The 53939-nt window shown below is 61.0% G+C and carries 54 protein-coding genes and 1 pseudogene; 32 read left to right on the forward strand and 23 right to left on the reverse strand.

The window, feature by feature from the left end:
- Positions 1-40: 40 nt before the first annotated feature.
- Complete coding sequence (locus PMI25_RS23190) at positions 41-1462, reverse strand: aminotransferase-like domain-containing protein (RefSeq protein ID WP_007962378.1); 1422 nt, start codon at positions 1460-1462, stop codon at positions 41-43.
- Between the two features lie 179 nt (positions 1463-1641).
- On the opposite strand from PMI25_RS23190, the gene PMI25_RS23195 reads away from it, so the two are divergent.
- Complete coding sequence (locus tag PMI25_RS23195; protein WP_007962379.1) at positions 1642-1887, forward strand: DUF1127 domain-containing protein; 246 nt, start codon at positions 1642-1644, stop codon at positions 1885-1887.
- Positions 1888-2028: 141 nt separating this feature from the next.
- Here the strand turns inward: PMI25_RS23195 and PMI25_RS23200 are convergent, their stop codons facing one another.
- The gene (locus PMI25_RS23200; RefSeq protein ID WP_007962380.1) at positions 2029-3339 is read right to left on the reverse strand and encodes an NAD(P)/FAD-dependent oxidoreductase; all 1311 of its coding nucleotides are present in this window, start codon (positions 3337-3339) and stop codon (positions 2029-2031) included.
- A 147-nt stretch (positions 3340-3486) separates the two neighbouring features.
- Here PMI25_RS23200 and PMI25_RS23205 point away from each other — a divergent pair, with 147 nt between their 5' ends.
- Positions 3487-3840, forward strand: coding sequence for a YkgJ family cysteine cluster protein (locus tag PMI25_RS23205; RefSeq protein ID WP_007962381.1), 354 nt, complete (start codon positions 3487-3489; stop codon positions 3838-3840).
- A gap of 110 nt (positions 3841-3950) precedes the next feature.
- Here PMI25_RS23205 and PMI25_RS23210 read toward each other — a convergent pair whose 3' ends face one another.
- Positions 3951-4439, reverse strand: a complete 489-nt coding sequence (locus tag PMI25_RS23210; protein ID WP_003177284.1) for an Lrp/AsnC ligand binding domain-containing protein — start codon at positions 4437-4439, stop codon at positions 3951-3953.
- A 156-nt stretch (positions 4440-4595) separates the two neighbouring features.
- Here PMI25_RS23210 and dadA point away from each other — a divergent pair, with 156 nt between their 5' ends.
- From dadA to PMI25_RS23240, 6 genes are all read left to right on the forward strand, one after another.
- Positions 4596-5900: a D-amino acid dehydrogenase gene (dadA, locus tag PMI25_RS23215; protein WP_007962383.1), complete on the forward strand. Its 1305-nt coding sequence runs from the start codon at positions 4596-4598 to the stop codon at positions 5898-5900.
- A complete protein-coding gene (locus PMI25_RS23220) occupies positions 5872-6225 on the forward strand; it encodes a RidA family protein (protein WP_007962384.1) in 354 nt (117 codons plus the stop codon). The genes dadA and PMI25_RS23220 overlap by 29 nt, the downstream gene beginning before the upstream one ends.
- Before the next feature lie 94 nt (positions 6226-6319).
- A complete protein-coding gene (gene alr / locus PMI25_RS23225) occupies positions 6320-7393 on the forward strand; it encodes an alanine racemase (RefSeq protein WP_007962385.1) in 1074 nt (357 codons plus the stop codon).
- Between the two features lie 88 nt (positions 7394-7481).
- A complete protein-coding gene (locus tag PMI25_RS23230; protein WP_007920393.1) occupies positions 7482-8030 on the forward strand; it encodes a cupin domain-containing protein in 549 nt (182 codons plus the stop codon).
- 182 nt (positions 8031-8212) lie between these two features.
- Complete coding sequence (locus PMI25_RS23235) at positions 8213-8629, forward strand: c-type cytochrome (protein WP_045122172.1); 417 nt, start codon at positions 8213-8215, stop codon at positions 8627-8629.
- Positions 8630-8764: 135 nt separating this feature from the next.
- On the forward strand, positions 8765-10687 hold the full coding sequence (locus PMI25_RS23240) for an acetyl-CoA hydrolase/transferase C-terminal domain-containing protein (protein WP_007962387.1): 1923 nt from the start codon (positions 8765-8767) through the stop codon (positions 10685-10687).
- A 132-nt stretch (positions 10688-10819) separates the two neighbouring features.
- Here the strand turns inward: PMI25_RS23240 and PMI25_RS23245 are convergent, their stop codons facing one another.
- The gene (locus PMI25_RS23245; protein ID WP_007962388.1) at positions 10820-11392 is read right to left on the reverse strand and encodes a xanthine phosphoribosyltransferase; all 573 of its coding nucleotides are present in this window, start codon (positions 11390-11392) and stop codon (positions 10820-10822) included.
- A 55-nt stretch (positions 11393-11447) separates the two neighbouring features.
- Positions 11448-13457 (reverse strand): DNA helicase Rep, encoded by a 2010-nt coding sequence (gene rep, locus PMI25_RS23250; protein ID WP_007962390.1) that lies wholly within the window; start codon positions 13455-13457, stop codon positions 11448-11450.
- A 262-nt stretch (positions 13458-13719) separates the two neighbouring features.
- Here rep and PMI25_RS23255 point away from each other — a divergent pair, with 262 nt between their 5' ends.
- Positions 13720-15393 carry a putative bifunctional diguanylate cyclase/phosphodiesterase gene (locus PMI25_RS23255; protein ID WP_007962391.1) on the forward strand — a complete coding sequence of 558 codons (1674 nt, stop codon included), beginning with the start codon at positions 13720-13722 and terminating at the stop codon, positions 15391-15393.
- Between the two features lie 109 nt (positions 15394-15502).
- On the opposite strand, the gene PMI25_RS23260 is transcribed toward PMI25_RS23255, so the two are convergent.
- Positions 15503-16897, reverse strand: coding sequence for a NorM family multidrug efflux MATE transporter (locus PMI25_RS23260; protein ID WP_045122177.1), 1395 nt, complete (start codon positions 16895-16897; stop codon positions 15503-15505).
- A 158-nt stretch (positions 16898-17055) separates the two neighbouring features.
- Between PMI25_RS23260 and PMI25_RS23265 the strand changes: the two genes are divergently transcribed.
- The 3 genes from PMI25_RS23265 to PMI25_RS23275 all read left to right on the forward strand — a co-directional run bounded on the left by PMI25_RS23265 (position 17056) and on the right by PMI25_RS23275 (position 21575).
- Entirely contained in the window at positions 17056-17976 is a 921-nt protein-coding gene (locus PMI25_RS23265; protein ID WP_007962393.1) for a LysR substrate-binding domain-containing protein, read from the forward strand.
- 188 nt (positions 17977-18164) lie between these two features.
- A complete protein-coding gene (locus PMI25_RS23270; RefSeq protein ID WP_007962394.1) occupies positions 18165-20141 on the forward strand; it encodes a methyl-accepting chemotaxis protein in 1977 nt (658 codons plus the stop codon).
- A 219-nt stretch (positions 20142-20360) separates the two neighbouring features.
- A complete protein-coding gene (locus PMI25_RS23275) occupies positions 20361-21575 on the forward strand; it encodes an aldose 1-epimerase family protein (RefSeq protein WP_007962395.1) in 1215 nt (404 codons plus the stop codon).
- Here the strand turns inward: PMI25_RS23275 and PMI25_RS23280 are convergent.
- The 3 genes from PMI25_RS23280 to PMI25_RS23285 all read right to left on the reverse strand — a co-directional run bounded on the left by PMI25_RS23280 (position 21572) and on the right by PMI25_RS23285 (position 23977).
- Positions 21572-23065 (reverse strand): YifB family Mg chelatase-like AAA ATPase, encoded by a 1494-nt coding sequence (locus tag PMI25_RS23280; RefSeq protein ID WP_024164489.1) that lies wholly within the window; start codon positions 23063-23065, stop codon positions 21572-21574. The genes PMI25_RS23275 and PMI25_RS23280 overlap by 4 nt on opposite strands.
- 170 nt (positions 23066-23235) lie before the next feature.
- Positions 23236-23406, reverse strand: coding sequence for a hypothetical protein (locus PMI25_RS29515; RefSeq protein ID WP_007964559.1), 171 nt, complete (start codon positions 23404-23406; stop codon positions 23236-23238).
- A gap of 34 nt (positions 23407-23440) precedes the next feature.
- Complete coding sequence (locus PMI25_RS23285; RefSeq protein WP_007964557.1) at positions 23441-23977, reverse strand: hypothetical protein; 537 nt, start codon at positions 23975-23977, stop codon at positions 23441-23443.
- A gap of 835 nt (positions 23978-24812) precedes the next feature.
- Between PMI25_RS23285 and PMI25_RS23290 the strand changes: the two genes are divergently transcribed.
- On the forward strand, positions 24813-25082 hold the full coding sequence (locus tag PMI25_RS23290) for a HigA family addiction module antitoxin (protein ID WP_007964553.1): 270 nt from the start codon (positions 24813-24815) through the stop codon (positions 25080-25082).
- Here the strand turns inward: PMI25_RS23290 and PMI25_RS23295 are convergent.
- Positions 25077-25598 carry a BRO-N domain-containing protein gene (locus PMI25_RS23295; protein WP_007964551.1) on the reverse strand — a complete coding sequence of 174 codons (522 nt, stop codon included), beginning with the start codon at positions 25596-25598 and terminating at the stop codon, positions 25077-25079. The two genes, PMI25_RS23290 and PMI25_RS23295, sit on opposite strands and share 6 nt — an antisense overlap.
- A 363-nt stretch (positions 25599-25961) precedes the next feature.
- Positions 25962-26222: an accessory factor UbiK family protein gene (locus PMI25_RS23300; protein ID WP_007920416.1), complete on the reverse strand. Its 261-nt coding sequence runs from the start codon at positions 26220-26222 to the stop codon at positions 25962-25964.
- A 413-nt stretch (positions 26223-26635) separates the two neighbouring features.
- Here PMI25_RS23300 and glnK point away from each other — a divergent pair, with 413 nt between their 5' ends.
- From glnK to sutA, 4 genes are all read left to right on the forward strand, one after another.
- Positions 26636-26974 (forward strand): P-II family nitrogen regulator, encoded by a 339-nt coding sequence (glnK, locus tag PMI25_RS23305; protein WP_002555808.1) that lies wholly within the window; start codon positions 26636-26638, stop codon positions 26972-26974.
- A gap of 37 nt (positions 26975-27011) precedes the next feature.
- A complete protein-coding gene (locus PMI25_RS23310; protein WP_007964548.1) occupies positions 27012-28349 on the forward strand; it encodes an ammonium transporter in 1338 nt (445 codons plus the stop codon).
- A gap of 215 nt (positions 28350-28564) precedes the next feature.
- Positions 28565-28990, forward strand: a complete 426-nt coding sequence (locus tag PMI25_RS23315; RefSeq protein ID WP_003229414.1) for a secondary thiamine-phosphate synthase enzyme YjbQ — start codon at positions 28565-28567, stop codon at positions 28988-28990.
- A gap of 102 nt (positions 28991-29092) precedes the next feature.
- Positions 29093-29419, forward strand: a complete 327-nt coding sequence (sutA, locus tag PMI25_RS23320) for a transcriptional regulator SutA (protein WP_007964546.1) — start codon at positions 29093-29095, stop codon at positions 29417-29419.
- Between the two features lie 234 nt (positions 29420-29653).
- Here sutA and PMI25_RS23325 read toward each other — a convergent pair whose 3' ends face one another.
- From PMI25_RS23325 to lptM, 6 genes are read right to left on the reverse strand one after another with little or no spacing between them, the layout of a single operon-like run.
- Positions 29654-30361: an HAD family hydrolase gene (locus PMI25_RS23325; RefSeq protein ID WP_007964545.1), complete on the reverse strand. Its 708-nt coding sequence runs from the start codon at positions 30359-30361 to the stop codon at positions 29654-29656.
- Positions 30358-31257: a tyrosine recombinase XerC gene (gene xerC / locus PMI25_RS23330; protein ID WP_003229409.1), complete on the reverse strand. Its 900-nt coding sequence runs from the start codon at positions 31255-31257 to the stop codon at positions 30358-30360. Before xerC ends, PMI25_RS23325 begins: the two co-directional genes overlap by 4 nt.
- Positions 31258-31259: 2 nt before the next feature.
- Positions 31260-31985, reverse strand: a complete 726-nt coding sequence (locus PMI25_RS23335; RefSeq protein WP_007964542.1) for a DUF484 family protein — start codon at positions 31983-31985, stop codon at positions 31260-31262.
- A 13-nt stretch (positions 31986-31998) separates the two neighbouring features.
- The gene (dapF, locus tag PMI25_RS23340; protein ID WP_007964539.1) at positions 31999-32829 is read right to left on the reverse strand and encodes a diaminopimelate epimerase; all 831 of its coding nucleotides are present in this window, start codon (positions 32827-32829) and stop codon (positions 31999-32001) included.
- 3 nt (positions 32830-32832) lie between these two features.
- Positions 32833-34080 carry a diaminopimelate decarboxylase gene (gene lysA / locus PMI25_RS23345; RefSeq protein ID WP_007964537.1) on the reverse strand — a complete coding sequence of 416 codons (1248 nt, stop codon included), beginning with the start codon at positions 34078-34080 and terminating at the stop codon, positions 32833-32835.
- Between the two features lie 9 nt (positions 34081-34089).
- Positions 34090-34263, reverse strand: a complete 174-nt coding sequence (lptM, locus tag PMI25_RS28300) for an LPS translocon maturation chaperone LptM (protein ID WP_007911098.1) — start codon at positions 34261-34263, stop codon at positions 34090-34092.
- 340 nt (positions 34264-34603) lie between these two features.
- Between lptM and cyaY the strand changes: the two genes are divergently transcribed.
- The 3 genes from cyaY to rnk all read left to right on the forward strand — a co-directional run bounded on the left by cyaY (position 34604) and on the right by rnk (position 35838).
- The gene (cyaY, locus tag PMI25_RS23355; protein ID WP_007964535.1) at positions 34604-34930 is read left to right on the forward strand and encodes an iron donor protein CyaY; all 327 of its coding nucleotides are present in this window, start codon (positions 34604-34606) and stop codon (positions 34928-34930) included.
- Between the two features lie 2 nt (positions 34931-34932).
- Entirely contained in the window at positions 34933-35148 is a 216-nt protein-coding gene (locus PMI25_RS23360) for a DUF1289 domain-containing protein (RefSeq protein WP_045122173.1), read from the forward strand.
- Positions 35149-35418: 270 nt separating this feature from the next.
- Entirely contained in the window at positions 35419-35838 is a 420-nt protein-coding gene (gene rnk, locus PMI25_RS23365; RefSeq protein ID WP_003229397.1) for a nucleoside diphosphate kinase regulator, read from the forward strand.
- Positions 35839-35845: 7 nt separating this feature from the next.
- On the opposite strand, the gene PMI25_RS23370 is transcribed toward rnk, so the two are convergent.
- The 3 genes from PMI25_RS23370 to PMI25_RS23380 form a co-directional block, all read right to left on the reverse strand.
- Positions 35846-38689, reverse strand: a complete 2844-nt coding sequence (locus PMI25_RS23370) for a class I adenylate cyclase (RefSeq protein WP_007964533.1) — start codon at positions 38687-38689, stop codon at positions 35846-35848.
- 181 nt (positions 38690-38870) lie between these two features.
- Positions 38871-39116, reverse strand: a complete 246-nt coding sequence (locus PMI25_RS23375) for a TIGR02647 family protein (protein ID WP_007964531.1) — start codon at positions 39114-39116, stop codon at positions 38871-38873.
- Positions 39117-39339: 223 nt separating this feature from the next.
- Positions 39340-39624 (reverse strand): hypothetical protein, encoded by a 285-nt coding sequence (locus PMI25_RS23380; protein ID WP_007964529.1) that lies wholly within the window; start codon positions 39622-39624, stop codon positions 39340-39342.
- Positions 39625-39747: 123 nt separating this feature from the next.
- Here PMI25_RS23380 and PMI25_RS23385 point away from each other — a divergent pair, with 123 nt between their 5' ends.
- Positions 39748-40407 (forward strand): glutathione S-transferase family protein, encoded by a 660-nt coding sequence (locus tag PMI25_RS23385; protein ID WP_007964527.1) that lies wholly within the window; start codon positions 39748-39750, stop codon positions 40405-40407.
- A 127-nt stretch (positions 40408-40534) separates the two neighbouring features.
- Here PMI25_RS23385 and argH read toward each other — a convergent pair whose 3' ends face one another.
- Entirely contained in the window at positions 40535-41929 is a 1395-nt protein-coding gene (gene argH, locus PMI25_RS23390; RefSeq protein WP_007964526.1) for an argininosuccinate lyase, read from the reverse strand.
- Positions 41930-42252: 323 nt separating this feature from the next.
- Between argH and PMI25_RS30020 the strand changes: the two are divergent.
- From PMI25_RS30020 to PMI25_RS23425, 8 genes and pseudogenes are all read left to right on the forward strand, one after another.
- Positions 42253-42405 (forward strand): annotated as a pseudogene (locus PMI25_RS30020) (sensor histidine kinase); the annotation flags it as partial.
- Entirely contained in the window at positions 42402-43148 is a 747-nt protein-coding gene (locus PMI25_RS23395; RefSeq protein WP_003229385.1) for a LytR/AlgR family response regulator transcription factor, read from the forward strand. The pseudogene PMI25_RS30020 and the gene PMI25_RS23395, both read left to right, overlap by 4 nt.
- Before the next feature lie 137 nt (positions 43149-43285).
- Positions 43286-44227, forward strand: coding sequence for a hydroxymethylbilane synthase (gene hemC / locus PMI25_RS23400; protein WP_007964524.1), 942 nt, complete (start codon positions 43286-43288; stop codon positions 44225-44227).
- The gene (locus PMI25_RS23405) at positions 44224-44991 is read left to right on the forward strand and encodes a uroporphyrinogen-III synthase (RefSeq protein ID WP_007964523.1); all 768 of its coding nucleotides are present in this window, start codon (positions 44224-44226) and stop codon (positions 44989-44991) included. The genes hemC and PMI25_RS23405 overlap by 4 nt, the downstream gene beginning before the upstream one ends.
- Positions 44992-45007: 16 nt before the next feature.
- Positions 45008-46150, forward strand: a complete 1143-nt coding sequence (locus PMI25_RS23410; protein WP_007964522.1) for a uroporphyrinogen-III C-methyltransferase — start codon at positions 45008-45010, stop codon at positions 46148-46150.
- Positions 46147-47385: a heme biosynthesis protein HemY gene (locus tag PMI25_RS23415; protein ID WP_007964521.1), complete on the forward strand. Its 1239-nt coding sequence runs from the start codon at positions 46147-46149 to the stop codon at positions 47383-47385. Before PMI25_RS23410 ends, PMI25_RS23415 begins: the two co-directional genes overlap by 4 nt.
- Positions 47386-47603: 218 nt before the next feature.
- Positions 47604-48155 (forward strand): disulfide bond formation protein B, encoded by a 552-nt coding sequence (locus PMI25_RS23420; protein WP_007964520.1) that lies wholly within the window; start codon positions 47604-47606, stop codon positions 48153-48155.
- A 186-nt stretch (positions 48156-48341) separates the two neighbouring features.
- Positions 48342-48800: an Rsd/AlgQ family anti-sigma factor gene (locus PMI25_RS23425; protein ID WP_007964519.1), complete on the forward strand. Its 459-nt coding sequence runs from the start codon at positions 48342-48344 to the stop codon at positions 48798-48800.
- A 75-nt stretch (positions 48801-48875) separates the two neighbouring features.
- Here PMI25_RS23425 and PMI25_RS23430 read toward each other — a convergent pair whose 3' ends face one another.
- Positions 48876-49541, reverse strand: a complete 666-nt coding sequence (locus tag PMI25_RS23430) for an FKBP-type peptidyl-prolyl cis-trans isomerase (RefSeq protein WP_007964518.1) — start codon at positions 49539-49541, stop codon at positions 48876-48878.
- A gap of 192 nt (positions 49542-49733) precedes the next feature.
- On the opposite strand from PMI25_RS23430, the gene PMI25_RS23435 reads away from it, so the two are divergent.
- A complete protein-coding gene (locus PMI25_RS23435; protein WP_007964516.1) occupies positions 49734-50903 on the forward strand; it encodes an AlgP family protein in 1170 nt (389 codons plus the stop codon).
- Here the strand turns inward: PMI25_RS23435 and PMI25_RS23440 are convergent.
- Entirely contained in the window at positions 50900-51364 is a 465-nt protein-coding gene (locus tag PMI25_RS23440) for a TIGR02444 family protein (RefSeq protein WP_007964514.1), read from the reverse strand. The two genes, PMI25_RS23435 and PMI25_RS23440, sit on opposite strands and share 4 nt — an antisense overlap.
- 50 nt (positions 51365-51414) lie before the next feature.
- Here PMI25_RS23440 and PMI25_RS23445 point away from each other — a divergent pair, with 50 nt between their 5' ends.
- Together PMI25_RS23445 and PMI25_RS23450 are read left to right on the forward strand one after the other, a co-directional pair.
- On the forward strand, positions 51415-53325 hold the full coding sequence (locus PMI25_RS23445) for an ATP-binding cassette domain-containing protein (protein ID WP_007964512.1): 1911 nt from the start codon (positions 51415-51417) through the stop codon (positions 53323-53325).
- Positions 53325-53906, forward strand: a complete 582-nt coding sequence (locus tag PMI25_RS23450; RefSeq protein WP_007964510.1) for a mechanosensitive ion channel family protein — start codon at positions 53325-53327, stop codon at positions 53904-53906. Before PMI25_RS23445 ends, PMI25_RS23450 begins: the two co-directional genes overlap by 1 nt.
- The last annotated feature ends 33 nt before the right edge of the window (positions 53907-53939 follow it).

Below are 53939 nucleotides of genomic sequence, written 5' to 3' on the forward strand. Positions count from 1 at the left end.
TGCAAAGGTCGGTATATGGACGCTGATCACTGGAAAAAGGTCAGTCGGTTTCGGCCAGCAATCTGATTGCTGCTGCGCCGACCTTGCGCACCGCTTCTTCGATCTGCGGTGTCGGTTTGGCAGCGTAGTTCATTCGCAGACAATTGCGGTACTTGCCCGAGGCGGAAAAGATGCTTCCCACGGCAATCTGTACGCCTTGGTCATGCAACGCACGATTGAGTTTCAGCGTATCGAAACCCTCCGGCAACTCGACCCAGAGCATGAAGCTGCCTTGCGGACGACTGGCGCGGGTGCCGGCCGGGAAGTAGCGGGTGACCCAGTCGATCATGACGTCGCGATTGCGCTGATATTGCGTGCGCATCCGCCGCAAGTGCGGTTCGAAGTAGCCACCCTTGAGAAATTCGGCAATGGCAATTTGTGGCTGTGGCGCGGTGGAGCCGGTGCTGATGTATTTCATGTGCAGCACCCGTTCCAGATAGCGGCCCGGCGCGACCCAACCGATGCGCAGCCCTGGCGCCAGGGTTTTGGAAAACGAACTGCACAGCAATACGCGACCGTCTTCGTCAAAGGATTTGATCGTGCGCGGGCGCGGATAGGTGTAGGCCAGTTCGCCATACACATCGTCCTCGATGATCGCCACGTCGAAGCGTTGCGCAAGGTTGAGCAGCGCGCGTTTGCGCGACTCCGGCATGATGTAGCCGAGCGGGTTGTTGCAGTTGGGCGTGATCTGGATGACCTTGATCGGCCACTGCTCCAGCGCCAGTTCCAGCGCTTCGAGGCTGATGCCGGTCAGCGGATCGGTGGGGATCTCCAAAGCTTTCATGCCCAGCCCTTTGAGCGTCTGCATGGCGCCGTGAAAGCTTGGCGAATCCACCGCGACGATGTCGCCCGGCTCGCAGATCGCGTGGATGCTGGTGGACAGCGCTTCATGACAACCGGTGGTGATCACCAGCTCGCTGGCACTCAACTGGCAGCCGGAATCGAGCATCAGTCGGGCGATCTGTTCGCGCAGTTCGAGGGTGCCGTGGATGTTGTCGTAATACAGACCGGGCATGTCCTGCCGACGGCTGATCCGCGCCAGTCCGCGCAGCAGCGGTTTCATGGTCGGCGAGGTGACATCGGGCATGCCGCGACCCAGTTGCACCACGTCCTTGCGCGGCACCGCGCGAATCAGCTCCAGCACCTGATCCCACTGCGAAATCTCCACCGGCCGCTGCGCCGGACGCCCGACCGCAGGCAGCTCCGGCAGCTCGCGGCCCACCGGCACGAAATAGCCGGACTTGGGTTTCGGTGTCGCCAGACCGCTGTCTTCAAGCATGCGATAAGCCTGCTGCACCGTGCTCAGGCTGACCCCGTGTTCTACGCTCAAGGCGCGCACCGAAGGCAGGCGATCGCCAGGACGGTAGAAGCCTTGTTCGATGCGGGTACCGAGCAGCTCGGCGAGGTTCACATACAGGGTCATGGCACTGCCTCGATGCAGGTGATTCGTTAAACCAGTACAGATGCAGCAAAAATCGGTAATTCAGTCTCAGGAATGGCAAATCTGTATGGAATTAATACAGATGTGTTGAATCTGTAATGCTTTTGCCGACCCGCGCATCATGGAATCTCTGGCTACCCAAGTAAACAGGAGCGACAAAAATGAACGGCTTGAGCGATGTGCGGCTGATGTTACACAGTCAGGAACTGGAGACAGGGCAGGAGGACAGTGCATGGAATAGCGCCATGCGTAACGCGCCGTCCGGTCTGAGTCGCTGGGGCCTGTTCTGGCATCGTCTGCACACGCGCAAGGCGCTTTTGAATCTGACGCCGGAGCAGCTCAAGGACGTCGGGTTGACCCGGGAGCAGGCGCAGGAGGAGGGGTTGAAGCCGTTCTGGCGGATCTGAAGTCTGTATTTTTCTTGCGGGCCTCATCGCTGGCAAGCCAGCTCCCACAGTATTTTGGTGTTCACAATATTTGTATTCGCCGCAAAAACCTGTGGGAGCTGGCTTGCCAGCGATGGCGGTTTCAAGGACGCAGAGAAAACCTCAGACCAACTCTTTAATCCGATGCCACAACATCCCCAACGCCAGCAACGGCGAGCGCAAATGCTTGCCGCCGGGGAAGGTGATGTGCGGCACCTTGGCAAACAGATCAAAGCCACCGCTGTGCTGCCCGCTGATCGCCTCGGCGAGCAGCTTGCCCGCCAGGTGCGTGGCATTCACTCCGTGCCCGGAATAGGCCTGGGCGTAATACACGTTCGGTTGATCATTGAGCCTGCCGATCTGTGGCAGACGGTTGGCGCCGATGCCGATCATGCCGCCCCATTGATAGTCGATTTTCACGCTCGCCAGTTGCGGAAACACTTCGAGCATCTTCGGCTGCATGTAGGCGCCGATGTCCTTCGGGTCGCGCCCGGAATAATGGCAGGCACCGCCGAACAGCAGGCGTCGATCTGCCGAGAGCCGGTAGTAATCCAGCGCCACGCGCTGGTCGCAGACGGCCATGTTTTGCGGTAGCAGGCTGTGCGCCAGTTCTGTGGAAAGCGGTTCGGTCGCGATGATGTAACTGCCGGCCGGGAGCACTTTGCCGCTGAGTTGTGGATTGAGGTCGTTGAGGTAAGCGTTGCAGCCCAGCACCAGAGTCTTCGCCCGTACCGAGCCTTGAGCTGTGTGGACGCGAACTTCCGGGCCGTAGTCGATGCGCGTGACGCCCGACTGTTCAAACAGTTTGACGCCCATTTGTTGCGCAGCAGCGGCTTCGCCCAGCGCCAGATTCAGCGGATGCAGATGCCCAGAACCCATGTCGATCAAGCCGCCGACGTAGCGTTTGGAGCCAACCACAGTGTGCATTTCATCGGCTTGCAGCAGACGGGTTTCGTAGCGATAGCCAAGGCTGCGCAGCTCTTCGGCGTCTTCGGCAAAGCCTTCGAGATCGGCCGGTTTGTTGGCGAGGTCGCAGTAGCCCCAGATCAGATCGCACGGGATCTGGAACCGTTCGACGCGCTGGCGGACGATTTCCACCGCTTCCAGGCCCATCAGTTTCATCTGCCTCACGCCATCAGTGCCGATGACGTTGCTGAACTGGTCGAGGCCGTGGCCGACCCCGCGAATCAACTGCCCGCCGTTACGGCCGCTGGCGCCCCAACCGATCCGGTGCGCTTCCAGCAGCACCACGCTGAGGCCGCGCTCGGCCAGTTCCAGCGCGGTGTTCAGCCCGGAAAACCCGCCGCCGACCACACACACGTCTGCGCTCAGCTCGCCCTGCAGCACCGGATAGTCGGGCTGCGGCAGACTGCTGGCGGCGTAGTAAGAGGCAACGTGGGGTTGGCTCGCGAAGGTTCGGGCGCGGGCATTCATGGGCATCATCCAACGGCTGGGTGTCGAGAAAATTTGACGGAGCATAAGCCGCACGGCCGGAGACCGGCAACACTGGTCGGCCGTTGCTGTCTGGATCACGGCTTTTGCGGCACAATTGCCGCCTATTTCATGTGGGTTACCGTTTCGATGAGTTGCAACCGCCAGACCATTCGCGACCTGCGTCAGCAGATTCCTACGTTCGACTGTGTGCCCGGTTGCCACGATTGCTGCGGGCCGGTGACCACCTCGCCGGAAGAAATGTCACGTCTGCCGCGCAAGACCCGCGCCGAGCAGGATGCGGCGATGGAAGAACTGAACTGTGTACACCTGGGGCCGAATGGCTGCACGGTGTATGGCGAGCGACCGCTGATTTGCCGGTTGTTCGGTACCACCAAAACCCTGCCGTGCCCTAACGGGCGGGGGCCGGTGGAGTTGATTCATCCGCGGGTTGAAAAGCAGATCTTCGAGTACATGGCGGCGAATCGGCAGGTGTTGGTTTAACGGGTTCACTCGGAACCGAGCTGACGCCTTCGCGAGCAGGCTCGCTCCCACATTTGAAATGCATTCCCCTGTGGGAGCGAGTCTGCTCGCGAATGGAGCGATGCCAATCTTCAGTCCGGAATCGGCAGGCTCAGGCTCTCCTTCACCTCTTCCATCACGATATAGCTCTTCGACTCACGCACATGCGGCAGCTTCAACAGGATGTCGCCCAGCAGTTTGCGGTACGAAGCCATCTCGGAGATCCGCGCCTTCACCAGATAGTCGAAATCCCCTGACACCAAGTGGCATTCCAGCACGTGCGGCAGTTTCAGCACTGCGCGGCGGAACTCTTCGAAGGTGTCGCCGGATTTGTAGTCGAGGCTGATCTCGACGAACACCAGCAGGCTACCCTTCAGATGCTGCGGGTTGAGCCGGGCGTTGTAGCCCATGATGATCCCTTCGCGCTCCAGCCGCCGCACCCGTTCCGTACATGGCGTGGTGGACAGGCCGACCTTCTCCCCGAGTTCGGTAAACGATATGCGCCCGTCCGCCTGCAGGATCCGCAAGATGTTGCGGTCGATCTTGTCCAGCTCACGTTTGGTCTGAGTGTTGGTACGCATAGGGGATGCGCCTCCGTGAAAAGGGTTTTTGCCGAGAATTGTCGCCAAATATAGGCGCTTATATAGTGAAATGCACTGGCCATTCTTTTTTACACTGCGCGCATCATTGCTCTAACAACAGACGTACGCGGCCCCGCCGCGATGAGGGATACAAAAATGCGCGTAATGGTCTTGGGTAGCGGCGTCATCGGTACCGCCAGTGCTTACTATCTGGCTCGTGCCGGGTTTGAAGTGGTGGTGGTCGACCGGCAGCCAGCCGTAGCCATGGAGACCAGTTTCGCCAACGCCGGCCAGGTGTCGCCGGGTTATGCCTCGCCGTGGGCCGCGCCGGGTGTGCCGCTCAAGGCCATCAAGTGGTTGCTGCAGCGCCACGCGCCGCTGGCGATCAAGGCCACTGCCGACATCGATCAGTACCTGTGGATGGCGCAGATGTTGCGCAATTGCACCGCCAGCCGTTACGCGGTGAACAAGGAGCGCATGGTGCGTCTGTCCGAGTACAGCCGCGACTGCCTCGACGAACTTCGCGCCGAAACCGGCATCGCCTACGAAGGCCGCAGCCTCGGTACCACGCAACTGTTCCGCACTCAGGCACAGCTTGATGGTGCCGCCAAAGACATCGCCGTGCTGAAAGAGTCCGGCGTGCCGTTTGAAGTCCTCGACCGCGCCGGCATTGCCCGCGTCGAGCCGGCCCTGGCCAATGTCACCGACATCCTCGCCGGTGCTCTGCGTCTGCCCAACGACCAGACGGGCGACTGCCAGATGTTCACTACGCGTCTGGCGGAAATGGCCGTGAAACTCGGTGTGGAGTTCCGCTTCGGCCAGGACATCCAGCGCCTCGACTATGCCGGTGATCGCATCAACGGTGTATGGATCGACGGCAAGCTGGAAACCGCCGACCGCTACGTGCTGGCCCTCGGCAGCTACTCGCCGCAACTGCTCAAGCCGCTGGGCATCAAAGCCCCGGTGTACCCGCTCAAGGGCTACTCGCTGACCGTGCCGATCACCAACCCGGCCATGGCTCCGACCTCGACCATTCTCGACGAGACTTACAAGGTCGCAATTACCCGTTTCGATAACCGCATCCGCGTCGGCGGCATGGCGGAAATCGCCGGTTTTGACCTGTCGCTGAACCCGCGTCGGCGCGAAACCCTGGAGATGATCGTCAACGACCTTTATCCTCAGGGCGGCAATCTGGCCGAGGCGAGCTTCTGGACCGGTCTGCGTCCGACTACCCCGGACGGCACGCCGATCGTTGGCGCCACGCCGTTCAAGAACCTGTTCCTCAACACCGGTCACGGCACCCTGGGTTGGACCATGGCGTGCGGTTCCGGTCGTTTACTGGCCGATCTGATGGCGAAGAAAAAGCCGCAGATCAGCGCCGAAGGTCTCGATATTTCCCGTTACGGCAATAAGCCTCAGGAGTCCGCAAAACATGGCAATCCAGCGCCAGCTCACCAATGAGCGCATGAGTCAGATCGTCACCCACAACGGCACCGTGTATCTGGCCGGGCAGGTCGGCGACGACTTCAACGCCGGGGTTGAGCAGCAGACCCGCGAGGTGCTCGGCAATATCGAGCGCCTGCTCGATCTGGCCGGGACTGACAAGCAGCATCTGCTGTCGGCGACGATCTACCTGAACGACATCGAGGCGCACTTTGCCGGCATGAACTCGGTGTGGGACCAGTGGCTGCCCAAGGGCGCCGCACCGGCCCGCGCCACCGTTGAAGCGAAGATGGCCAAGCCGAGCATCCTGGTCGAGATTTCCATCGTCGCCGCGTTGCCGTAACCGTTTCAAAGATCCCTCTCCCGGCGCTGTTGGCGGTTCACGTCGTCAGTCGGCGCCGGTTTTTCTTCCCATGACCGCCTAGAAGTCTGCCGCCATGCGTCCTGCCCGTGCCCTGATCGACCTAGAAGCCCTGCGCCACAACTACCGAATTGCCCGCGAAGTCACCGGCGCCAAGGCGCTGGCGGTGATCAAGGCCGATGCCTACGGTCACGGCGCGGTGCGTTGCGCCCAGGCGCTGGAAGCTGAAGCCGACGGGTTTGCCGTTGCCTGCATCGAAGAAGCGCTGGAGCTGCGCGCGGCCGGCATCAAGGCCCCGGTGCTGTTGCTCGAAGGGATCTTCGAAGCCGATGAACTGGCGCTGATCGTCGAGCATGATTTCTGGACCGTGGTGCATTCACTGTGGCAGCTCGAAGCCATCGAGCAGGCGGCACTGAGCAAACCGATCACCGTATGGCTCAAGCTCGATTCGGGCATGCACCGTGTGGGCCTGCATCCGAAGGACTACGCGGCGGCCTACCAGCGCCTGCTGGCCAGCGGCAAAGTGGCGAAGATCGTGCTGATGAGCCACTTCGCCCGTGCCGATGAGTTGCACGAGCAGAGCAGCGCCAATCAGGTCGCGGTGTTCGAAGCGGCGCGTCAGGGCCTCGCCGCCGAAGTCAGCCTGCGCAACTCGCCGGCCGTGCTCGGTTGGCCGCAGATTCACAGCGATTGGGTGCGCCCGGGCATCATGCTCTTCGGCGCCACGCCGTTCGAAGAAGCCAACGCCTTGGCCGAGCGCCTGCAACCGGTGATGACCCTCGAATCGAAAGTCATCTGTGTGCGCGAATTGCCCGCCGGGGAGCCGATCGGCTACGGCGCCAAATTCATCACCGACAAGCCGATGCGCATCGGCGTGGTCGCCATGGGTTATGCCGACGGTTACCCGCGTCAGGCACCCACCGGCACGCCGGTTCTGGTGGCCGGCAAGCGCAGCCGGATTCTTGGCCGCGTGTCGATGGACATGCTCTGCATCGACCTCACCGATGTGCCGGAAGCGGACCTCGGTTCGACCGTCGAGCTGTGGGGCAAAAACATCCTCGCCAGCGAAGTGGCGCAGTGGGCGGACACCATTCCGTATCAGATCTTCTGCAACCTGCGTCGCGTGCCAAGGCTCTATTCCGAGGGTTGAGGCCAGCACGGGGGCCAAGTGTTGTAAATACTGAACGCTGTCGCCATGATAACGCTCAATATTCTTACAACATCAGGAGGCTCCCGCCTTGGACGTCGGTGAACGACTGCAATCGATCCGCAAGCTCAAAGGGCTTTCCCAGCGTGAACTCGCCAAACGTGCGGGCGTCACCAACAGCACCATTTCGATGATCGAAAAGAACAGCGTCAGCCCTTCGATCAGTTCGCTGAGAAAGGTTCTGGGCGGGATTCCCATGTCCATGGTCGAGTTCTTTTCCGAAGAAATCCTGCAGGAAGTCCCGACCCAGATCGTCTACAAGGCCAACGAGCTGATCGACATCTCCGACGGCGCCGTGACCATGAAACTGGTCGGCCGCGCGCACCCGAGCCGGGCCATCGCGTTCCTCAATGAAATCTACCCGCCGGGCGCCGATACTGGCGAAGAAATGCTCACCCATGAAGGCGAGGAAACCGGGATTCTGGTGGAAGGTCGTCTGGAACTGGTGGTGGGGCTGGAAACTTTTATTCTCGAAGCCGGCGACAGCTACTATTTTGAAAGTACCAAGCCGCATCGTTTCCGTAATCCGTTCGACGCGCCTGCGCGACTAATCAGCGCAGCCACGCCGGCGAATTTTTAAACACAGAGGCGCCAAGCCATGACGGCGAAGGCATCCACAGAGTTTTTCCACAGCGCGGTATAACCCCTTCGACTATGGGGTTGTTTCAGTGTGGCGGGCTACCCGCTATACTTGCGCCCGCCTGCGAACCGTGGCCGCAGGCGTGAATAGCCACCATTGAGGGTGAACGCGTGAACCTAATTATGAAAATGCTGGCCGCACCAGCAACCGTACTGGCCCTCTGGGCTGTCAGCGCTCAAGCTGCGACGAATGACGACATTGCCAAACGCCTCGAGCCGGTCGGCCAGGTGTGCGTTCAGGGGCAGGAATGCAAAGGGATGGAAGTCGCTGCCTCCGCTGGCGGCAGTGGTGGGGCGAAGACGCCGGATGAAGTGATTGCAAAACATTGCAATGCTTGCCACGGCACGGGTCTGCTGGGCGCACCAAAAATCGGTGACGCCGCGGCCTGGAAAGAACGCGCCGATCACCAGGGGGGCCTCGACGGCATCCTGGCCAAAGCCATCACCGGCATCAACGCCATGCCGCCAAAAGGCACCTGTGCCGATTGCTCGGACGACGAGTTGAAAGGTGCGATCCAGAAGATGTCCGGCCTGAAATAAGCCGCGCTTCTGACGAAAAAAACCGTCTCCGGACGGTTTTTTTGTGCCTGCGATTCACGGCTTTCGCTGTCCTTTGCAGCAAAGTCGAGGCAAGCTCGGTCTACCTCTATTCACGGAACGGGCGGGAGGCTTCAGATGGTGCAGTTGTGTTCGATCGAACAGGCGGTGGACGACGTGCTCGCACGCTTGCCGGCGCATATCCACATGGGCTTGCCGCTGGGGCTGGGCAAGCCCAATCACTTCGTCAACGCGCTGTACCGGCGGATCAAGGACTTGCCCGAACGACAACTGACTATGTACACCGCGCTGTGCCTGGGGCGGCCGACGCTGGGCGACGGTCTGCAGAAGCGCTTCATCGAACCCTTCGTCGAACGCGTATTCGGTGATTACCCCGAATTTGATTTCCTCGCCGACCTGCAGCATGACAGCCTGCCCGCCAACATCCGCATCCAGCAGTTCTTCATGCAGCCCGGCAGCCTGCTCAACAGCGCGCCGGCCCAGCAGGATTACGTCAGCAGCAACTACAGCCACGCCGCCCGCGACATCAACGCGGCCGGCCTGAATCTGGTGGCGCAATTGCTTGCCAGCAGCAGCGAACATCCTGATCGCCTGAGCCTGAGTTGCAACCCGGACATCACTCTCGACCTGTTGCCGATGATCGCCAGGCGCCGCGAAGCCGGGGAGACCATTCTGCTGGTTGGTCAGGTGCACACCGATCTGCCGTACATGCCCGGCGATGCCGAAGTCGATATCGACACCTTCGACCTGCTGATCGACGCGAAAGACAGCAGCACGCTGTTTTCCACGCCGAACATGCCGGTGGGCTTTCAGGATCACTTCATCGGCTTGCACGCCAGTACGCTGGTGCGCGACGGCGGTACGTTGCAGATCGGCATCGGCTCGATGGGCGATGCGCTGACCGCCGCACTGCTTGCACGGCAGGCAGACAACGCCGGTTACCAAGCGTTGCTCGATGACATCAATCTCAGTCAGTGGGCGCAACTGATCGAGCGCGAGGGCGGCACTGCGCCGTTCGCCAAAGGCCTGTATGGCTGCAGTGAAATGTTCGTCAACGGTCTGCTGGTGCTGGCCGATGCCGGGATCATCCGGCGCAAGGTCTACCCCGACGTGCACACTCAGGAGCAGGCCAACGCGGGCACTCTCGATGAGTCGGCGCAAACCGATGGCATCTCGGTGCACGGCGGCTTCTTCCTCGGTCCGCGCAGTTTCTACGAGCGCCTGCGTGAGTTGCCGCAGAGCAAGCGCCTCGAATTCAACATGACCCGCATCAGCTACATCAACGAGCTGTACGGGCAGGAAGAGCTCAAGCGCTTGCAGCGCCTTGATGCGCGCTTCATCAACACCGTGTTCACCATGACGCTGATGGGCGCGGGTGTGGCCGATCAACTGGAAGACGGGCGCGTGCTCAGCGGTGTCGGCGGGCAGTACAACTTCGTCGCCCAAGGCCACGCGCTGCACGATGCGCGCTCGATTCTGATTCTGCGCAGCTGGCGCGAGTCCGGCGGCGAGGTCAGTTCGAACATCGTCTGGGAATACGGCCACTGCACGATTCCAAGGCACCTGCGCGACATCGTGGTCACCGAATACGGCATTGCCGATCTGCGCGGCAAAACCGACGCGGCGGTGATCGAGTCGTTGCTGAACATCAGCGATTCACGCTTTCAGCCGGGGCTGATCGAACAGGCGCAGAAGGTCGGCAAGCTGCCGAAGGACTTCCGCCTCGATCCGCGATTTGCCGACAACACCCCGCAACGCTTGCAGGCGATTGCCGCGAAGCATCCGAACCTGTTCCCGGAGTATCCGCTGGGTTGTGATTTCACCGCGATCGAGCGCGATCTGCTGCGGGCGCTGAACTGGCTGAAGAGCAAGTTCAAGCTGAGCGAGATACTGGAGCTGGGCAAGGCAGCGCTGGATGCGCCAGAGGCTTCGACGTTCCCCGAACACCTTGAACGTATGCAACTGACCAACCCGGAAGGCCTGAAAGAAGACCTGTTCCAGCGCCTGCTGCTCACTGGCCTCAAAGCCACCGCACTGTAACTGCCTGACCCAAAACAACTGTAGGAGTGAGCCTGCTCGCGATAGCGGTGTTTCAGCCGACGAATATATCGACTGAGACTCCGCTATCGCGAGCAGGCTCACTCCTACAGGGGTGATGCGGTGTGGCGGGCTTTATTCGATGAAGGTAACCACGCCATCCTTCAGCGATTTGACGCGTGCCAGCGATTCGACGCGGTAGCCCTGCGAATCCAGCTCGGCGCGGCCGCCCTGGAACGACTTCTCGATCACGATCCCGAGGCCCGCCACGGTGGCGCCAGCCTGTTTGATGATCGAGATCAGCGCTTGCGAAGCCTTACCGTTGGCCAGGAAGTCGTCGATGATCAGCACGCGGTCGCTGCTGGTCAGGTGACGCGGCGAGATGGCCACGGTGCTTTCGGTCTTCTTGGTGAACGAGTAAACGGTCGCCGACAGCAGGTTTTCGGTCAGGGTCAGGGACTGCTGCTTGCGGGCGAAGATCACCGGCACGCCGAGGTTCAGACCGGTCATGATCGCCGGAGCGATGCCCGAGGCTTCGATGGTGACGATCTTGGTAATGCCCGAATCCTTGAACAGCGTGGCGAATTCGTCGCCGATCAGCTTCATCAGGGCCGGGTCGATCTGGTGGTTCAGGAAGGCGTCGACTTTCAGGACCTGGTCGGAAAGCACGATGCCTTGTTCGCGGATTTTCTGCTGCAATGCTTCCATGAAGCTGTCCTCGTTCAGCGCTTGTGCGCCCTAAGCTTTAAAAAAGTGGTCAATTCTAGCGCTTTAACATCGCGCGTATATCAGCCAATGCGCTATTGCCGCGCACGGCTTTGACTTCGGTCGGTGTGTCGTCGTTGCCTTCCCACGCCAGGTCGTCCGGCGGCAGCTCATCAAGGAAGCGGCTGGGCGCGCAATCGATGATCTCGCCGTACTGTTTACGCTTGGCGGCGAAGGTGAACGCCAGGGTCTGACGGGCGCGGGTGATGCCCACGTAGGCCAGACGGCGTTCCTCTTCGATGGTGTCGGCTTCGATGCTGGAGCGGTGCGGGAGGATTTCCTCTTCCATGCCCATGATGAACACGTAAGGGAATTCCAGACCCTTGGACGCATGCAGGGTCATCATCTGCACGCCTTCGGCGCCGTCCTCTTCTTCCTGCTGACGCTCGAGCATGTCGCGCAGGACCAGTTTGCCGATGGCGTCCTCGACGGTCATCTCGCCGTCTTCGTCTTTTTCCAGGGTGTTCTTCAAGGCCTCAATCAGGAACCAGACGTTGCTCATCCGGTAGTCCGCAGCCTTGTCGCTGGAACTGTTGGTGCGCAGCCAGTTCTCGTAGTCGATGTCCATGACCATGCTGCGCAGCGCCGAAATCGGGTCCTCGCCGGCACACTGCTCGCGCACCTTGTCCATGAAGCGCTTGAAGCGCGACAGACGATCGGTGAAGCGGCTGTCGAGATGCTCGCCCAGACCGATTTCATCGGTGGCGGCGTACATCGAAATCTTGCGTTCGGTGGCGTAGTTGCCGAGTTTTTCCAGGGTGGTCGAGCCGATTTCCCGGCGCGGCACGTTGATCACCCGCAGAAAGGCGTTGTCGTCGTCCGGGTTCACGATCAGGCGGAAGTAGGCCATCAGGTCCTTCACTTCCTGGCGCCCGAAGAAGCTGTTGCCGCCGCTCAGGCGGTACGGCACCTGGTGGTGCTGCAACTTCAGTTCGATCAGCTTGGCCTGGTAGTTGCCACGATAGAGGATGGCGAAATCGCTGTAGGGGCGGTCGGTGCGCAAGTGCAGGCTGAGGATTTCCATGGCCACGCGCTCGGCTTCGGCGTCCTCGTTACGGCAGCGGATCACGCGGATCTCGTCACCGTGACCCATCTCGCTCCACAGCTGCTTTTCGAATTCGTGCGGATTGTTCGAGATCAGCACGTTGGCGCAGCGCAGGATGCGGCTGGTGGAGCGGTAGTTCTGCTCGAGCATTACCACTTTCAGCGACGGGTAGTCTTCCTTGAGCAGCATCAGGTTTTCCGGCCGCGCACCACGCCAGGCGTAGATCGACTGGTCGTCGTCGCCCACCACGGTGAACTGGTTGCGCTTGCCGATCAGCATCTTCACCAGCAGGTACTGGCTGGCGTTGGTGTCCTGATATTCGTCGACCAGCAGGTAACGCACCTTGTTCTGCCACTTTTCGAGAATGTCGGCGTGCTCTTCGAAGAGCTTTACCGGCAGCAGGATCAGGTCGTCGAAGTCCACCGCGTTGAACGCTTTCAGCGTGCGCTGGTAGTGGGTGTAGACGATGGCAGCGGTCTGTTCTTTCGGATTGCGCGCGTTTTCCAGCGCCTGGGCCGGCAGGATCAGGTCGTTTTTCCAGGCGCCGATCATGTTCTTGATCTCGTCGACGCCGTCGTCGCCTGCGTATTCCTTCTGCATGATGTCGGTCATCAGGGCTTTGACGTCGGTCTCGTCGAAGATCGAGAAACCGGGTTTGTAGCCCAGCCGCACATGCTCCTTGCGGATGATGTTCAGGCCCAGGTTGTGGAAGGTGCAGACCGTCAGGCCGCGACCTTCGCCGGCACGCAGCAAGGTGCCGACCCGCTCTTTCATCTCGCGCGCAGCCTTGTTGGTAAAGGTCATGGCGACGATGTACTGGGCGCGGATGCCGCAGTTCTGGATCAGGTGCGCGATCTTGCGGGTGATCACGCTGGTCTTGCCGGAGCCGGCGCCGGCGAGCACCAATAGAGGGCCGCCGACGTAGTTCACGGCTTCTTGCTGCCGGGGATTGAGTCGGGACATACGAAAATTCGGGAGTCGTTGACGAAATGGGCCGGCATTTTAACAGGCTCAGCGATTTGTGCTGCTCTCTCCGACTTGTGACGCACCACGCGATTCAAATTTGCCGGTTTTGTTACTTTCGCGGAGGATGCGCGGTGATTTTGCGGCTAATGTACTCATTCGTGACACAAAATAACGTTTTGATAACCGTTGTCATTTGGTCATTGTTGCGCGCAACGGCATAATGCCCCGCCCACATCATTGCAGAGTCTAGGGAGCTAGCTTGTCTACGCCTGTCGAACCCTTGCGTTTGCTGCTACTGGCCGAAGAGCCAGCGTGGACAGCGTTATTGCGCGAGTGTCTGGCTCCGTTGGGGAGCGCGGCGGTGCTGATCAGCGCGCCGAGCTGGGAGTCGGTCAGTAGCCTGTTCGAAGACAATCGCCACGCGGTGTTGTTGACCATTCCTGCGTTGCAGCCGGCCCCGGGTCGTTGCAGCCTGCCGACGGTGTTGCTGCTGGAACACGAACCGGCTACGGCGCCGGTTGGCGTCAGCGACTGGCTGGTGTTCGACGCGCTCGACGCAGATATGCTGCGCCGCTGCCTGCGCCACGTGCGTGAACGCGGCGTTCTCGAAAATACTCTGCAACGCCTGGCCGAACAGGATCCGCTGACCGGCATCGCCAATCGTCAGGGCTTTCAGACCCTGCTGGCGGCGCGTCTGGCGGAAAACGACGGGCGCGGTCTGGCCCTCGGGCATCTCGATCTCGACAACTTCCGTCACGCCAACGATGCCCTCGGCCATCAGGCTGGCGATCGCCTGATCCTGCAGGTCGTTGCGCGGCTGAAAAGCCAGCTCGAGGCCGGTGATCAACTGGCGCGGCTGGGCAGCGACGAATTTGCCCTGCTGATTGATACCCGTCGTGCGCCGCAACGCGCCGAGTGGATGGCCGAACGCATCACCGAAGCCCTGTCCGAGCCGTATTGGGTCGACGGCGAAAGCCTGTTGATCGGCTCCAGCCTCGGCATCGCCCATGCCCGCGCCCAGGGCGGCGCCGATCCGCTGATGTGGCACGCGCACATCGCCATGCAGCAGGCCAAGAGCACGCAGGGCTGCACCTTCCATATCTTCAACGAACGCATCAACCGCAACGCACGGAGCATGGCCGACCTCGAAAGCGAACTGCGCCGGGCCCTGCGTCGCGATGAACTGGAGTTGCACTACCAGCCACGGCTGAATCTGGCGGACGGGCAGATCGTCGGTCTCGAAGCGCTGGTGCGCTGGCGCCATGGCGAACGCGGTCTGTTGCCGCCGAGCGAATTCGTGCCATTGGCCGAGCAGAGCGGGTTGATCGTGCCGCTGGGTTACTGGGTGATTTCCCGCGCCCTGCGCGACATGCAGGCGCTGCGCGAGCGCGGGCTGCCGGCGCTGCACATGGCGATCAATTTGTCGTTCCGCCAGTTTCAGGACAGCCAGTTGCTACCGACCCTCAGTCGATTGATTGCCGAGCGTGGGGTCGAGGCGCAGTGGCTGGAATTTGAACTCACCGAAACCGCCGTCATGCGCCGCAGCGATCTGGTCAAACAGACCATGGACGCCCTCGGCCGCCTCGGCGTGCGTTTCTCGCTGGATGACTTCGGCACCGGTTTCTCCTCGTTCGTGCACCTCAACAGCCTGCCGATCACCTTGTTGAAGATCGACAAAAGCTTTGTCGGCGGCATGGAACAGCGCGAAGAGAATCGCAAACTGGTGCACGCGATGATCAACCTCGCGCACAACCTGCATCTGGAAGTGGTCGCGGAAGGGGTCGAAACACCGGAGCAACTTGAACTGCTGCGCGGGTTTGGCTGTGATCAGGTGCAGGGTTATCTGATCAGCCGGCCGTTGCCGTTGGCGGAACTGGTGGATTACCTGACGTTTGGTGCCAGCCAGCAGCCAGCCCTCGAAATCGTGAGCTAAACACATAACCCCTGTGGGAGCGAGCTTGCTCGCGAAGGCGGCGACACGTTCAATATACATGTGTCAGGTACACCGCTTTCGCGAGCAAGCTCGCTCCCACAGGGAAACTTCATTCAGGTTGAGGGATGTTGAAGCCTCGAGATTGCGGCTCCAGCCGAATCATCCGCTTCATCTTCCATTCAAACGCCAGCGTCAAACTCACCGCCGCACACGCCAGCCCCAGCGCCAGCCCCCACCAGACGCCAGTCGGCCCCCAATGCAGGTGAAACGCCATCCACCACGCCGCCGGCGCGCCGATCAGCCAATAGCAGCCGAGACCGACCAGAAACGTGGTTTTCGCGTCCTTGAGCCCACGAATGCAACCCATGGCAATGGTCTGCGTGCCATCGAACAGCTCGAACCACGCGGCCACCGCCAACAGGCTTACGGCCAGACGAATCACCTCGGCAAACGCCGGGTCGTTATGGTCGAGGAACAGCCCGACCAGTTGATTCGGCAACAGCCAGAACACCATGGCGAAACCCAGCATCACCACCGCACCAAAGACGATGCCGACCCGCCCGGACATCCGCGCATCGCTCAGTTGCCCGGCGCCGTAATGCTGGCCGACGCGCATGGTGATCGCATACGACATGCCCGCCGGCACCATGAACGCCACCGAAACGATCTGCAGAGCGATCTGGTGTGCGCCGAGTTGCGTGCTGCCCATGGTGCCCATGCACAGCGCCGCGAAGGCAAACAGTCCGACTTCCACCGCGTAGGTGCCGCCAATCGGCAGGCCGAGGCGCCACAGTTCTTTCAGGTACTGACGATTTGGCCGCGACAGACCGGCGCGTATTGGATAAGCGTCATACGCCGGGTGCCGACGAATGTGCCAGGCCAGAGCCAGCGCCATGCAATTGGCCACGATCGCGGTGACCAGACCGATGCCGGTCAGCCCCAGTTTCGGCAGACCGAACATGCCGGTGATCAATGCGTAGTTGAGCAGGAAGTTGGCCACGGTGCCGCCCAGGCTGATGACCATTACCGGTGTCGCTCGGCCGATCGCACTGGTGAAACCACGCAAGGCCATGAAACTCAGATAGCCGGGCAGGGCGAAGGGCAGGGCAATCAGAAACTGCCCGGCGGCGTTGACGTTGGTTTCGGTCTGGCCGAACAGCAGCAACACCGGTTTCAGATTCCACAGCAGCAGCCCGGCGCCCAGCGCCATCAGCCACGCCAGCCACAAGCCGGCCTGGGTCAGGCGTGCCGCGCCGATGATGTCGCCGGCGCCCTGACGGATCGCCACCAGGGTGCCAACCGCCGCGATCACGCCGATGCAGAAAATCGACACGAACGAATAGCTCGCCGCGCCAAGACCGCCACCGGCAAGCGCTTCGGGACTCAGGCGCGCCATCATCAGGGTGTCGGTCAGCACCATCAGCATGTGCGCCAACTGTGAAGCGATCAACGGCCCTGCCAGCCGCAGGATGGCCCAGAGTTCGGTACGCACGGGATGCTGCATGGTCATCACCACTCATAAAAAGAGGGAACAGGGAACCGTCGATTCTCGGCGCTTAAACGCTTTCGCACAAAGGGATAAAAAGGATGGGTGGCATGATTAAAACTCATCCTGAGCAGATTCTGCTAAGTTGGCCACAACCCGCTATAGGAGCTTTCTGAATGTCCCGTCGTCTTCCTCCCTTGTATGCCCTGCGCGCATTCGAAGCGGCGGCGCGGCACAGTTCGTTCACCCGCGCCGCCGAAGAGCTGTCGATTACCCAGAGTGCGGTGAGTCGGCACATTCGCACGCTTGAAGAGCATTTCGCCTGCAAGCTGTTTTACCGCAGCGGACGCAACCTGCAACTGACCGAGTCAGCGCGGATGCTGTTGCCGGGGATTCGCGACGGTTTTGCGGCCCTTGAGCGCGCTTGCAACACCTTGCGCGCCGAGGACGACATCCTGCGCATGAAAGCGCCGTCGACCCTGACCATGCGCTGGTTGCTGGCGCGGCTCAGTCGCTTTCGTCATCTGCAACCGGGCAACGAAGTGCAACTGACCAGTGCCTGGATGGATGTGGACTCGGTGGATTTCAACAACGAGCCCTTCGACTGCGCCGTGCTGCTGAGTGACGGGCATTTTCCGCCGGACTGGGAGGCCAGCCTGTTGTTTCCGGAAGAGCTGATTCCAGTGGGTGCGCCGAATCTGCTGAATGACCAGCCATGGGATGTCGCACGCCTGGCCTCCACCGAACTGCTGCACCCGACCCCGGATCGGCGCGACTGGCGCAGTTGGCTGGAGCACATGGGGTTGTCCGATCAGGTGTCGCTCAAGGGGGGGCAGGTATTCGATACCCTCGAACTGGGGATGATTGCCGCCGCCCGAGGCTACGGTGTGTCAATGGGCGATCTGCTGATGGTCGCCGAGGATGTCGCGCAGGGACGCTTGAGTCTGCCGTGGCCGACTGCCGTCGCCAGTGGGCTGAATTATTACCTGGTGTGGCCGAAAACCCGTCCGGGAGGTGAACGTTTGCGCCGTCTCAGCGACTTCCTGCAAGGCGAAGTGCGTGCCATGGCGTTGCCGGTGGTCAAGCGCTTGAGCTGAAACGTTCGAGCCCGCACAATGCCGGCCTCGGGCCATAACCCCGCTATTTACTCAAGTATTCGCGTTCACCGCCGAAAATGAGCATGTGGAACCGCCGTGCCGGTTGCCACGATTCACCCCCATTATTAGAACATTCCGAGCAATTGCTGCGATCAGGGAGGATCCGGTGGCTCGGCCAGGAGCTGTCCATGTCTCAACCTCGTGCCCGGATCGCCTCGCAGCTGGGTCTTGCGCTCGCCGTGATTCTTGCGATTGTCATCAGTGGCAGTACGGTGTTCGCCCTGCGTTCGCTGGATACCGCCAACCTTGCCACCCGTGAAGAACACCTCGCCAGTGAGGCGCGACTGCTGGCCGACCAGTTGAGTACCTTTCACGGCACGTTGCGCGAAAGCACCCAGCGTCTGAGCGGGTTGTTCGAAAAGCGCTTCAGTGCCGGCCTGAGCATTCACCCGGATGAACCGGTGAGTGTCGCAGGCACCCAGACCCCGGGCCTGCATCTGGGCAGCGAAGTGCTGAACAACAACTTCAAGGAAGTCGACGAGTTCAAGCAGATGACCGCTGGGGTCGCCACCCTGTTCGTGCGCAGCGGCGAAGACTTCGTGCGCGTCAGCACATCCCTGACCAAGCAGGACGGCACTCGTGCGATCGGCACCTTGCTCGACCACGCCCACCCGGCCTATGCGAAGTTGATGGCCGGGCAGGGTTATGTCGGTCGCGCCTTGCTGTTCGACCGCTCCTACATGACTCAGTACACGCCAGTGCGCGACGGCAGCGGCAAGGTGATTGCGGTGCTGTTCGTCGGCTTCGACTACACCGATGCGCAGAACGCCCAGTTCGCCAACCTCAAGCGCTTCCGTATCGGCCAGAACGGTTCGCTGGCGTTGCTCGATGAGCAAAACAAATGGCTGGTCGCCCCGGCCGGTGTGCAAGCGCTGGATCAGGCCGTTCCGGTGATCAAGGGTCTGGCGGCGAAGCCGGGCAAGGGTGAGTTCTGGAGCGACACCGCTGAAGACTTCTACAGCATCGCCGTACCGTTCGACGGCGGGCCGTGGTCGGTGGTGGCGAGCATGCCGAAAGCCGAGATTCGCGCGGTGACCTGGAGTGTCGGCACCCAACTTGCCATCGGCAGCCTGCTGGCGATGTTGATCGCGGTGGGGGCGGCGATGTGGCTGCTGCGCAGCAAGCTGCAACCGCTGGGCGACCTGGTGCGTCAGGCCGAAGCGCTGGGCGCCGGTGATCTGAGCGTGCGCCTGAACGTAGCGAGCAACGACGAAATCGGTCAGCTGTCGCGCGCGTTCAACCAGATGAGCCAGGCGCTGTCGACCATGGTCGAGCACATCCGTCGTTCTTCGGAAGAGGTCAACAGCCGCGCTCAGGCGCTGTCCGGTTTGTCCGGTGGTGCCTACGAAGGCATGGAGCAGCAGTCCGGCGAAATCACCAGCATGGCCGGCGCAGTTGAAGAGTTCAGCGCCACCTCGCTGAACATCGCCGACAACATGGGCGCGACCCAGCGTCTGGCCCAGGAAAACGCTCAGCAAACGCAGATCGGTCGCAGCTCGATGGAAGAAGCCTCGTCCTCGCTGGAGCAGATCGCTGGCGCGTTGAACACCACGGCTACCGTGATCAACACCCTCGGTCAGCGCTCCCAGGAAATCGGCGGCATTGTCAGCGTGATCACCTCGATTGCCGAACAGACCAACCTGCTGGCGCTCAACGCGGCCATCGAAGCAGCGCGTGCCGGTGAACAGGGCCGTGGTTTTGCCGTGGTCGCTGATGAGGTGCGTAACCTCGCATCGCGCACCCGTCAGGCCACTGATGAAATTTCCGGGATGATTCACAGCATCCAGCAGGAAACCGGCAACGCCATCAGCACCATGGAACAGGGCAATGTACTGATGCAGGAAGGCCTGTCGCGTAACGCCAATGTTGCCTCGGCGCTGGCGCGGATCGATGAGCAGAGCCGTTCGGCAGGGCAGCAGTTCGCGGCGATTACCACCGCGACGCAGGAGCAGAGCAGCACGGCTACCTTGCTGAGCAGCAATCTGCAGAGTATTGCGCTGGCCAACAGTGAGCAGCGTGAGGTGGTGTCGAACCTCGCGGTCACCGCCAAGGAGCTGGAGAAGCTGGCGGCGGACTTGCGTTCCGAGGTTGATCGCTTCCGTTGATACAGCCTTGATATAGCTTTCGCGAGCAAGCTCGCTCCCACAGTTTCCGGCGTGAATCACAGATTCTGTGAACACCCGAGATCCCTGTGGGAGCGAGCTTGCTCGCGAATGGATCCCCGCCAATTCTTGGTAAATCACACGATCGCAAGCTCCATTGTACTTGCTGAAACGTTTCCGCAGCGCTATAAAAATGGCACAACTCCAATAAAGGCTGCTGCCATGACCCCGCTAAAACTCGCCGTTGCACTCGGCGCACTCTCTGCTGCTTCCCACGCCATGGCGTGGGATTACGTACTCCTCGATACCAACAAGCCCGCGCAAAACTGGAGCATTACCAGTGAGCAGCTCGGGGTGAAAACCGCCAAGCCTTTCTCCGTGAGTCTGCGAACCTTGCACGGCGGACGTCAGGAAGGTGTCAGCATCGTCGATATCGATAACGGCACGATGAAACTCTCGGTGGTGCCGACCCGTGGCATGAATGTCTTGCAGGCGTCGGTCGGTAACGTGCGTATGGGTTGGGATTCGCCGGTCAAGGAAGTGGTCAACCCGGCCTTCATTGAACTCAATGGACGCGGTGGCCTGGGCTGGCTGGAGGGCTTCAACGAGCTGGTCACCCGTTGCGGTTACGAATGGGTCGGCCATCCCGGCATGGACAATGGCGAGTTGCTGACTCTGCACGGGCGCGCCGCCAACATCCCGGCCAGCAGCGTTACCCTGCACATTGATGAGAAGCCGCCGTACGCCATCAGCCTGCGCGGCGAACTGAAGGAGCAGGCCTTCAAGAAAGTCGACTTCTCGGTCGTCACTGAGCTGGTCACCGAGCCGGGCAGCGTGCGTTTTGCCCTCAACGATACGCTGACCAACAACGGCGATTATCCGAAGGAATACCAGGCGCTGTATCACAGCAACTTCAGCACGCCGTTCCTCGAGCAGGGTGCACGGTTCGCGGCGCCGGTGAAACAGGTCTCGCCATTCAACGACAAGGCCAAGGCGGAGTTGGCGGATTGGCAGACCTATCGCGGGCCGACCAAGGATTACGACGAAACGGTATACAACGTTGTGCCTTATGCAGACGCCAAAGGCGAAACGCTGACGGTTTTGCACAACAAGGCTGGCAGCCTCGGTGTTTCCGTTGACTTCAATACACAGCAACTGCCAGTGTTTTCCCTGTGGAAAAACACCGACACCCAAGGGCAGGGCTATGTCACGGGCCTTGAGCCAGGCACCAGCTTTTCCTACAACCGCCGCTATCAGCGTCCGCTGAATCTGGTGCCGACCATTGCGCCAAAGGCCAGTCAACAGTTTCAGATCAGCTACAGCCTGCTGGCAGACAAGGGTGCTGTGGATAATGCGTTGAAGCGCGTGAGCGAAATCCAGGCCGGGCGTGACACCGAAGTGCGGCAGACGCCGCTGGTGGATCTGACCGAGCATTAAGGCGTCGCCGGGCGGTATTGCAGCGCCTCGGCCAGATGCTCACGGCTGATTGCATCGACTTGCTCAAGGTCTGCCAGGGTTCTGGCGACCTTGAGCAAACGATGGGCTGAGCGCAGTGACAAGGTCAGCCGTTCACAGGCTGATTCCAGCCATTTCTCATCGGCTTTGGATAACTGGCAGTGCCGCTTCAAGCCTGGCAGATCGAGGAACGCATTGGCACAACGCTGACGCTTTTGCTGGCGTTCCCGCGCCTCGGCCACTACGGCTGCCGCACTGGCGCTGTCCTCGCCTGGCTTCACTGCCGGATTCAGCGCCGTCGCTTCCCGCGCCACCGTCAGGTGCAGATCGATCCGATCCAGCAACGGCCCCGATAGCTTGTTGCGGTAGCGCTGCACCATGTCCGGTGTGCACGAACACTTGCCGCTGGGCTCGCCAAGATATCCACAGGGGCAGGGATTCATCGCGGCCACCAGTTGAAAGCGCGCCGGAAAACGCACGCGATCCTTGGCTCGGGCGATCACGATGTGCCCGGATTCCAGCGGCTCGCGCAGCACCTCCAACACCTTGCGATCAAATTCCGGAAGCTCGTCGAGAAACAGCACACCGTGGTGGGCGAGGGTGATCTCGCCGGGTTGCGGTTTCGAGCTGCCACCGACCAGCGCCGGCCCCGATGCCGAGTGATGGGGCTGGCGAAACGGTCGCTGTGGCCAGTGAGTGAGCGGGGCGCCACTGGCGACGGACTGAATTGCCGCGACCTCCAGCGCTTCGCTCTCGGCCAGCGGCGGCAACAGCCCGGGCAATCGGCTGGCCAGCAACGTCTTGCCCGTCCCCGGCGGACCGCTGAACAGCAGGTTGTGCGCCCCGGCGGCCGCAATCAGCAACGCTCGCTTTGCCGCGAGCTGGCCCTGCACCTCATTGAGGTCGGGATAGGGTCGCGCGGCATGGATCAGCCCGTCCGACACATAAGGCTCAACCGGCGTATGCCCGTTGAAATGCGCCACCGCCTCGAGCAGATGATCCACCGCAAACACTTTCAACCCCGACGCCAGGCAAGCCTCCTCGGCATTCGCCCGCGGCACCACCAGCGCCCTTCCGGCCTTGCGCGCCGCCAGCGCCGCCGGCAACACCCCGCGCACCGGCCGCACAGCGCCGGACAACGCCAATTCACCCAGACACTCCACATCATCCAGCGTCAGACACGGCACCTGCACACTCGCCGACAGAATCCCCAAGGCAATCGCCAGATCAAAGCGCCCGCCATCCTTGGGCAGATCCGCCGGCGCCAGATTCAAGGTGATCCGCCGCGCCGGAAACTGCAGCCCGGAATTGATGATCGCGCTGCGCACCCGGTCCTTGCTCTCCTTCACCGCCGCCTCGGGCAGGCCGACCATGGTCAGCGACGGCAGACCGTTGGCCAGATGAACTTCGACAGTGACAGCGGGAGCATCCACGCCAATCTGGGCGCGACTGTGGACGATGGAGAGGGACATGGTCATTCCTTGAGCTGAATCGGGGGCCGCTTCCTGCGGGTTTTTGAAGGGTAGTCTGGGGAATGGGCGTTGGTCGGACAGTTTTGAGAGCGAACTTTCTCTGGATGTTGCTGGAGGACTAATCATCAGGCATAAAAAAACCGCCTGTCAGGCGGTCATTGTTGCGGTGCTCAGGTTCCACCACCGGCGAGCCAGCCATCGGGCTCCATTTCCTTGCCATAGGTCGCGGCCACTTTCAGAAAATGCCGCTGACTGGCTGAAACTCTGTCCGGCAATCCGAGTGCCTCGGTACCCGGTTTGGATGCCCGAGCCGGTTGGGTTTTCTGCTTCTTCTGCTTCATAAACACCTCACGTGCCGGGATGCTTGATTCGATCTTATTGGTCGTCCAATGGAAAGACAAGGCGACCGGTTGTATCAAAATAAAATCCCAGCGTTTGATAGTAAGGGATGGCGCCTGAGTCTGGCTCTTGTACTTCGATTTGCGTACACCCCAGCTTCCGGGCGTAGAATTCTGTTGTCAGCAATGCCATCGGAGCGATCCAGCCCCGCAAGGTATTTGTCTTGCAGGTGTGTCCCTGCAAAAGGACGATTTTCATGCAGATCGTGCTTCTTCGCGGCGTTGCGTAGCACAGTCCGCACAGTTCTTCTTCGTACCAGAACGCCAAGTCCAGCCCTTTTGCATCTTTGGTCTTCCAGTCCAAAACAGCGTCCCAGGGATACCCAACGGGGCCGGTCCACTGGTGGAACGCGTTGATTGCTACTGGAGTTATCGGATCGATCCTGAGTGATAGAGCATCAACTCCAGCTGCCAGGGCTTCTGGGTCCATGGACATTGTTTGATGTGCAAGTTTGCGCGATTCAGATTTGAGTGTCTGATTTCGAAGCTCGGTACCTTTGCCTTTTCTTCGCATCGTCTTGTTCTGTCGGGATCAATATGCAGACGATATCGAAGGCATTGATGCTTACGTAATCAGACGTAGGGGACGGTCCTCGTAGGACTGGGCTTGCGTTAGTGAAGGAAGTTGGAGATGGCCAGTTCAGGGTGTGAGAGGGCGGAGAGGCAATGCTTTATACCGGCATGGATGAGGGTTTTGCGCTGCTCTCGATCGTACATGAGCTTTGACTCCTGAGCGGTACTGAAGGATCCTCACGCTCGAGGACTGCAACTGCGCATTCGTCGGGACTGAGCACCAGTAAAAGCTCCCCCGCATTTTTGGCAGCAGAGAAAACTGGTTTCTCTGAAGTAATGACGACGGGCTAGCCTGTCGGATTCTGAACCCAAGGCCGTAAAGTCGGGAGCTAAAGAATCGCTGCGACTACTCCTCTGAACACAAAAAAGGCGTCCTATGGACGCCTTTTTTATTTTTCAATCACGACCTTCTACCAGCCAGCGCGCCGCTTGGCTCAAGCGCTGGCCCACATGTAACAGCAACTTCAATAAATCGCCGTTGGTTGGCTGACATATCCCCAGCCAAACGGAGTGCTTCGAGGTGAAAATCAACAATCTGAAATAGCTTTTCCTTCCTCTTCTTATCCTTCACAGATACCTCCATCTTGATGGGCGTATTTCGTTTGCCAATGTAATGACATGCATGCGTAAGGGCTGCGTAACTGGGCGCAGACGCTGATGTTTGTAGGGCCATGCCCTAATAGTTGTAGGACGCCGGCGGAAGGGGGATGAAGGTCTTGTATCCGGGAGTCGGATGCTCCAGTTTGGCCACTCAATGCAGCCTCTGGAGGCGAAAAATGGACCGCAATGGTATGCGCCCGATTCATCCGGGCGAGGTTTTGAATAAGGAATTCATGGAGCCGTTGGGCATGACTGTCATGGACCTGGCCATGCCCACGAACTGGCCTGAAACCGAGATCGAAAAGCTTGTGAAATGCCAGCTCAGGATCTGCGCCGATCTGGCAATCAGCCTTGCCACTCATCTCAACACTACGCCTGAGTTCTGGATGAATCTGCAATCGACTTACGATTTGCGCAGGACCCAGCTCCGGCATGCGGGTTTATAGCGATTGCAGCATTCGCGAAGCCCTTTTCCACCATGGCCCCGTCATTGGGCGCTTGGTCTGTTCCCGTTCCACCATCATCAGCGGCACATCTTGTAACCGTATCCACGGCTGATTATTCCAATGCAACAAACTCAACGTCATGTCCGGCCAACTGAGCAGGCTCAGGTGTGGGCGTTCGCTTGTGGTGGGGTGTTGGGCGTCGCGTAGGGTGGGGATGACCTGGTGGGTGAGCCATTCGCGCAGCGCTCGGTATTCGGGGCAGTAGTGGTAGACGAGGAGGGCGTAGATGCCGGATTCGCTGATCAGCAGGGTGTTTTCGATCTGGTTGTGGATCAGGGTTTTGCGGGTCTGGTATTGGTCGGGGTCGAGTTTTCGCAGCATGCGTTCGTTGAGGTAGATGTGCAGCAGGCGGCTCAGGTCTCGGGCGCAGAACCAGGGCTGGTTCTGGATGAGCAGGGCGTGGAGGGGGAGTTTGTGGCGGGTGAAGATGCTAGGTGTCAGATAGTTTTCGTCCATGGTTCAGTTCTCGAATTCAAGTGAAGAAAACTGCTTCTGTTCGTCGCCAAACGAAAGGGTGGCAGCTATGCGCGGGTTGGCGAACCGGTGAATTCGAAACCGGCAGACCCTGAGGTCTCCCACGCAAAGCCGCCATAGCTCGTTGAGAGAAAAGACCTCTCTGTGAGTTTAGTTGCATTGCGTCAAATTCGATCCAGGTCGCCAAACCCGGTGCTGAACATTCAGCATCGGATGAGCTTAGAAACCTGGGCTTTTCGGCGCAATCGGACGGCGGTGGTGCAGGTTGTAGGACGTTGCCGGGATGTTTGAAGGGCTGGAGACCAAAAGATCGCAGCCTTCGGCAGCTCCTACAGGGGAAGCGGATTATTCAGCGGGCGGCGTCAGCTTGGCTTCCATCTCGGCGACTTTGGCCTCAAGGCTTTCGAGGCGAGCACGGGTACGCGCCAATACAACCATCTGACTATCGAACTCTTCACGGCTGACCAGATCGAGTTTGCTGAAGGCACTCTGCAGCAGCATCTTGAACTGGCTTTCGATTTCGGCTTTCGGCAGCGGGGTGTCGCCGCTGAACAGGCGGGAGGCGGTGCCGCTCAGGGCGTCGAGGAAGTCTTTGGGCGCGAGCATGGAATGTGTCCTGTAAACAGTGGCGGGCAGTGTATCACGCAGTGTCTATAGTCATTGACGCAGGCACGGATGCACGCTTTTCGCGCAGGCGGACGGACGGCAGCGCACCGTTGTTGTGCGTAACCGTCGGGCGTTTTTCGGGCAAACGCCTGTGGCGGCTGCCAAGGGATTGAAATCAGAGGAATTTGGCGAGATGGCAAGCTTTCTGCTTAGTCGGTAGTGACCCATGCACTGATGCAGTCGCTGTGACGAATGCAGTGCGGCAGACGGAGCGGGGAGTTTCGTCGGCAGCGGTTAGCTGGCGTCAGTCGGGCAGGTAAGGCCGACGATGCGTTACAAAGCCAGGCACTGCGCTTAGACTTGAGTCGGGTTTGTTTTCCTGGGGCAAGTCCACCAATTCGGGAGAGAGTTTCATGAAGCTAGTCACTGCCATCATCAAGCCGTTCAAGTTGGACGACGTGCGCGAGTCGCTGTCCGAAATCGGCGTGCAGGGCATTACCGTAACTGAAGTCAAAGGCTTCGGCCGGCAGAAGGGTCACACCGAGCTGTATCGCGGCGCGGAGTATGTGGTCGATTTTCTGCCCAAGGTGAAAATCGACGTTGCCATCGACGACAAGGATCTGGATCGGGTTATCGAGGCGATAACCAAGGCTGCCAACACCGGCAAGATCGGTGACGGCAAGATCTTCGTGGTCAATCTGGAACAGGCGATCCGCATCCGTACCGGCGAAACCGATACCGACGCGATCTAAACGCCGCCACAAACCCAACGCCCCAGGAGAAAACAATATGACTCTGCGTAAATTCGCAGGGCTAGGCGCCCTGTTGTCCATCGTAATGCCCGGCCTGGCCATGGCGGCAGATCCGGTGGCGCCTCCAGTCCTCAATTCCGGCGATACCGCCTGGATGCTGACGTCCACAGCCCTCGTGCTGTTCATGACCATTCCAGGCCTGGCGCTGTTCTACGGCGGCATGGTGCGCTCGAAAAACATTCTTTCGGTGATGATGCAGTGCTTCGCCATTACCGGTCTGATCAGCGTTCTGTGGGTCATTTATGGCTACAGCATTGCGTTCGATACCACCGGGATGGAGCAGGGCGTCGTCAACTTCAACTCGTTCTTCGGCGGCATGGGCAAGGCATTCCTCGCCGGGGTCACGCCTTCGAGCCTTACCGGCCCTGCGGCGCTGTTTCCTGAGGCGGTGTTCATCACCTTCCAGATGACCTTCGCGATCATCACCCCGGCACTGATCGTCGGTGCGTTCGCCGAGCGAATGAAATTTTCCGCGATGCTGATCTTCATGGGCGTCTGGTTCACCCTCGTCTATGCGCCGATCGCACACATGGTCTGGTCCGGTAATGGCGGCCTGCTGTGGGACTGGGGCGTACTCGACTTCGCGGGCGGCACCGTGGTGCATATCAACGCCGGTATCGCCGGTCTGGTAGCGTGCCTGGTACTGGGCAAGCGCAAAGGCTTCCCGACCACCCCGATGGCGCCGCACAACCTCGGTTACACCCTGATGGGCGCGGCGATGCTGTGGGTCGGCTGGTTCGGCTTCAACGCCGGTTCCGCCGCAGCCGCCAACGGCACTGCCGGCATGGCGATGCTGGTCACTCAGATTGCAACCGCTGCAGCGGCTCTGGGCTGGATGTTCGCGGAGTGGATCACTCACGGCAAACCAAGCGCTCTGGGCATCGCCTCGGGTGTGGTTGCCGGTCTGGTGGCGATTACTCCGGCTGCGGGCACCGTTGGCCCGATGGGCGCACTGGTGATCGGTCTGGCGGCAGGCGTGGTGTGCTTCTTCTGTGCCACCACCCTGAAACGCAAACTTGGCTATGACGACTCCCTGGATGCCTTCGGCGTACACGGTATCGGCGGTATCCTCGGTGCGATCCTCACCGGTGTATTCGCTGCACCGTCGCTGGGTGGCTTCGGCACCGTCACCGACATCGCCGCTCAAGTGTGGATTCAGTGCAAAGGTGTCGGCTTCACGGTGATCTACACCGCGATCGTCACCTTCATCATCCTCAAGGTCCTGGACGCCGTGATGGGGCTGCGCGTGACTGAGGAAGAAGAGTCGGTGGGTCTCGATCTGGCACAACACAACGAACGCGGCTACAACCTGTAAGTACGCGCATTAAAAAACTTGCCCGGTTCGCCGGGCATTTTTTTGTCTGGAATTTGTCATTGAAAGGAAGGCTGAAAGGATTTTTCGTACGGCTTTGGTCGTGTTTACGGCGGGCATTTTTCTGCGGCCAATCGCTTACATCATTGCAGGAATATTAGGGTCTTTGTTTTTTCCCAGAGCGCGCTAGAATGCGCCCCGAACGTGCGGAGAACTGTATGTGGCAACAGACTCTGATAACCCTGCGGGCACGGCCCCGGGGCTTTCATCTGGTAACGGACGAGTTACTCGCCGGCCTGCCTGAACTCAAGGCGTGCCGGGTCGGTCTGTTGCATTTGTGGCTGCAGCATACCTCGGCATCGTTGACCATCAACGAGAACGCCGATCCGGCGGTCCGTCGCGACTTCGAACGATTTTTCAATCGTCTGATCCCACAAGGAACAGACGGCTATGAGCATAACGACGAAGGCCTGGACGACCTCCCGGCGCACTTCAAGGCCAGCGTACTTGGCTGCCAGATCAGTCTGCCGGTTTCGGCAGGTCGCCTGGCACTGGGAACCTGGCAAGGCGTTTATCTGGGCGAGCACCGTGATCATGGCGGTGCCCGTAAAGTCCTCGCCACCTTGCACGGTGAAGGGGCGTAAACCGTTGGTCACCAGCGGTTACCGATTTTTTCCCGGCGACTTTCGACAGTCGCCAAAGCTGGTCTATAACTAATCTGCTTTTCGCAAGTCATGAGGTAGAACATGAGCGACGATGATCTGGAAAACGACGACCTCGAAGTAGGCGACGAAGACGAGGCCGAGGAAGGCCTGGAAGCAGCAGCGGAAGACGTTGCTGACGACGATGGCGGTGACGATACGCCGGCCCCGGCTGCCAAAGGCAAAGCCAAGGCTGCGGTGTCGGTAGACGAGTTGCCGAGCATCGAAGCCAAGAACAAGGAGCGTGACGCCCTGGCCAAGGCCATGGAAGAATTCCTTGCGCGCGGCGGCAAGGTGCAGGAAGTGGAGGCCAACGTGGTCGCCGATCCGCCCAAGAAGCCGGACAACAAGTACGGCAGCCGCCCTATCTGAGGCGTGCTACCTGCTTGCTGAAAAAGCCCGCCGTCGCTGCGGGCTTTTTCATGCCTGAAACAAAAGCGCTCGTTCACTGCGACATTGTGGCGAGGGAGCTTGCTCCCGCTGGGTCGCGAAGCGACCCCAAAATCTGCAGGCGCAGTTTTTCAGGAATATTGTGTTGGCTGGTTTTACGACTGCTGCGCAGCCGAGCGGGAGCAAGCTCCCTCGCCACAAGAAGCCGGTTTTGCGTCAGGTGGAGGTGGCATTCCAGCGGGCGAGCACTGCTGGCAAATCGGTCAGGCTGCGGATCTCCGCATCCGGCAGTCGCTCGGCTTCCCAGTCCTTGCCCGCCGGGTTGAACCAGATCGCGCGCATGCCCGCCTGCTGCGCCCCGGCAATGTCATCGCCTGGATGATCACCAATGTGCACGGCCGCTTCAGCACTCACGCCACCACGCTGCAACGCCTCCTGAAACAGACGCGCGTCCGGTTTGGCGATACCGATGTCTTCAGCGCACAAGGCAAACTTGAAGTAATCCGCCAGCCCCAACCGGCGCACGTCGGCGTTGCCGTTGGTGACCACGCCGAGGGCGTAATGATTGGCGAGGATTTCCAGGGTCGGTTCGACCTCCGGGAACACTTCGATCTGATGCCGTGCATGCAAAAACACCTCAAAACTCTTGTCCGCCAGCTCGGAAGCTTCGCCATGGGCATAGCCAGCGTCTTCCAGTGCGTGGAACAACACCCGTCGGCGCAAAGCGCTGATGCGATGCTTGAGGCCCGGTTCGCTCGCCAGCACCCGCTCGCGAATCGCCCACAAGTGTTCCACCGGCACCGCACCCAGGTTCGGTGCATGTTCGCTCAGCCATTGGCGCAATACCGCTTCGGCGCTGACGATCACCGGGGCGGTGTCCCACAGGGTGTCGTCGAGGTCGAAGGTGATCAACTGGATGTTCATGAATCGTCGCCTTTGCTGCGTTTGGCCCGTGGGTGGGCGCTGTCGTAGACCGCCGCCAGGTGCTGGAAGTCCAGGTGGGTGTAGATCTGCGTGGTCTTGATGTCCGAGTGGCCGAGCAATTCCTGCACCGCGCGCAGGTCCTGCGAGGACTCCAGCAAGTGGCTGGCGAAAGAGTGCCGCAGCATGTGCGGGTGCAGGTTCTGCCCCAGCTCGCGCTCGCCGGCCAGTTTCACCCGCACCTGAATCGCCCGTGGGCCGAGGCGCCGACCTTGCTGGCTGACGAACACGGCATCGTCGGCCGGGTTGGTCATGGCCCGCAGCGGCAGCCACTGTTCCAGCGCTTCGCGCGCCTTTTTGCCGACCGGCAGCAGACGGGTCTTGCTGCCCTTGCCGAGCACCTGAACCATGCCGTCGGCCAGATCCAGCTGATCGAGGTTTAGCCCGGTCAGCTCGGACAGGCGCAGGCCTGAGGAATAGAACAGTTCGAGAATCGCTTGATCGCGCCGCGCCAGAAAATCGTCCTCGACCGCACCTTCCAGCAGTTGCAACGCACGGTCGGTGTCGAGGGTTTTCGGCAAGCGCCGTTCGCCTTTCGGCGGCGCCAGACCGGTCGCCGGGTCGTGGTCGCACAGGCCTTCGCGATTCAGATAGTGATAGAGCCCGCGCACCGCCGAAAGCAATCGGGCAAGGCTGCGAGAGGATTGGCCCTGCGCATGCAGGCGAGCGATCAGGCTGCGCAGGCGCTGAATATCCAGCGCCGCCCAACTGCCGATGTTCTGCTTGAGGCACCAGCCGAGCACTTTATCGAGGTCGCGGCGATAAGCCGACAGGGTGTGCGGCGACACCTGTCGCTCACTGCGCAGGTGTTCGCAGTAAGCGTCCAGTTGTCGTTCCATGTTCAGCGTACCGAGCGCAGGGAGCTGTTGACCCGTGGCAGCACGCGGCCCATGACCTCGGCGATGTAGCTGAGGAACAGCGTACCGACCGAACTCTTGTAGTGCTGCGGATCACGGCTGGCGATCGCCAGAATGCCGTGGATGCCTTGATGGCTGACCGCGACTACCGCGGTGGAGCCGATCTGCTTGCGCTGTTCTTCGCCGAACAGGAAGTCCAGCTCATGTTCTCGCAGAGTGCCGCTGACGCTCTTGCCTTCGGTGAGCAGACCGCCGATCGCGGTTTGCGCGTCGGCATGAGTCACCCAGCGGCCAACCGGTACCGGGTTGTCGCCGAGCAGGATGAGGCTGACAAAGGGCACCTGAAAGTCCTGGCGCAGGCTGTCTTCGACGCTGATCACCACGTCTTCCAGACTGGCCGCGTCCATCAGCGACAGGATCAGGCGGCGGGTCTTGTCGAACAGCCGGTCGTTGTCGCGGGCGACGTCCATCAACTGCGAGAGGCGATGACGCATCTCGATGTTGCGGTCGCGCAGGATGCTCATCTGCCGCTCGACCAGCGAAACGGTGTCACCGCGCTGGTGGGGAATGCGCATGGCAGGCAGCAGTTCTTCGTGCTCGACGAAGAAGTCCGGATGAGCCTCCAGGTATGCGGCAACCGCTGCCGCCTCCAGGCTCTCGGACGCTGATTCGTCGGACTGTCGGGCGGGTACCTGAGGCTTATCGGTCATGGCTTCTGCTCACTCAAAGACGCACTTGTCCTTCGTATACACGCACTGCCGGGCCGGTCATCAGCACCGGTTGGCCAGGGCCTGCCCATTCAATGGACAGACGCCCGCCGGGCAGGTCGATCAACAGCGGCGAATCCATCCACCCCTGGCTGATGGCCGCGACAGCCGCGGCGCAAGCGCCGGTGCCGCAGGCCTGGGTTTCCCCGGCGCCGCGTTCCCAGACACGCAACTGCGCGCGGTTGCGGTCGATGACCTGGATGAAACCGACGTTGACCCGCGCCGGGAAGCGCGGATGGTGTTCGATTTTCGGCCCCAGTTCATGCACCGGTGCGTTGTTGATGTCCTGCACGCGCAATACGGCGTGCGGGTTGCCCATCGACACGGCGGCCAGTTCGACCGTGGTGCCGTCGACTTCCAGCTGATAGCTGCTGGCCTGCGCCGGCGCGTCGAACGGAATGTCCGCCGGCACCAGACGCGGCGCGCCCATGTTCACCCCGATCTGGCCGTCGTTACGCACGTCCAGCTCGATGATGCCGCCCTTGGTCTCGACGCGAATCTGCCGCTTGGCGGTCAGGCGCTTGTCCAGAACGAAGCGGGCGAAGCAGCGTGCACCGTTGCCGCACTGTTCCACTTCCGAGCCATCGGAGTTGAAGATCCGGTAACGGAAATCCACGTCCGGGTTGCTCGGCGCTTCGACAATCAGCAACTGGTCGAAACCGATACCGGTGTGCCGGTCGCCCCATTGCTTGGCGTGCTTGGGCTGAATATGCGCGTGCTGGCTGACCAGGTCGAGAACCATGAAGTCATTGCCCAGGCCGTGCATTTTGGTAAAACGCAGCAGCATGGGTTACTCCGGCAGCAGGCTTTCGCCGGCAAACAGCTCGGCCACGGTTTCGCGGCGGCGCACTTCAAAAACCTGATCACCGTCTACCAACACTTCAGCGGCACGGCCACGGGTGTTGTAGTTGGAGCTCATCACGAAGCCGTAGGCACCGGCCGAATGCACGGCCAGCAGGTCACCTTCTTCCAGCGCCAGCTCACGATCCTTGGCGAGGAAGTCGCCGGTTTCGCAGATCGGGCCAACCACGTCGTACTGGCGTGCGGCGCTGTCACGCGGCTTGACCGCGGTGACGTCCATCCAGGCCTGGTACAGCGCCGGGCGGATCAGGTCGTTCATCGCCGCGTCGACGATGGCGAAATCCTTGTGTTCGGTGTGCTTGAGGTACTCGACCTGGGTCAGCAGTACGCCGGCGTTGGCGACGATGAAGCGGCCCGGTTCGAACACCAGCGCCAGGTCACGCCCGTTCAGACGCTCACGCACAGCCTTGATGTAGTCGCCGGCCAGTGGCGGCTCTTCATCGCGATAACGCACGCCCAGGCCACCACCGAGATCGATGTGGCGCAGGTGGATACCGCAATCGCCGAGGCGGTCGACCAGATCCAGCAGACGGTCGAGGGCATCGAGGAACGGCGGCAGGGTGGTCAGTTGCGAGCCGATGTGGCAGTCGACACCGATCACTTCCAGGTTCGGCAGGTGCGCGGCACGCACGTACACGTCTTCGGCGTCGGCAATGGCGATGCCGAACTTGTTCTCTTTGAGACCGGTGGAAATGTACGGATGGGTGCCGGCATCGACGTCCGGATTGACGCGCAGCGAGACCGGGGCGCGAACACCCAGCTCGGCAGCCACCACTTGCAGGCGCTCCAGCTCGTCGGTGGATTCGACGTTGAAGCAGTGCACGCCGACTTCCAGCGCGCGACGCATGTCGTCACGGGTCTTGCCGACGCCGGAGAACACGATCTTGTCGGCGCTGCCGCCAGCGGCCAGTACACGTTCCAGTTCGCCACGGGAAACGATATCGAAACCGGCGCCGAGACGGGCCAGAACATTCAGCACGCCGAGGTTGGAGTTGGCCTTGACGGCGTAGCAGACCAGGTGCGGCATGCCGGCCAGGGCATCGGCGTAGGCCAGATACTGGGCTTCGATGTGTGCGCGCGAATAAACATAGGTGGGCGTGCCGAAGCGGTCGGCGATGGCGGACAGCGCCACACCTTCCGCGAACAGCTCCCCGCCACGGTAGTTAAAAGCGTCCATGGCGATCCCTTATTGGTAAACGTCGTGCTTGTGTGCTTTGGACGGCTGCTTCTGCGAAGACTGGGCTTGCTCGGCCGGGTCCTGATCGTCATCCGGCAGGTACAGCGGGCCTTTTTGACCACAGGCCGAAACGAGGCAGGCAACCGCGACGAGCGCAGCAAGGGAAGAGATCAGGCGCTTCATGGCGAAATCCTTGAAAATGCGTTAATTGCGCCGGAGTATACCGGCCACCCGGCAGCTTGCCTATGCGAGGGGGTTCCCGTCCGGCGGGGCTGTCTGGATACTGGGTGGATACAGGTAATTCCTGTGGGAGCGAGCTTGCTCGCGAAGAGGCCGGCACATTCGATATGTTTGCTGCCAGACACTCCGCCTTCGTCGGATCGCCGCCCGGAGCAAGCTCGCTCCCACAGGGTTCGGTGTTGATGTGCCGGCGGGCCCTTGGTCGTTATCCTTTGCAATCGGCCGGCAGCGTCCGTATCTTGCGGCGCTTGAGCCTGATCAGACATTTTTTGAGGTTGCCACAATGAGTTTGTCCGAAGCGCGTTTCCACGATCTGGTCGATGCCACCCAGCAGGCGTTGGAAGAGTTGCTGGAGGATCATGCCGACGATATCGAGATCACCGCCGGCATGATGACCATCAAGTTCGATAACGGCAGCCAGCTGATCATCAGCCGCCAGGAGCCGCTGCGTCAGCTGTGGCTGGCGGCGCGTTCCGGTGGGTTCCATTTCGACTACGACGAAGAGTCGGGCAAGTGGAGCTGCGAGAAGTCCGAAGAGTTGCTCGGTGAAGTGCTGGCTCGTTGTGTCCAGGACCAGGCCGGCCTCGAGCTGGATTTCGAAGAGATCTGATCGTGACCGAGGTTGCCCCGCGTCCCCCGAAACCGCTCTACAGCAACGTCAGCCCGGCCGTGCCGTCGCCGTGCACCGGCGTGTGCCGGCTGGATGAGCAGAAGGTCTGCCTCGGTTGTGCGCGGCATGTCGAAGACATTCGTGAATGGCGGTCGGCCGATGATGAGCGGCGCCGGGTGATCGTTGCGCAGGCCGCTGCTCGCAGATCCGTGGCCTGACTCAACCCTGTGGTGAGGGGATTTATCCCCGACAGACTGCGCAGCAGGCTCAAAAGCTTGGGGTCGCTGCGCGACCCATCGGGGATAAATCCCCTCACCACAAAGTTTCCCTCAGGGCTGAGTGGGGTTTGCCGGGCGGTGACTTGTATATTTTTTGAGCTGTGATAGTGTCCGAACACGCCTCAACCCATCGAGGCCTGGTGAAAACCCCGTCTTTTTTGGCGGGGTTTTGCTTTTTTTGTGTGCAGAAGAAAGGAGTCTGCCCGGATCATGACCGCACCTTCCATCACCCTTACCCGTCTGGACGTGCAACGTCTGGAGCGCTTGATCGACAACCTGAACGAGAAAGACCAGGCTGCGCCGGGCGTGATCGCGCTGCAAACCGAACTGGATCGCGCCGATACGCTGGTCGGCCACGATGAAGTGCCCGCCGATGTCGTGACGATGAATTCCCGCGTGCACTGCCGCGAAGAAGGCAGTGGCAAGGACTATCACCTGACGCTGGTCTATCCCAAGGATGCCAACGCCGATGAAGGCAAGATCTCGATCCTCGCACCGGTCGGCAGCGCGCTGCTGGGCCTGAAGGTCGGTCAGCACATCGACTGGCCGGCGCCCGGCGGCAAGACCCTGAAACTGACGTTGCTGGAAGTCGAATCGCAGCCGGCCAACGGCGGTGAATTCCGCGAGTGACCCCGCCTCAGACCTGTTCGAGCGCCTCGTTCAGGGCGCGCTCCAGGTCGGCCTTGTAGCGCAGATACAAATTGCTTGAACTCTGACCATCACCGAGCAGGCCCGAGAGGTCCAGGTCGGTGATGTAGCAGCGATAGCGCTCGGTCTCGCGGCGCTGCTCGACGATTTCCCGGGCGACCACGTGGAACAGCTGATCGCCATGTTCCAGCTCGCTGAATTCTCGTTGATTGCAATACAAGGTGACTTGCACCTCGCCCGGTGCCGCTTTGCCGACGATCGCCTGCACGTCGTAGAACGGTTTGTTGACCGGTGTCTGCGGCGCCGGCCGTGCTTCGACCCGGCGCGCGCGCCCAAGGCCTGAAGGCAATAACTGGTAATACAAGGTGTCGAGGCTGACCGCCGGGCTGCCGTCCATCGGCAACAGCGCTTCACGTCGGTACTGGATCGATTGCAGGAAGCGCTGCAGCGGCACCAGCAGGCTCAGTTCATCGTGATACGGCAGATGCTGTTGCCACAGCGCGTTGAACTCATCCAGCACGTACAGCTCGGCCTGTTGTTCGCTGATCCGGTAGAACACCTGAATCGATTCCGGCTGACCCATCGGCAGGATCAACGCGAGGTCGTGATCCTCCAGCGCCATCGGGTCCAGGTGCAGCGGGCTGTAGCGCGGCTGTTCTTCGCCCAGATAATCGAGCAGCGCTGGCAGGGTGGCGAGAGCGACATGGTTGACCTGGCCCGGCACCAGCTCCAGCACGTGATAGTGCTGTTGTACCTGAATCAGGTAGCGATGGTTCAACTCGCTGAGCAGCAGGTTCTGCGCCGTGTCGACGATTTCTTCGACACGGCGGGCAATGAACTGTGCGCGGTTGTGGCAGAAGCAGCGCACTTTCAATGACGGCTGCTGCGGGCCGCGCGGCAGATTGTTGAGGTAGTCGCGCAGGCAGTCGAGCAGTGCGTGGGGGCCGTCAAAACGGTTGACCAGCACCTCGTTCCAGCTGTTGAGCGTGACCTGATCGAGGGTCAGCACGAGGTTTTCGCGCACCCCGGCGTAACTCAGCGAGTCAGTACGCTCGGTGGTCATCAGGATATTCAGGTCGCGGTGATGCTTGAGCGGATCGACGCCAACGTTGACCAGCATCAGCACTTCGCTCGGCACGGCGGCGCGCAGCAGCGGTTCTTCGGCGACGGTCGGCAGGGGCAGGGCGATGCACTGCTGCAGGCTGCCGAGCAAGTTGAACAACTCGAACTCGCTCATGTCGCTGGTGCCGGGGTGCAGCGCCAGTCGGGTGCTGCTGTCGATCACGCCGTTGCGGTGGCACCAGGTCAGGAGTTCAAGCAATTCGCGGCTGCGCTTGATCGGCGCGAAGTGCTCCCACTCCAGCGCGTTGAGGCTGCCGTTGTACAAACCCCACTGGGTTTGCCCGGGCTCTTTTTTGTTCGGCGATTGCACCAGGGTCAGGGTGTCTTCGGCCAGATCCGGGGCGATGCCAGGATTGATGAATTCGACCTTGTCGGCCTTGCGCTCGAACGCGGCGTACAGGCGACGACCGAGCACATTCAGGTCGCGCTTGTTGATCAGGCTGACGGTCTGTTCGCTGCGGGCGAACTGGGTCAGGAAGCGATAGCTGTAGTTCAGCTCATTGACCAAGGCGCGGCGTTCGGCACTGACCTGACGGACTTTCCACTGGCTGCGGCTGTCGAGCAAGGCCAGTTGCCGCTGATCCCAATGCCATTCGTGCGCCAGGCGTTCCAGCAACGAGCGCTGCCAGCTCTGGCTGCGGCTGTTGCCGGTGAGCTTGCGGTTGACCTTGAGGTACAGCGCGCGACGCACAAGCTCCAGACGTTCCGGCTCGTTGCGGGCGCTGAGGTATTCCTCGATGCGTCGGTACACGACCATGTACGGATCCAGCTCATCCAGATCCAGCTGATTGGCGAACACGGCCTGCTTGTAGCGCAGGCTCAGGCACTGCACGTTCGGGTGTTCGCTGGCGTAGACCTCGGTCAGCAACAGCTTGAGCACCGACTTGTAGGGCGACTCGATGCCCTTGAACAACTGCCACAGGCCGGCGCCGATGAACTCGCCCGGCGGAATCGTCGCCAGATGCCCGAGATCAAGCGTCTCGTCGGCTCGAATGAAGCGCTTGGACAACAAGGTGTGGGTGTACAGGTCGTAAGCGCGTTCTTCGTAGACCGGCACCAGCCACCAGATCGGCGTACGCCCGGCCAGCCAGATCGCGGTGCGATAAAACTCATCCAGCAGCAGATAGTGTTGCGTGCTGCCGCAGTTTTCGGAGCTGAGCTGGGTGTCGCGTTCGCCTTTGACGAAGCGCACCGGGTCGATCAGAAAGAAATGCGCCTCGGCGCCTTGGGTCGCGGCCCAGGCCTCGAGCAGCTGACATTTCTTGCTCAGTTCCGCAAGTTCGCTGTCCGTCAGGTCTGGCGCATGGCAGACCCACACGTCCATGTCGCTCTGATCGGCCTGAGCCAGGGTGCCAAGGCTGCCCATCAGGAACAAACCGTGAATCGGCCGTGGCGGGTTGCTGCCGTGGCGTGGCTTATAGGAGAACGAGCGGGTCAGGCGCTGCGCTTCGGCCAGCGCATTGGCGTCCGGTTCGTAATTGGACAGCCCGGCTGGCGTGCTGCCGGAAACATAACCCGGCAGCAGCGGGTGATTGACGTGGAAGAACAGTGGCAGCAGGGTCAATACACCTTGCTGGCGGGTCGACAAGCCTTCAAGTGCCCGGCCGAGCCGACCTTCATTGAGCTTGAGAAAACGCGCACGCAGTTGGCTGAGTACCTTGCGGTCGATGCCTTCATCCAGGTCGGGGCGGATTTCGTGGGTGCGCGTCATGTCAGCTCAAACCGGCTCGCAGGCCGGACGAATAAGGTCTCGGAATGGGAGGCAGTTTAGCCTTTGCGTAGCGGGACTTTTAAGCTGAATTTGTTTTTTGACGTCAGATTTTTAGCGGGGGTGCCAAGTGGGCCCGCGGAAATCCCGTGGCAGGAGTTCCCGTGGGCAAAGACGGGAAAAATCAGGCGGTTGCCTGCTCTCTCAGAATGGTCAGCACGGTTTGCACATTTTGCGCGGCATCGCGACCCAGGCTGGTCAGGTACCCGCCATCAGGCTGGTCGGTGAGTTCTTTCTCGAAGAGGCGTTTGGCGGCGGCGATATGTTTCGGGGCAGCGGTCTGATGAATTTTCAAACCTTCCTGGGAACTGTCCAGGTTGAAGAGTGCGAGGACTTCCAGTTCGGCAACCAACTCAGGGGTAAGCGACATAAGGACTCCAGACTTTCTAGGAATTGGACGACAGCGCCCCTAAGGTGAACCCGCTTTGGCGGCATGTCCAGTGCCGGAAACAGGCTTTTGCCTTGAAATGCTGTCTGTGGCGAGGGAGCTTGCTCCCGTTGGGGCGCGTAGCGGCCCCAAAATCTTGACGACTGCTGCGCAGCCGAGCGGGAGCAAGCTCCCTCGCCACAGAGTCTAGTCTGGAAAATTTGCGTTACTGCTTTTCCGGCGGCAACTCGGGCAACGCACGCAGTGCGGTTTCATACCACTCCGTATCGAACGCGCGGTCTTCGTCGAGCATGGCGTCAATCTCATAGGCCAGCACGTGCGCCATCAGATTAAGGATCTCTTCACGCTCGACGCCCACCAGCGTCAGCTTGTTGAAGGTCGCCTTGGCCGCTGGCGGGTTGTCGCTTTCGATCTGGTTCTCGATGGCTTCGATCAACGTCGCCTCGGTGAACTCTTCTTCGTCGTTGTCGATGTCTGTCGGCTCGCTCATGGCAGGCTCCTCAAGGAAAGGCGCCAGTTTACCCGCATTCAGCGGCGTGATGCTGCTGGCAGGATCGTGGCGGGCGATCTATAAACAGTGACTGCCCACCCCGCACGGCCTGGAGGCTATGTGATGTTCAAGCTCTACGGATTCGCTGTCAGCAACTACTACAACATGGTCAAACTCGCGCTGCTGGAAAAGGGCCTGGCGTTCGAAGAGGTCACCTTCTACCCGACGCCGACCCCGGAATCGCTGGCGATCAGCCCGCGCGGCAAAGTGCCGGTGCTGGGCGTCGACGCGGGGTTCATCAACGAAACCGCGATCATCCTCGAATACCTCGAACAGACCCAGAAAGGCACACCGCTGCTGCCGAGCGATCCATTCGAGCGCGCGCAGGTATTGGCGATTGCCAAGGAAATCGAGTTGTACATCGAGCTGCCGGGCCGCGCCTGTTATGGCGAAGCGTTCTTTGGCTCGCCTGTACCGGAGGCGATCAAGGAGAAAACCAAGGCCGAATTGCTGCTGGGTTTCGCGGCACTGGGTCGCCACGGCAGATTCGCCCCGTACGTGGCGGGCGACAGCCTGAGCATCGCGGATCTGTACTTCCTGTACAGCGTGCCGCTGGCCTGTGCGGTCGGGCAGAAGCTGTTCGGGATCGACTTGCTGGCAGAGATGCCGAAAGCCAAGGCGCTGCTGGAGCGGCTTGAGCAGAATCCACATGTGCAGAAGATTGCAGCGGACAAAGAGGCGGCGATGCCGGCGTTTTTGGCGATGATCGCTGCCAAAAAATGAATTTTATAGCGCTCTGAAGGAAGCCTTCGCGAGCAAGCTCGCTCCCACAGGGATTTTGTCGGCCACAAATTTTGTGTTTAACAAGAATCCAAATGTGGGAGCGAGCTTGCTCGCGAAGCTTTTGACCTTAGCGGCTGGCGATCAGGGCCTGACCGCGAACCACCGCTGCCTTGACCTGCGCCGGCGCAGTCCCGCCGATGTGGTCACGGGCGTTCACCGAGCCTTCCAGGGTCAGCACGGCAAACACGTCCTGCTCGATCTGGTCGCTGAACTGGCGCAGTTCTTCCAGGCTCATCTCGGCCAGATCCTTGCCAGTGTCCACGCCGTACTTCACCGCATGACCGACGATTTCGTGGCAGTCACGGAACGGCAGGCCACGGCGTACCAGGTAGTCCGCCAGGTCGGTCGCGGTGGAGAAACCGCGCAGGGCCGCTTCACGCATGATCGCGTGCTTTGGCTTGATCGCCGGAATCATGTCGGCAAAGGCGCGCAGCGAATCGCGCAGGGTGTCGGCGGCGTCGAACAGCGGTTCCTTGTCTTCCTGGTTGTCCTTGTTGTAGGCCAGAGGCTGGCCTTTCATCAGGGTCAGCAGGCCCATCAGTGCGCCGAAAACGCGACCGGTCTTGCCGCGTACCAGCTCCGGCACGTCCGGGTTTTTCTTTTGCGGCATGATCGAGCTGCCGGTGCAGAAGCGGTCCGGCAGATCGATGAACTGGAACTGCGCGCTGGTCCACAGCACCAGCTCTTCGGAGAAGCGCGACAAGTGCATCATCGCGATGCTCGCGGCCGAGCAGAATTCGATGGCGAAGTCGCGATCGGAAACGTTGTCCAGCGAGTTGCCGCCGACGGCGTCGAAGCCCAGCAGTTGTGCGGTGTATTCGCGTTCGATCGGGTAGGTGGTGCCGGCCAGCGCGGCGCTGCCCAGTGGCATGCGGTTGGTGCGCTTGCGGCAGTCGACCAGACGCTCGTAGTCGCGGCTGAGCATTTCGAACCACGCCAGCATGTGGTGGCCGAAGGTCACTGGCTGAGCAGTTTGCAGGTGAGTGAAGCCGGGCATGATGCTCGCGGCTTCGCGCTCGGCCTGCTCCAGCAGGCCTTTTTGCAGGCGGGTGATCTCGGCCAGGATCAGGTCGATTTCGTCACGCAGCCACAGACGGATGTCGGTGGCGACCTGGTCGTTGCGGCTGCGCCCGGTGTGCAGTTTCTTGCCGGTGATGCCGATGCGATCGGTCAGGCGCGCTTCGATGTTCATGTGCACGTCTTCGAGGTCGACGCGCCAGTCGAACTGGCCGGCCTCGATTTCGCCCTGAATGGTTTTCAGGCCGTCGATGATGCTGTCGCGCTCGGCATCGGTCAGCACGCCGACCTTGGCCAGCATGGTGGCGTGGGCGATCGAGCCCATGATGTCGTGGCGATACAGGCGCTGGTCGAAAGTGACGGAGGCGGTGAAGCGGGCGACGAAGGCGTCGACGGGTTCACTGAAGCGGCCGCCCCAGGACTGATTGGTCTTGTCAGTGCTCATGAATTCGCTCGTATCGGCTTGAAGAAAGAAGGCGTGAAACGCTGAAGCGGATAATAACAGGGTTGCCAATCCTGTCGCTGACACCGGTCGATACGTTTTTTTCTCATCTGCTCATTCATAGTCGGCGCTGTCTGCGGGGGGGTTGCGCAAGGATATTTTTCGATTGAGCAATATCGGCCCGGCAAGCGTCTACAGTTGGACATAAGGGTCGGCGCGACTGCGGATCGCGCAAAGGTCTTGATGCCGACTATAAGAAGAGGGGGTGGGTGGTTTTGTCCTTTGGCATACCCCGTGAAAAACGCAGGAAACAGCGGGCTTTGAGCGGTACGACCCGGACACTGGCAAATATTGGTGGCCGACGTACGGCACTTTTTGGCGCTCGGGCTAGTCTTAGCGTGGATCGCGGTGACGGACGTCACTTCACCTGTCTACGCTATCCTTGTGCGAGACTCACGCAGGAATCCAGCGCAATATGAATGTCCTGATCGTTGATGACGAACCACTGGCTCGCGAGCGCCTAAGCCGAATGGTAAGCGAGCTCGAGGGTTATACAGTCCTGGAGCCCAGCGCCACGAATGGCGAAGAGGCGTTGGCGCTGATCGACAGCCACAAGCCGGATATCGTGCTGCTCGATATCCGCATGCCGGGCCTCGATGGCCTGCAGGTTGCTGCCCGTCTGTGCGAACGCGAAACGCCGCCGGCCGTGGTGTTTTGCACCGGCCCCGATGAATTTGCCGTGGAAGCCCTGCAGGCCAGCGCCGTGGGCTATGTGGTGAAACCCGTGCGAACCGAACATCTGCATGACGCCCTGAAACGGGCTGAACGTCCCAACCGGGCCCAGCTCTCGGCCCTGACCCGTCCCGCCGCCGAAAGCGGTAACGGCCCGCGCAGTCATATCAGTGCCCGGACCCGAAAAGGCATCGAGCTGATCCCGCTGGATCAGGTGGTCTATTTCATTGCCGATCACAAATACGTGACCTTGCGCCATGAAAGCGGCGAGGTGCTGCTGGATGAGCCGTTGAAAGCCCTCGAAGACGAATTCGGCGAGCGTTTCGTGCGTATCCACCGCAACGCGCTGGTCGCCCGCGACCGCATCGAGCGTCTGCAACGCACACCGCTGGGGCATTTCCAGCTATTCCTCAAAGGCCTCAATGGTGATGCGCTGATCGTCAGCCGTCGGCATGTGGCCGGTGTGCGCAAGATGATGCAGGGCCTCTGACCCGGTCTTCGCGCACGGTTTCACGTTCTTCTGCCGGGCATTGCAGGCCAGGGAGGCCACGCCGTTTCTGATTCAAGTCAAAGTGGATTTGGCTGAGCTGTTATTATCCGCCGTATCTATTCAGTACGGATTGATCCATGTCCTCTCGCGAAATCCGCATCGCCACCCGTAAAAGTGCGCTGGCCCTCTGGCAGGCCGAATACGTCAAAGCCCGCCTGGAAGCGGCCCATCCGGGTCTGCTGGTGACGCTGGTGCCCATGGTCAGTCGCGGCGACAAGCTGCTCGACTCGCCGCTGTCGAAAATCGGCGGCAAGGGCCTGTTCGTCAAGGAACTGGAAACCGCGCTGTTGGAAAACGAAGCCGACATCGCCGTGCACTCGATGAAAGACGTTCCGATGGACTTCCCCGAAGGCCTTGGTCTGTTCTGCATTTGCGAACGCGAAGACCCGCGTGATGCCTTCGTTTCCAATACCTATCAAAGCCTGGATGCGCTGCCTGCCGGCGCCATCGTTGGCACCTCCAGCCTGCGGCGACAGGCGCAGTTGCTGACCCGTCGTCCTGATCTGGAAATCCGCTTCCTGCGCGGCAACGTCAATACTCGCCTGGCCAAACTCGATGCCGGCGAGTACGACGCGATCATCCTCGCGGCAGCCGGCCTGATCCGTCTCGGTTTCGAAGATCGCATCACCTCGGCCATCAGCGTCGACGACAGCCTGCCGGCCGGTGGCCAGGGCGCCGTCGGTATCGAATGCCGCAGCGCCGACACGCCAATCCACGCCTTGCTCGCACCGTTGCATCACGCCGACACCGCTTCGCGTGTGACCGCTGAACGTGCCCTCAACAAACATCTGAATGGTGGCTGCCAGGTGCCGATTGCCTGCTACGCCGTGCTTGAGGGTGAGCAGTTGTGGTTGCGTGGTCTGGTGGGCGAGCCGAGCGGTGGCAAGCTGCTCAGCGCCGAAGCGCGTGCGCCTCGTGGCGATGCCCAGGCGTTGGGTGTGCGAGTCGCCGAAGACCTGCTCAGCCAGGGCGCCGACGACATTCTCAAAGCGGTGTATGGCGAGGCAGGTCACGAGTGACTGGCTGGCGCCTGCTGCTGACGCGCCCTGCGGATGACTGCGCGGCGCTGGCCGAGGTGTTGGCCGGGCAGGGGATTTTCAGCAGTTGCCTGCCGCTTCTGGACATAGCGCCGCTGCCGGTCTCTGACAAGAAACGTCAGGCGCTGGCGCAGCTGCCGGGTTGCAGCGCGGTCATTGTGGTCAGCAAACCGGCGGCGCGGATTGCGCTTGATCTGCTGGACGCTCATGGGCTTCAGTCGCTGTCGATGCCGTGGTTCAGCGTCGGTGCGGCGACTGCGCAGATTCTTCGCGATCACGGTCTCGACGTACACTTTCCCGCCGACGGCGATGACAGTGAAGCCCTGCTGCAATTGTCGCGTCTGCGCGAGGCGGTCACCGGGCCCGGCGCGCAGGTGTTGATCCTGCGTGGCGAGGGTGGTCGCGAGCTGCTCGCCGAGCGCCTGCGCGCGCTTGGTGCTAGTGTCGAGTATCTGGAGTTGTATCGGCGTGACCTGCCGGCTTACCCACCGCAAGAGCTGCCGCGACGGATTGCTGCGGAACGCTTGAACGGGCTGGTGGTCAGCAGTGGACAGGGTTTCGAGCACCTGCGCCAGATGGCTGGCGATGCCTGGCCTGCGATTGCGCAGCTGCCGTTGTTTGTTCCAAGCCCGAGGGTCGCCGAGCTGGCACATGCCGCCGGGGCCCGAACAGTTGTGGATTGCCGCGGCGCGAGTGCCGCGGCTTTGCTGACGGCGTTACGGGAGCATCCCGTGCCCGTTCTCTAATGCAAAGGATGGATACGTGAGCGAAACAGCCTTGCCTAAAGATGATGTCCAGCCTGTGATTGATGCCCAGGTTGAAACTCCACCGCCGGCCAAAGAGCCGCGCCGAGGCAACGGACTGGCCATTGTCGCCCTGTTGCTCGGCGCTGCCGGCGTAGCGATCGGTGGCTGGGGTGTCTGGCAGGTGCGTCACCTGCAGAGCAACACCGCACAACAGTCAGGACAGGTACAGGCGCTGAACGATCAGGCGCAGAGCCTCAAGCTCAACGAACAGCGCCTGACCGAGCGCCTCGCGCAACTGCCTGGTGCCGATGAACTCGCCGAGCGTCAGCGTCTGGTGACGCAACTGCAGGGGGATCAGCAGCGCCTCAACCAGCGTCTGGAAACCGTTCTCGGCGCCAGTCGCAAGGACTGGCGTCTGGCCGAGGCCGAGCATCTGCTGCGTCTGGCGAGTCTGCGTCTTTCGGCCTTGCAGGACATCAGCAGCGCTCAGGCGCTGGTGCAGGGCGCCGACGAAATTCTGCGTGAACAGAACGATCCCGGCTCCTTCGCCGCCCGCGAGCAAGTGGCGAAAACCCTTGTCGCCCTGCGCAGCACCGAGCAGCCGGATCGCACCGGCCTGTTCCTGCGCATCGGTGCCTTGCGTGATCAGGTCATCGAACTGACCGAGCTGGCGCCGGAGTACAAGGATCGTGGCGAGTCACTGCTGGGCCTGACTGCTGATGGCGATGGTGCCAGTCGCTGGGCGCAGTGGTGGGATCAAGTGTCGCGCTACATCCGCATCGATTTCAATGCCGACAAGAATGTGAAGCCACTGCTGGCCGGGCAAAGTCTGAGCCAGGTGCGTCTGGCCCTGAGTCTCGCGCTGGAGCAGGCGCAGTGGGCTGCGCTCAATGGCCAGGCGCCGGTCTACACCCAGGCAATGACCGAGGCGCGGGACGTGCTCAAGGGCAATTTCAATCCGGATAATCCGCAGAGCAAAATCATGCTCGAACAGGTTGCCGAGCTGAGCCAGCAACCGGTCACGGTCAAGATCCCGGACCTGACCGGCACGCTGAGCGCGGTGCAGGCTTATCTGGAACGCCGCAACGTCAACGCTGAAGAATCGGTCAAACCGTTCGCCAAACCTGCCGCCAACACTGCGCAGGAGACCACGCCATGAAGCGCCTGTATGTGATCGTGTTTCTGGTGATCGCGGCGACAGCGGCGCTGGGCCTGGCGATTGCCGAGCACTCCGGTTACGTGCTGATTGCCTACAAGAGCTTTCGCTATGAATCGAGCCTGTGGGCGGCGCTGGCGTTGATCGCAGTGTTGTGGCTGCTGATCTGGGGCATCAAGGCCCTGGTCGAGCTGGTCATGGCCTCCAGTGGCGTGGTCAATCCGTGGTCGCGCCGTAACCGTAGCCGGCGGGTACAGGTGGCCATCGAACACGGGCAGCTGGATCTGGCCGAGGGTCGCTGGGCCAGCGCGCAACGTCACCTGTCTCGCGCCGCCGAGGCCGAGCGCCAGCCGCTGTTGTATTACCTCGGCGCCGCACGCGCGGCCAACGAACAAGGCAAGTACGAAGAGTGCGATCAGTTGCTTGAACGTGCGCTGGAGCGCCAGCCGCAGGCCGAGTTGGCGATTGCCTTGAGTCATGCGCAGTTGCAGACCGATCGTGGTGACACCGACGGCGCCCTGGTGACCCTGCAGGCGATGCACGAGCGGCATCCGCATAACGTGCAGACCTTGCGACAGTTGCAGCGTCTGCATCAGCAACGCGGCGACTGGTCGGCGGTGATTCGCCTGTTGCCGGAACTACGCAAGGACAAGGCTTTGCCGCCAGCCGAACTGGCTGAACTCGAACGACGCGCCTGGGGTAACAACCTGTCGCTGGCGGCACACCGCGACGAAGACGGCAAGGTCGGTCTGCAGTCACTCACCCGTGCCTGGGAGCAGTTGACTTCCGCGCAGCGTCAGGAGCCGGCGCTGGTGCTGGCATACGCTGAACAACTGCGTCAGCTGGGTGCTCAGGTGGAAGCCGAGGAAGTCCTGCGCAGCGCCCTCAAGCGCAAGTACGACAGCCATCTCGCGCGTCAGTATGGGCTGGTGCGCGGCAGCGATCCGGCGCGTCAGTTGCAGGCCGCTGAAGGCTGGCTCAAGGAGCATCCGGCGGATCCGAGCCTGTTACTGACCCTCGGTCGGCTCTGCCTGCAAACCAGCTTGTGGGGCAAGGCACGGGATTATCTGGAAAGCAGTCTGCGCGTGCAGCGCAACCCGGAAGCCTGCGCCGAGCTGGCGCGCCTGCTTGCGCAGCTGGGTGACACCGAGCGCAGTAATCAGCTGTTCCAGGAAGGTCTCGGATTGCTGGATGAGCGCCTGCTGGCCGCGCCGTTGCCGGTGCCGGTTCACGCCTGATATCGCGAGGGAGCATGCTCCCTCGTCAACGTTCAGTGAGCGAAAAATTACCTGTGGCGGGCGTCTTGGGCAAAGTCCTACAACGGGATACACCTTTTCTTCTCGCGCCTGTCGGGTTTTCCCTACACTTCTGGTGAACTGTCGCCATGCACCTGCCTTGAAAGGCTGACAAGCTTTCCTCTACCGTAACTGCCTGTCTCCACTGTTACGGAAAAGCCATGTCGTTGGCCTGTTCACGCTCCTTGTTTTTCACGGCTTTCACTGCAGGCGCACTGGCCCTGGGAGCTTCCTATTATCTCGAATACGCGGTGGGGCTGACGCCCTGCAGCCTGTGCCTGGCGCAACGCTTCTTCATGGCGTTGCTGGCAGCCTGTTGCGGGCTGGCGGCGATCCACGGCCCACGGCGTGTCGGCCTGTCGCTCTATTGGGCTGCCGCGCTTGGCCTGAGCCTGGCTGGCACCACGGCGGCCTGGCGGCAGGTGCTGTTACAGAGTGATCCGCTGGTGCAAATGACCCGTTGCGCGCCCGATTCCGAAGCGCTGTTCAGCAACCTGCCGTGGTTGTGTGCAACGATGCGGATGTTCAAGGGTGGTGTCGATTGCGCGGAAATTTCCTGGACGCTGTTCGATTTGAGCATCCCGGAATGGAGTCTGCTGTTCTTTGTGGCGATGTCGATCCTGGCGGTCTATCAATTGCTGCGGCTGGTCTGGAGCGCTCTGCAGCGACCGCTCAGCGGCGAAGCGTCGCACCACACGCTGGTCGGGGATTAAACACTTGTATGAACTTTATCTCCTGCGTACCTTGAAGCCATAGGCGTGCGGGCATAATCTGGCCCGCACGTGTCATTGGATTTATGTTGCTCGATGACGCTCTGCCCGGTCGGCCTCCAAGCGATAAAAGCCAGAAGAGGGGCGCGGGTGTAGAGCAGCATGACCCACAAGGGAAGAGAGATCGCCATGCTCGAAAGTTGTCAGAATGCTCAGGAACGCTGGGGTGGAGTTCATCTGCTGATCGACCGCTGGTTGCAAGAGCGTGAAGATCTGATCGGTGCCTACGACAAGTTGGGTGACAAACCACAGGCTCTGTCCGAGAACCGTAAACCCTTGCTGGAATTCTGCGGCGTGCTGGTCGATTACGTCTCGGCCGGGCACTTCGAGATCTACGAACAGCTGACCGGTGAAGCCAAGGCCTTCAACGACAAGCGTGGTCTGGAACTCGCCGAAACCCTCTACCCGCGCATCGACGTCATCACCGAAAAACTCCTCGCGTTCAACGACCTTTGCGATGAAGGCAAATGCGTCGCCGAGAAGTTCAAGGAACTGGGTGGCCTGCTGCACGAACGCTTCGAACTGGAAGACTGCCTGATCGAAGTGCTGCACACGGCGCACAAGCAGGAAGATCCGGTTCAGGCCTGATTGGTTTTTCGAAAGCATAAAAACGCGGTGCGCCGAAAGCGCACCGCGTTTTTTATGCCGGCGAGTCGGCGTCGGTCAGCTCGTTGCACCGCGCAATTCGACTTCAAACACCAACGGTGTGAACGGCGCGATCAGGTCGCCCGCACCGTCGGCGCCATAGGCCTGATCCGATGGAATCACCAGTCGCCACTTGGCACCCACCGGCATGTTCTGCAGTGCGGTACGCCAACCGGCAATCACGCTGTCGAGGCTGAACCATTGCGGCTGAGTGTTCTGATCGAACACTGTGCCGTCCGGCAGACGACCGACATACAGCACCTGGACTTTGCCATCGGGGCCGGCCTTGGCACCGGTGCCCGGTGTCAGCTCGGTCAGCAGGATGCCGTCGGCCAGTTCCTTCACGCCCGGCTTGGCTTTTTCGGCGGTGAGAAAACGCTGTTCGTTTTCCATCGCGGCATCGCTCGACGGCTGCGATGAGTGTTCGGCGTTCTGCGATTCATGATCGGCGAGGATCTGCTCGATCCGTGCTTCGCTCAGTGCCAGTGGCTTGCCTTGATAGGCCTGCTGCAAACCGTCGACCAGTGCTTGAATCTGCAGTTGCGGCACTTCTTGGCGCAAGCGTTCACCGAGGCTGGCGCCGAGGCTGTAGGCCAGATCGTGAGCATCGTTCGCGGTGGTTTTTTCCTCGGCCTGGGCCACGGAAAAAATCATCCAGAGGGATAAAAAAAGGTAGCGCGACATGGGCACTCTCCGTCCTGAAATGCGGGCGATTATGCCAGCGCGAAGGTCTGCAACGGTGAACTGCTTTTGTCTTTGTGCAGAACATTTTCGCTGCGTTGCAACGCAACGGTTTCGTTACTGTCAAGATGACCTAGCGGCGGTAACTGCAGAGGTCTAGTATGAGCCGCACTCACGTCAGCCAGGAGGTAAACCATGTCGGCCACCAAGAAGCCTGTAAACACTCCGTTGCACTTACTCCAACAACTCTCGGGCAGCCTGCTCGAGCATTTGGAAAACGCTTGCTCCCAAGCCTTGGCTGATGCTGAAAAACTGCTCGCCAAACTGGAAAAGCAACGCGGCAAGGCGCAAGAAAAACTGCACAAATCCCGCACCAAACTGCAGGACGCAGCCACTGCCGGTAAAGCCAAGGCGCAGAACAAGGCCAAGGCTGCCGTCAAAGAACTCGAAGACCTGCTAGATGCGCTGAAGGATCGTCAGTCCGACACCCGTGGCTACATTCTGCAACTCAAGCGCGATGCCCAGGAAAGCCTGAAACTGGCCCAGGGTGTCGGTCGTGTGCAAGAGGCCGCCGGCAAGGCACTGTCCTCCCGCGCTGCCAAACCTGCAGCAGCGCCTGCGAAAAAAGCGCCAGCCAAACCGGCTGCGGCGAAAGCCCCGGCGAAAACTGCTGCAGCCAAACCAACGGCAAAACCAGCGGCCAAGGCACCGGCTAAAACCGCCGCCAAACCTGCTGCAAAAACCGCAGTGAAAAAACCGGCTGCGGCGAGCGCTGCAAAACCGGCCGCACGCACTGCTGCTGCCAAGCCTGCAGCGGCAAAACCGGCTGCCAAGCCAGCGGCAAAACCAGCTGCCAAGCCAGCGGCAAAACCAGCTGCGCGCAAAGCCGCTCCGGCCAAAACCGCTGCTGCCAAACCTGCTGCCAAAATCGCGGTTAAACCGGCTGCCAAACCTGCGGCGAAAACCGCCGCTGCAAAACCGGCTGCCAAGCCTGCAACCAAACCGGTCGCGGCAAAACCTGCTGCCAAGGTTGCTGCCAAACCAGCGGCCAAGCCTGCCGCTAAAACCGCTGCCAAACCTGCAGCAGCAAAACCTGCGACCGCTGCGGCCAAGCCTGCTGCCAAACCGGTAGCCGCAAAGCCAGCCGCTAAACCAGCCGCCAAGCCGGCTGCCAAACCTGCCGCGAAAAAACCGGCTGTTGCCAAACCCGCTGCGGCCAAACCGGCGACTGCACCGGCTGCCAAGCCAGCCACTCCGGCGCCGGCCGCTGCACCTGCTCCAGCTGCTTCTACCTCGACCACCACGACGGCGCCAACGCCAGCCGCTGCGTCGAGCGTCAGCAGCAACCCGACCAGCGCTTCCTAAGCGCCGGTTGCCGCGACGCGCAGCACGTGCAGCGCGTCGCGGTTCGGGCTGGCGGTCGATCCCGCCAGACTCTCCAGCCATTGCCTCGACGCTGAGACGTCATCGCGCGGCCAGGCCTGCGCAATCTGTTCCAATTGCCACAGCAGATGCCGTTCGGCTTCCAGCTCCAGCGCTTTCATTTGTTCTCGCAGACCCTTGAGTATCGGATCGTCTTCGGCCAGGGTTTTCCATTGAGTGCGCAACGCACGCAGTGGCTGCACCACCTCCACGTCCCAAGGCCCCACCAGTTCTTTCAGCTGTTGCACACGTTGTTCGGTGCAGCTCACGTGGCGTTGTTCAAGCCATGAACCGCACAGCAACAGGCACACATTGGCGCCTGCCGTTTGCAGTTGCAGGCAAGCGTGTTCGACACCCGGTCGGGCGTAGGTGGCAAGGGAAAAGCTCCACAGGTCAGAGGACATCGTGCTACTCGCGCCAGTTGTGAGCGAAGCTGGTAGACTCCGCCGCCATTATGATCCGACTTCAGAACCTGACTTTACAGCGTGGCCCGCAACGTCTGCTAGAAGACGCCGAGCTGACCCTGCACGCCGGCCATAAAGCCGGCCTCATCGGTGCCAACGGCGCCGGCAAATCCAGCCTGTTCGCCTTGCTGCGCGGCGAGTTGCACCCGGACTCGGGCGATTGCCTGCTGCCGGCCGACTGGCGTATTGCGCACATGCGCCAGGAGGTCGACACCCTCGAGCGCCTGGCGGTCGACTATGTGCTCGATGGCGACCTGCGTCTACGTGAGGTACAACGTGACCTCGCCGTCGCCGAAGCGGCCCACGATGGTACGGCTCTGGCCCGTTTGCACGCCGAACTCGACAGCGCCGACGGCTATACCGCCGATGCCCGCGCCCGAAAACTATTGGCAGGCCTCGGGTTCACCAACGAGCAGATGGATCGCCAGGTAGGCGATTTCTCCGGTGGCTGGCGGATGCGTCTGAACCTGGCGCAGGCCTTGATGTGTCCGTCGGACCTGTTGCTGCTCGACGAACCGACCAACCACCTGGATCTCGACGCGATCATCTGGCTCGAAGAGTGGCTGAAAAGCTATCCGGGCACCTTGCTGCTGATTTCCCACGACCGCGACTTCCTCGATGAAGTGGTCGATCACGTGGCGCATGTCGATCAGCGCAAACTGACCCTGTACCGGGGCGGCTACACCGCGTTCGAACGCGCCCGTGCCGAACGTCTGGCCCAGCAGCAACAGGCCTACGAGAAGCAGCAGGCGCAACGTGCGCACATGGAAAGCTACATCGCCCGCTTCAAGGCCCAGGCCACCAAGGCCCGTCAGGCACAGAGCCGGATCAAGGCCCTGGAACGCATGGAAGAGCTGTCGGCGGCCCACGTCGATTCGCCGTTCGACTTCGTGTTCCGCGAGTCGACCAAGATCTCCAGCCCGCTGATCGACCTGTCCGATGCACGTCTGGGGTATGGCGATAAAACCATCCTGGAGAAGGTCAAGCTGCAACTGACCCCGGGTGCGCGGATCGGCCTGCTCGGGCCGAACGGTGCCGGTAAATCGACCCTGATCAAAAACCTCGCCGGTGAGCTCGAGCCGCTGGCCGGGCGCTTGACCCGTGGTGAAAACACCGTGGTCGGCTATTTCGCCCAGCATCAGCTCGACTCGCTGGATGCCAAGGCCAGCCCGCTGCTGCACTTGCAGCGTCTGGCGCCGACCGAACGCGAGCAGACCCTGCGCGACTTCCTCGGCGGTTTCGATTTCCGTGGCGCACGCATTGACGAGCCAGTGCTGAATTTCTCCGGTGGCGAGAAAGCGCGTCTGGCGCTGGCATTGATCGCCTGGGAACGGCCGAACTTGTTGCTGCTCGACGAACCGACCAACCACCTCGACCTGGAAATGCGTCTGGCGCTGACCATGGCGCTGCAGGAATTCAGCGGCGCGGTATTGGTGGTGTCTCACGATCGGCACTTGCTCAAGAGCACCACCGACAACTTCTACCTGGTCGCGGACGGCAAGGTCGAAGAGTTCGATGGCGACCTCGAAGACTACGCGCGCTGGCTGGTGGAATACCGTCAGCGTAACGCCCCGGTCAGCAACACCCCGGTCAACCCGGACAAGACCGACAAGAAGGCCCAGCGCCAGGCGGCTGCCGCGTTGCGTCAGCAACTGGCGCCGCACAAGCGTGAAGCCGACAAGCTCGAAGCCGAACTGGGCAAGCTCCACGAGAAACTCGCCAAGGCCGATGCCAGCCTCGGCGACAGCGACATCTACGAGCCGGCGCGCAAGAACGAATTGCGTGATCTGCTGGCAGAGCAGGCCAAGCTGAAAGTGCGCGAAGCCGAACTGGAAGAAGCCTGGATGGAAGCGCTCGAGACGCTGGAAAGCATGCAGGCGGAGCTGGAGGCGCTGTCCTGATGGAAGCGTTCAAGCTGCCGCTGCCGGCGATGTGGGTCGAGCCGATCTGGCTCGGCGTGCAGATTCTGCTGATCCTGTTGGCCGGTTACTTCGCTCAGCGTGTCGTCGCGCGATTCCTCACCCGTCTGGGCGAGCGCTATCCGTTTCCGCCGCAGTTGCTGATGCCCCTGCGTGGCGTATTGCGCTGGCTGATCATGGGCAGCGCGGTGATTTTTGTGCTGGAGCGCCTCGGCGTATCGGCCACGGTGTTGTGGACGGCGCTGTCGGGTTTCGTCGCGGTGGCGGCGGTGGCGTTCTTCGCGATGTGGAGTGTGCTGTCGAACCTGCTTTGCGCGATTCTGATCTTCACCGTCGGCCCGTTCCGCCTGGGCGATGTGGTCGAGCTGGTGGACACCACCGACAAGCCGGGTGTCAAAGGCCGGGTGGTGGCGATCAATCTGCTCTACACCACATTGATCGAAGCCGAGGAGCTCGGGACGGGCAGCGCCATGGTGCAAGTGCCGAACAGCCTGTTCTTCCAGCGTTCGGTGCGGCGCTGGCGCGGGAGTGATGTGTTTCCTTCGAGCGGGTTCGAGAAGTAGATTTTCCAGGCAAGATCAAAAGATCGCAGCCTG

Origin of the sequence: Pseudomonas sp. GM30, from assembly GCF_000282275.2 — a bacterium.
Taxonomy (GTDB): Bacteria; Pseudomonadota; Gammaproteobacteria; order Pseudomonadales; family Pseudomonadaceae; genus Aquipseudomonas.

Coding starts and splice junctions, on each gene's coding strand:
- PMI25_RS23190 (WP_007962378.1), bottom strand. CDS start 1,462: ATGACCCTGTATGTGAACCTCGCCGAGCTGCTCGGTACCCGCATCGAA.
- PMI25_RS23195 (WP_007962379.1), top strand. CDS start 1,642: ATGAACGGCTTGAGCGATGTGCGGCTGATGTTACACAGTCAGGAACTG.
- PMI25_RS23200 (WP_007962380.1), bottom strand. CDS start 3,339: ATGAATGCCCGCGCCCGAACCTTCGCGAGCCAACCCCACGTTGCCTCT.
- PMI25_RS23205 (WP_007962381.1), top strand. CDS start 3,487: ATGAGTTGCAACCGCCAGACCATTCGCGACCTGCGTCAGCAGATTCCT.
- PMI25_RS23210 (WP_003177284.1), bottom strand. CDS start 4,439: ATGCGTACCAACACTCAGACCAAACGTGAGCTGGACAAGATCGACCGC.
- dadA (WP_007962383.1), top strand. CDS start 4,596: ATGCGCGTAATGGTCTTGGGTAGCGGCGTCATCGGTACCGCCAGTGCT.
- PMI25_RS23220 (WP_007962384.1), top strand. CDS start 5,872: ATGGCAATCCAGCGCCAGCTCACCAATGAGCGCATGAGTCAGATCGTC.
- alr (WP_007962385.1), top strand. CDS start 6,320: ATGCGTCCTGCCCGTGCCCTGATCGACCTAGAAGCCCTGCGCCACAAC.
- PMI25_RS23235 (WP_045122172.1), top strand. CDS start 8,213: ATGAAAATGCTGGCCGCACCAGCAACCGTACTGGCCCTCTGGGCTGTC.
- PMI25_RS23240 (WP_007962387.1), top strand. CDS start 8,765: ATGGTGCAGTTGTGTTCGATCGAACAGGCGGTGGACGACGTGCTCGCA.
- PMI25_RS23245 (WP_007962388.1), bottom strand. CDS start 11,392: ATGGAAGCATTGCAGCAGAAAATCCGCGAACAAGGCATCGTGCTTTCC.
- rep (WP_007962390.1), bottom strand. CDS start 13,457: ATGTCCCGACTCAATCCCCGGCAGCAAGAAGCCGTGAACTACGTCGGC.
- PMI25_RS23260 (WP_045122177.1), bottom strand. CDS start 16,897: ATGCAGCATCCCGTGCGTACCGAACTCTGGGCCATCCTGCGGCTGGCA.
- PMI25_RS23265 (WP_007962393.1), top strand. CDS start 17,056: ATGTCCCGTCGTCTTCCTCCCTTGTATGCCCTGCGCGCATTCGAAGCG.
- PMI25_RS23270 (WP_007962394.1), top strand. CDS start 18,165: ATGTCTCAACCTCGTGCCCGGATCGCCTCGCAGCTGGGTCTTGCGCTC.
- PMI25_RS23275 (WP_007962395.1), top strand. CDS start 20,361: ATGACCCCGCTAAAACTCGCCGTTGCACTCGGCGCACTCTCTGCTGCT.
- PMI25_RS23280 (WP_024164489.1), bottom strand. CDS start 23,065: ATGTCCCTCTCCATCGTCCACAGTCGCGCCCAGATTGGCGTGGATGCT.
- PMI25_RS29515 (WP_007964559.1), bottom strand. CDS start 23,406: ATGAAGCAGAAGAAGCAGAAAACCCAACCGGCTCGGGCATCCAAACCG.
- PMI25_RS23285 (WP_007964557.1), bottom strand. CDS start 23,977: ATGCGAAGAAAAGGCAAAGGTACCGAGCTTCGAAATCAGACACTCAAA.
- PMI25_RS23290 (WP_007964553.1), top strand. CDS start 24,813: ATGGACCGCAATGGTATGCGCCCGATTCATCCGGGCGAGGTTTTGAAT.
- PMI25_RS23295 (WP_007964551.1), bottom strand. CDS start 25,598: ATGGACGAAAACTATCTGACACCTAGCATCTTCACCCGCCACAAACTC.
- PMI25_RS23300 (WP_007920416.1), bottom strand. CDS start 26,222: ATGCTCGCGCCCAAAGACTTCCTCGACGCCCTGAGCGGCACCGCCTCC.
- glnK (WP_002555808.1), top strand. CDS start 26,636: ATGAAGCTAGTCACTGCCATCATCAAGCCGTTCAAGTTGGACGACGTG.
- PMI25_RS23310 (WP_007964548.1), top strand. CDS start 27,012: ATGACTCTGCGTAAATTCGCAGGGCTAGGCGCCCTGTTGTCCATCGTA.
- PMI25_RS23315 (WP_003229414.1), top strand. CDS start 28,565: ATGTGGCAACAGACTCTGATAACCCTGCGGGCACGGCCCCGGGGCTTT.
- sutA (WP_007964546.1), top strand. CDS start 29,093: ATGAGCGACGATGATCTGGAAAACGACGACCTCGAAGTAGGCGACGAA.
- PMI25_RS23325 (WP_007964545.1), bottom strand. CDS start 30,361: ATGAACATCCAGTTGATCACCTTCGACCTCGACGACACCCTGTGGGAC.
- xerC (WP_003229409.1), bottom strand. CDS start 31,257: ATGGAACGACAACTGGACGCTTACTGCGAACACCTGCGCAGTGAGCGA.
- PMI25_RS23335 (WP_007964542.1), bottom strand. CDS start 31,985: ATGACCGATAAGCCTCAGGTACCCGCCCGACAGTCCGACGAATCAGCG.
- dapF (WP_007964539.1), bottom strand. CDS start 32,829: ATGCTGCTGCGTTTTACCAAAATGCACGGCCTGGGCAATGACTTCATG.
- lysA (WP_007964537.1), bottom strand. CDS start 34,080: ATGGACGCTTTTAACTACCGTGGCGGGGAGCTGTTCGCGGAAGGTGTG.
- lptM (WP_007911098.1), bottom strand. CDS start 34,263: ATGAAGCGCCTGATCTCTTCCCTTGCTGCGCTCGTCGCGGTTGCCTGC.
- cyaY (WP_007964535.1), top strand. CDS start 34,604: ATGAGTTTGTCCGAAGCGCGTTTCCACGATCTGGTCGATGCCACCCAG.
- rnk (WP_003229397.1), top strand. CDS start 35,419: ATGACCGCACCTTCCATCACCCTTACCCGTCTGGACGTGCAACGTCTG.
- PMI25_RS23370 (WP_007964533.1), bottom strand. CDS start 38,689: ATGACGCGCACCCACGAAATCCGCCCCGACCTGGATGAAGGCATCGAC.
- PMI25_RS23375 (WP_007964531.1), bottom strand. CDS start 39,116: ATGTCGCTTACCCCTGAGTTGGTTGCCGAACTGGAAGTCCTCGCACTC.
- PMI25_RS23380 (WP_007964529.1), bottom strand. CDS start 39,624: ATGAGCGAGCCGACAGACATCGACAACGACGAAGAAGAGTTCACCGAG.
- PMI25_RS23385 (WP_007964527.1), top strand. CDS start 39,748: ATGTTCAAGCTCTACGGATTCGCTGTCAGCAACTACTACAACATGGTC.
- argH (WP_007964526.1), bottom strand. CDS start 41,929: ATGAGCACTGACAAGACCAATCAGTCCTGGGGCGGCCGCTTCAGTGAA.
- PMI25_RS23395 (WP_003229385.1), top strand. CDS start 42,402: ATGAATGTCCTGATCGTTGATGACGAACCACTGGCTCGCGAGCGCCTA.
- hemC (WP_007964524.1), top strand. CDS start 43,286: ATGTCCTCTCGCGAAATCCGCATCGCCACCCGTAAAAGTGCGCTGGCC.
- PMI25_RS23415 (WP_007964521.1), top strand. CDS start 46,147: ATGAAGCGCCTGTATGTGATCGTGTTTCTGGTGATCGCGGCGACAGCG.
- PMI25_RS23420 (WP_007964520.1), top strand. CDS start 47,604: ATGTCGTTGGCCTGTTCACGCTCCTTGTTTTTCACGGCTTTCACTGCA.
- PMI25_RS23425 (WP_007964519.1), top strand. CDS start 48,342: ATGCTCGAAAGTTGTCAGAATGCTCAGGAACGCTGGGGTGGAGTTCAT.
- PMI25_RS23430 (WP_007964518.1), bottom strand. CDS start 49,541: ATGTCGCGCTACCTTTTTTTATCCCTCTGGATGATTTTTTCCGTGGCC.
- PMI25_RS23435 (WP_007964516.1), top strand. CDS start 49,734: ATGTCGGCCACCAAGAAGCCTGTAAACACTCCGTTGCACTTACTCCAA.
- PMI25_RS23440 (WP_007964514.1), bottom strand. CDS start 51,364: ATGTCCTCTGACCTGTGGAGCTTTTCCCTTGCCACCTACGCCCGACCG.
- PMI25_RS23445 (WP_007964512.1), top strand. CDS start 51,415: ATGATCCGACTTCAGAACCTGACTTTACAGCGTGGCCCGCAACGTCTG.
- PMI25_RS23450 (WP_007964510.1), top strand. CDS start 53,325: ATGGAAGCGTTCAAGCTGCCGCTGCCGGCGATGTGGGTCGAGCCGATC.